We start from the raw sequence: 57,671 nt of genomic DNA, 5'->3' as shown, positions 1-57,671 counted from the left end.
GTATAGGTCTGGTAAAAGATGGCGGCATACACCTTATTAACGGCACCCGCATAAACATTACTACCCACGAGTGTATTGGCGATGACAGCCAGATCTACATCACGTACGAAACCTTTCCGCAGGATGTACAGGCAAACGAAATAATTTTATTGGACGATGGTAAACTGCAGCTTAAAGTTATTGAGACCAATCGCAGGGATACCGTTATTTGCGAGGTGGTACATGGTGGTATATTAACATCGCGTAAAGGTGTTAACCTTCCAAATACAAAAGTATCTATACCAAGCTTAACACCCGAAGATCTGGAAAACCTGCAATACGCCCTTAAATGGGATGTAGATTGGATAGGCCTTTCGTTTGTGCGCACCGGGCAGGATATTATTGACCTTAAACGCATTATACGCGAAAGTGGTAAAGAAGCCCGTGTAATTGCCAAAGTGGAAAAACCCGAGGCGATTGAAAATATAGACGAGATCATTGCTGCTACCGATGCCGTTATGATTGCCCGTGGCGACCTTGGCGTTGAGTGCCCGCTTGAAGAAGTGCCGTTGCTGCAAAAAATGATAGCCCGTAAATGCCGCGATGCATCAAAACCGGTTATTGTAGCTACGCAGATGCTGGAATCGATGATAACTACCCCGCGCCCAACCCGTGCCGAGGTGAATGACGTTGCCAACTCGGTATTGGATGGCGCCGATGCGGTAATGCTTAGCGGTGAAACATCGGTAGGCGAGTTCCCGGTGATCGTTATCGAAACCATGGCCAAGATCGTTCGTAATGTGGAAGACCTGGGTTACCCGTTCAATGCATCAAAAGCAGAGAATACCGATCCAACATCGGCAAATTACCTTAGCGATGCACTTTGCGGTTCGGCTGTTTATTTAGCCGAACATACCAATGCTATGGGTATCGTAAGTATGACGGTTAGCGGTTATACCGCTTTTGAAATATCGAGCTACAGGCCCAAAGCAGGTACTTACATATTTACATCAAACAAGCAACTGCTTAACGCGCTTAGCCTTGTTTGGGGCGTACGTGCGTTCTACTACGATAAATCGGACAGCACAGATGAAACCATAGCCGATGTAAACAACATTCTTAAAGCAGAGCAATTGCTTAACGCAGGCGATGTTGTTATCAATACTGCAGCTGTGCCAATTGTTAAAAAGGGAAAAACCAATATGCTTAAGGTAAGTGTTATTGAGTAACAGTGATTAGAAATTAGTTAACCGGAGATTAGTTGCCGGTTGCTTTAAATAGAAAAGAGGGTTATGCTGATGCGTAACCCTCTTTTGTTTGATATGTTTTTAATTCGTCATTGCTTTGTACCAATCACGCGCAGGTTTAATTATCAATTAGCAACTAATCTCTACTTCGAAGCTTTCTCTACATAACTCTTAGGATCAAGCGCTGTTGGCGACCAGTTCTGGAAAAACTCCATTACTTTAGCTTTGTTGTAGCCCTTGCCTTCTTCCAGGTAACTTGAGTTTTGGGTATGCAGCCGGCTACCTTTATCATCCAGTACCACAAACACCGGGAAACCAAAGCGCTGCGGATAGCCCAGTTCGGCAAGTAATTTTTCGTTTAAATTCTCTTTACTGTAGTTTGTGTGCAGTACCACATAGTTATCGTTCAGGTACTTGTTCAGTTCAGCATCTGTAGTAACAAGGCCATTAAACTTAAGGCACCAACTGCACCAGTTACCGCCAATTTGCAGCAATATGTTTTTATGCTGCGCTTGTGCGGTTTTTACAGCCGCGGCTATATCAGCTTTTGCATCGGCAGCGGGGTTATATAGTGTGGGGGCTTGTTTTTTAGCAGTATCAGGCGGCATTACGGCAACAACCATGGGCTTTGGCAAATTTGGTTTAGGTTTAGCCTGCTGTGCACTTACAGTAGTATATACTGCCAGTATTATGGCTATAAATAATATTTTTTTCATCGGGCGTTATTTTAAAAAGTTAAATGTATAAATAGTAGCTATACCTTTTTGTAACAATAACGTAATAATTATTATAATAGCATAAAGCCTGGATCATACATTGCCTGCATATATTACCGATTTTTTATCGGGTTTAGTGGAATAGTATGGCACATTATTAATTTGGTTACCACTTTTGGTGTTTTTATTTTTATCTCTGATCAATCTTCGTCTTCTGCGTTTTAAGCGGTAACGTTCTGTCCAGTGGTCAAATGTTCCCATAGCAGCCAAAATGCCCCCAATTACAAAGCTAACCATCATAAATATGACGAATAAATGGAGCAAGTTTGCAAGTATATGTTTCATAAATAAATTAAATAGTTCGGTTACTGTAAGGCAATAGCCGTGCCTTAGTTGATGTTTTTTCGACTAAACATTTAAAAAAAGCATGTTTTTGTAGATAATAAGGCTGTTTTTGACGTAACAGGATAAAAAATGTTTGTTTTTTAAAAATGCCTTTTTATGTACCCTAATAAGGACAAAGCGGGCCTTGCATTATCTGCAGGGTGGCAATTTGCCCGGTTTGCGTTTTGATTGTAATATGCCGCCTTATAAATTTTTTGCCGGTAATTATATGCCGGGTAAACGCCCAAGCCGTTAATTATTGTTAATTATGTGTTATAAACTTTTACCTTTAGGGCAGGTTTGTTAATTTCGCAACTTATCAATGGGATAACTGTCTCATCCCGATAATTATCGGGGCTCATATCTAAAAAACGCATGGAAGAATTTGAAGCAAGCGCATCGGCAAAAAAAACCAAAACGATATATATATCTACCGTTTTTGGCATTGCCATGGTTTTATTGATGATAGGGCTGTTGGGTTTAATATTGGTACATGCCAATAACCTGTCGCGCTACGTAAAAGAAAACATTGTGCTGAATATATTTATGGATGATTCGGCCCATGAAACAGATGTGCTGCAGTTGCAAAAACAGCTGGATGCCAATGTAATGGTGAAACAGACCCAGTACGTAAGCAAGGAACTTGCCGCGCGTAACCTGCAGAAGGATTTGGGCGAAGATTTTGTAAAGTTTTTGGGGTACAACCCGCTATCGCAATCGCTTGATATTTACCTGAAGGCAGATTACGCCAACAACGCCGGTATCGAAAAATTTAAAGCCGAGCTGCTGAAAAATAAGCTGGTTAAAGAAGTTAAGTACCAGCAATCATTGGTTGACCAGATGAACCAGAACCTTACCTCTATCAGCCTTATTATATTAGCCTTCGCGGGTATATTTGTAATATTATCCGTAGCGCTTATAAACAACACCATCAGGCTGGCCATTTATTCGCAGCGTTTCCTGATCAAATCAATGCAACTGGTGGGGGCAACAAAAGGGTTTATTCGTAAACCATTTTTACTATACGGCATTTGGCATGGTTTATTAGGCGCGTTAATAGCCATAGTAATACTGGTAGGTACACTGTACCTTGCCAATCAGCAAATCCCTGACCTGGTTATCCTGCAAAATTATACCGAGTTTGGCGTAGTATTTTTGGGTGTGATAGCATTGGGGATATTTATATCAGCCTTTAGCACATTCCTGGCGGTTAACAAGTTTTTACGTTTAAAGATATACGATCTATATAGGTAGTCATTGAGGCATTGGGGCATTGAGTCATTAACGCCCTGGTAGCAATCACTATCCCGATAGCAATCGGTACACTAATTCAATAAATCAGTAATTAAAGATATGGCACTGCAACAATCAAAAACAACAGCAAGCAAAACACAGGCCCAGGCAAATAATGTCACTCCGGGTCAATTTATATTTGGTAAAGACAATTACCTGTGGCTTATCATCAGTATAGCGGTGGTAGCCTTTGGTTTTGTACTTATGAGCGGCACCACCGATATTTACAGTACCACCAAAATTGTAATAGCGCCTATAGTAGTACTGGCAGGTTTCGGCCTGGGTTTTTACGCCATCTTAAAAAAGCCGGCCGCTAAATAATGAACATTATCCATGTAATTGTCCTTGCTGTTATAGAGGGCATCACAGAGTTTTTGCCCGTGTCTTCAACCGGGCATATGATCATCGCATCGTCTGTAATGGGCATCCAGAGCGATGATTTTGTAAAGCTGTTTACCATAGCTATCCAGTTAGGGGCTATCCTGTCGGTAGTGGTGCTTTACTTTAAGCGGTTTTTTCAATCCATCAACTTTTATTACAAGTTGCTGGTGGCCTTTTTGCCGGCTGCTGTTTTTGGCTACCTGTTAAGCGACAGGATAGACAAGTTATTGGAAAGCGCTTTAACCGTTGGTATTACGTTATTTATTGGCGGTATCATACTGCTTTTTGTAGATAAGTGGTTTAACAAACCGGATGTTAAGGATGAAGAAGAAATAAGTTATTTAACCGCTTTGAAGATCGGGTTCTTCCAGTGCTTATCCATGATACCGGGCACATCGCGTTCGGCTGCTACCATTGTTGGAGGGATGAGCCAAAAGCTAAGCCGCAAAGCCGCGGCCGAATTCTCGTTCTTTTTAGCGGTGCCTACCATGTTTGCCGCTACCGCTAAAAAACTGCTCGATTTTTATAAAAACGGCCACGTATTTACCGGCGAAGAAATAAAGCTGCTGGCCATTGGTAATGTTATCGCGTTTGTGGTAGCCCTGCTTGCCATTAAAACATTCATTACCTTTTTAGAGCGACGCGGGTTTCAGCTTTTTGGCTGGTACCGCATTTTGGTGGGCGGGGTAATTATTATCCTTTACCTGAGCGGCCATAATTTGCAGGTGATATAAAACATTCGGTATTGAGTACATCCTTCCAATCCATACAAGACTTTGCCGACGGGCAGCTCCTCCTTATCAATAAACCTTTAGAGTGGACAAGCTTTGATGTGGTAGGCAAGTTGCGTAATGCCTTTAAGCCCTTAAAGCTAAAGGTAGGCCATGCCGGAACGCTCGACCCTTTGGCTACCGGCCTGCTTATCATCTGCACCGGTAAAATGACCAAGCAGATAGATACCTTTCAGGCCGAAGAAAAAGAATACACCGGTACCATGGTACTTGGCGCAACCACCCCCACTTACGACCTGGAGAGCGAACCCGAAGCTAAATTTGATACCAACCACCTTACCGACGAACAGATAAAGGCTGCCTGCGCGCAGTTCACCGGCGACATTCAGCAATACCCGCCCGCGCATTCGGCCATAAAAATTGATGGCGAGCGCCTGTACGAAAAAGCACGCCGTGGCGAGGACGTAGAGCTGCGCTTGCGTAACGTAACCATATCCGAATTTGAAATAACCCGGATAGCATTGCCCGAAGTTGATTTTAGGGTGGTGTGCAGTAAAGGTACCTATATCCGCTCGCTGGTAAACGATTTTGGAAAGGCGCTTAATAACGGCGCGTACATGTCGGCCCTGAGGCGCACCCGCAGCGGGAATTACAGGATAGAGGATGCCCACGAGATACTGGAACTGGTATCGGCTATTCGCGATTTAAAAACTGCCGAAGCTTCCGGATAATGCCCTATTGTAATATCTTCGCTCAATAAGCAAAAAACTTTCTCCTTTTACCTTTCTCCTTTTACCTTTGCCCAGTTAATGAAGATCTATAATAATATTGACGAGTTTACACCGGTTAAAAATGCTGTGGTTACCATTGGCACTTTTGATGGTGTGCATATAGGGCACCGCAAAATAATATCGCGCATAAAAGAACTGGCTGCGGTTACCGGCGGCGAAACCGTTATCCTTACTTTCTTCCCGCATCCGCGGATGATCCTACATCCCGAAGACGAAAGCATCAAACTCATCAATACTATTAATGAGAAAGCCCGGCTGCTTGAAAAATTAGGCGTAGACCATTTGATCATCACCCCGTTTTCCCGCGATTTTTCTAACCAAACCGCCGAGGGCTACATCCGCGATGTGCTGGTGAATAAAATTGGCACCAAAACCATTGTAATAGGGTACGATCACCGCTTTGGTAAAGACCGCCAGGGCGGCCTGCAGGACCTTTTAACCTTGGCGCCGCAATATAATTTCGAGGTAGTTGAAATACCCGAGCAGGATATAAACGACGTAGCCATTAGCTCTACCCGTATCCGAACGGCCCTGCTGGCAAACGACATCCATATAGCAAACGAATGTTTGGGCTACCCGTTTTTCATCACCGGCAAAGTTATCCGCGGCGATCAGTTGGGCCGTCAGTTGGGCTACCCAACCGCCAACCTGCTTATCGAGGAAAGCTATAAGCTTATCCCTGCCGACGGCATTTTTGCTGTAAAGGTGCAGGTAGCAGGTAAGGAATATACCGGCATGGCCTACATTGGCCACCGCCCAACCGTAAACGGCATGAGCCGCAACATCGAGGTGAACATTTTTGATTTTGATGCCGAGATCTACAATCAGCATATCCGCATGGAGTTTCTGCACTTTGTAAGAGGCGATGTTAAGTTTGAATCGCTCGACGAACTGGTTGTGCAGTTGGGTAAGGACAAGGAAGACGTATTGGCCCTGCTCATCATAGACGGGCCGCAGTTTGATACGTAAGGCATGAACGTTCCCTCCCCACGGGAGGGCAGGGAGGGGTTAACGAATTTTGTACCCCATCCATTCAAGTAAATTATTATTTTTCTTCTGATGTAATTAACATAAATTAGTGCCTGTATCTATTAACCAATGGCTAAATTAAATATCGACAGGCAGGAAAGTGAGTTTTTGAACGATACCATCGCGCATTGGGAAAAACACAGCATAGTAGATGCCACCCAGGCCGACAGGCTGCGTAACTCGTACGAAGTAAAGGGCTTCGACTGGATGCGACTGGCTAAATACAGCATTTGGGTAGCCCTGTTTTGCGGGGCCATAGCCATCGGTTCGCTTATAGTGGATGATGCCGTTATCAACTGGATAAAGCAGCTTTACGATACCCCCGATATTGTTATCAGTATCCTATCAGGCGTAGCCGCCGCAGCACTGTATTACTTAGGCCGCAGGCGCGAGAAGCAATTTCCTGAGAAAATTTTCAGTAACGAGGCAACTATATTTTTAGGCGTTTTTTGTACCGCCAGTTGTATAGCCTATCTGGGTAAAACCTTTGATAATGGCTCGGGTCATTACTCCATTTTGTTCCTGGTATCGGTGCTTGTATATGGCGTTTTGGCTAACCGCATGCAATCAAGACTGATCTGGCTTTTCGCGCTGGTGTCGCTGGGCAGTTGGTTTGGTACCGAAACAGGCTACCAAACCAACTGGGCTTTTTATTTTTTGGGCATGAACTACCCGCTGCGTTTTGTGCTGTTCGGCTTGATACTGGTAGCCGCCTGCCAACTGCTGAAGGGCAAAAAATGGTTCGCTTACTTTTATGAACTTACTTACGTGGTGGGTATGCTGTACCTGTTTATGTCGCTTTGGCTGCTCAGCATATTTGGCAACTACGGCAGCCTGGATGTATGGTGGCAGATCAAGCAGGTCAGTTTGTTTTACTGGGGCATCATATCCGCTGCAGTGGCCGGTTTATTTCTGCTGTATGGGTTAAAATATAAAGATGTAATAGCCCGCGAGTTTGGTATCACCTTCCTTATCATATTTTTGTACACCAAATACTTCGAATATTTTTGGGAAAACACCAATAAAACTTTGTTTTTTGCCATACTGGCCTTGTCGTTTTGGCTAATAGGCCGCAAGGCAGAAAAGATCTGGAACATCAATGTCAAAGGCTCGGCAGAGCTGGAACATGAATAATTCGGGGTGTTTCTTAATGATGCTTAAAAAACACCAGGTAAACCTGTTTAACCACATGGTACGCCGCGAAAGCGAAAAACAGTATGGCTATCCCGGTATCTATTACCCGCGTGCTTAGCTCAAATCGTTTTTGTACATACCCCGCAAATTTAGCGTAAAGGAATAGCGCCAGGAACGCGCCCGCTGCCGAACCCAGGCTAAAAATAACCAGTGCTACCCTGCCATCCAGGATCCACCCGTGGGTGATAAGGTAGGTGCCGGTAACCATCCAGAACGGTATTTGCACCGGGTTTAAAAATCCCAGCAGTATGCCATATTTGATGCTGGCGTGTTCGCTGTAGTTGGTTTTTGGCGGGCTGTTACGGTTGCGCCAAGTGATGTAACCCAAAGTGATGAAAAGCACAACCATTACCCAATCGATAATGGTATCCAGCCTTACCTGTTCTGACAGCCATTTGGCGCCCTGCATCACCACATAAGTGAAGAAAAACTCGACACACGAAAAAGCGATGATAAATTGCAGCGCCTGTTTAAACCCCCTGTTCAAGGTAATCTGCACCAGCGTAAGGTTGATATTGCCGGGTGGTATGTAACCAATAAAATTGGCAATTATCCCGATGAAAAAGGTGAGGATGATCATCCGCGAAGGTAATATTTAAAGGGTGAAAATATGGATTGTTCCGAGGCTACTCCGATGGAGTCTGTAATCATTTTAAACTTTTCTATAAACAGGATGCTCCTACCGGAGCCGGGAAGGTTAATTTATCAGTGTAGCTCCATAGGAGCAACCTGTTTATAGCACGCATTAAAGGAATAATCAACCCCATCGGAGTTTCCTGATGCTTGATAATTTATAATAAGACGAAGTTTTTATCACTGGCGAAAATCAATAAATGCGCATATTTGCACTCAATATGTCTGCTCAAAAAATAGTTTCTTTATTACCCGCCGCCACCGAAATAGTTTGCGCATTAGGTTTAGAAGCCAGCCTGGTTGGCCGCTCGCATGAGTGCGACTACCCCGAGAGCATCAAACACCTGCCCATATGTTCTGAAGCAAACTTCTCCAATGGCTTAAGCAGTGCGGATATCGACGTGAAGGTAAAAGAGATCCTGGCCGATGCATTGTCGGTTTATACCGTGAAGCGCGAAGTAATTAAAGAGCTTTCGCCCGATGTAGTAATTACCCAGGCACAATGCGAGGTTTGCGCGGTATCGCTCACCGAAGTAGAGCAGGCGCTGGAAAATTATTTAGATAAGCAGGCGCAGATCATTTCGCTGCAACCCAACAGCCTGAATGATATATTTAACGATATCAAAGCCGTAGCCAAAGCCCTTAATGTAGAAGATACAAGCGAACGCTTACTGGAAGACCTGAACGAACGTGTAGACATCATCCGCCATAAGCTGAAATTTATGGAAAACAAGCCCACCGTTGCCTGTGTGGAATGGCTGGAACCTATGATGATATCGGGAAACTGGATCCCGGAGTTGGTGAGTATCGCCGGCGGCACACCCATATTGGCGCAGGCAGGCAAACACTCGCCATATGTAAGTTGGGATAATATCCGCGAAAACGACCCTGAAATTATCCTGCTGATGCCCTGCGGTTTTTCCATAGAGCGCACCATGCGCGAGATCAATATCCTGCTGGAGCAACCCGGCTTTGCCGATCTTAAAGCCGTGAAAAGCAACCGCATTTACATCGCCGATGGCAATCAGTATTTTAACCGCCCCGGCCCAAGGGTAGTAGACTCCGTAGAGATACTGGCAGAAATTATACACCCTAAGCAATTTGCCTTTGGATATGAAGGTACAGGCTGGATAAAATTCGCACTTTAAAAAATATTTTAAAAAGTATTTACACATCTTAAATTGTATATATTTACGGTGCTTGTTGATTGTTGTATAATTCAGGAAGTTTGTCATGGTGAGCCTGTCGAACCATTTGCCAACTTTGCAGAGCGTTTAGTCTTCGACAGGCTCAGACTGACAAAAATTAATAACCAAACCCTAAATATAAACCTGATGCGTCGTTTTCTTACCCTGATGTTTTTTGTTGCAGTGAATTTAAAAGCTGTAGCAGTAATGGCCGGTGTGCCCAATTTTGATATCAAAAGCCTGCGCCTTAGCTGGGAGGTTATCGATAATAATTACCAGAATAAACAGGAAGCGCTTACAGGCCTAACCATTACCAACACCGGGAAAGAAACTTTACCCGCGGGCGGCTGGAAGATCTATTTTAACTCCTCGCGTAATTTTATCGCGGATGCGGTTAGCGGCAACGCCAAAGTATTACAGGTAAATGGCGACTTATACAGCATAACCCCCAACGATAAATTTAAGGAAATCAAACCCGGCGAAAGCATCAGGATAGATTACCTGTGCGAGGCCCCGGTAGTAAATTTTACCGATGCCATTGAAGGCCCTTATTTTGTTTGGGATGCCGAACCTGCCAAAGGTTATTTGCCCGGCGATTTTACCGTAAAACCTTTTAATCCCAATTACCAGGGGTTAATTACTCCCGAGATATTGTACAACCAAAATAAGATCATACAGGATATCCCCGCATCGCAACTGCAAAAAATTATACCTACGCCGGTAAGCTATAGCGAAAATGCCGGCACTTTTGTAATTACCAACGCTGTTAGCCTAATAAGCGACCCGCTGTTTGCCAAAGAGAAAGCTTACTTTATAACAGGTATAGAAAAGCTATTGGGCAGCAAATTAAAAGGCACCTCAAAGGATAAAAAGATCATCTTTAAAAAGGATGCCAGCCTGGGCGCAGAGGCATACACACTTAACGTGACACCGAACGACATGACCATTACGGCATCAACGCCTGCCGGTTTGTTTTATGGCATCCAATCGTTTAAAACTTCGATATCCGCTTCGCCGTGGATGAAAGCGCAGGCCAGTATCCCCGTGCCTTGTGTAAGCGTTAAGGACGAACCCCGTTTCCCGTATCGCGCTGTAATGCTTGATGTAGCACGTAATTTTCAAAGCAAGCAGCAGGTGCTTAAGCTCATCAACCTGATGGCGGTTTACAAAATGAATACCCTGCATATGCACCTTACGGATGATGAAGGCTGGCGCATCGAGATCCCCTCGCTGCCGGAATTAACCGCTGTTGGTTCAAAACGCGGGCATACGTTGGATAGTAAAGCATTCCTGCCGGCATCACATGGTTCGGGCCCCGATTTTGACAATAAAGCGGGCACAGGTTTTTATACCAAAGCCGATTATATCGAGATCCTGAAATACGCCACCGAGCGCCACGTAACCGTATTGCCCGAAATTGAAACCCCAGGCCATGCCCGCGCATCTATCAAGGCGATGGATGTACGGTATAACCATTTGCTTGCCGCCGGCGATAAGGCTGGTGCCGAGCGCAATTTACTGCGCGATCTGAATGATAAGTCAGACTACCGCTCGGTGCAATACTGGAACGATAACGTGATAGACGTGGCCCTGCCATCAACCTATAACTATATCGAAACCGTTGTGGGCGACCTGGTAAACATGTACAAAGAAGCCGGCGCGCCATTGCCAGCCATCCATTTTGGCGGCGACGAAGTGCCCGCGCATGTTTGGGAGCAATCACCCGCGTACCTGGCCTTAAAGGCAAGCAACCCCGCCATACAAAACACCGGCGACCTGTGGTATTACTTTTACGGCCGGGTGAACGATATTTTAAAGAAACGCGGCATCACCTTATCAGGCTGGGAAGAAATGGCCCTGCGTAAAACCGCTGTGGACGGGCAGGCTACCTATGTGCCAAATCCGCAATTTTTAGGCGAAAAAATGCAGGTGGATGTTTGGAACAACGTACTGGGCGACGGGCAGGAAGACCTGGCATATAAGCTGGCAAACGGTGGTTATAAAACCGTGCTTACCTGCGTAACCAATCTGTATTTTGACATGGCCAACTACAAATCGTGGGACGAGCCGGGGTATTACTGGGGCGCGTTTTTGGGGATAGATAAGTTCTTCTCCTTCATTCCGTACGATTACTTTAAGAATGCGGATGTGGATAAGAACGGTCGCCCGATAAACCGTAACCTGTTCTTGGGCAAACAACGCCTTACCGATTATGGCAAAACAAATATTATTGGCCTGCAGGGCGCGCTTTGGGCCGAAACGGTAAAAAGCCCCGAGCGTATGGATTACATGATCTTCCCTAAGCTGATAGGCCTTGCCGAACGCGCCTGGGCTAAGGACCCCGCCTGGGCTACCGAACGCGATACCCTTAAAGCCCGTGAACTGTACAATGCCGACTGGAGTAAATTCCTCAATATTTTAGGCAAGCGAGAACTGCCTCGCCTGGCTTATTACAACGGCGGCTACAGTTTCAGGATCCCGAAACCGGGTGTTATTGTTGAAGACGGCAAATACAAAAGCAATATCCAGTTCCCGGGGATGACCATCCGCTACACCACCAATGGCAAAGAGCCTAACGAGAACAGCCCGGTTTACGAGAACCCCATCCCGGCAAACGGAATCGTAAAATTCCGCGCGTTTGATGCCAAAGGCAGGGGCGGTAATGTAGCCGAAGTGCAGAATAAAGAAGCACCGGCGATGTAGGGCTTAGTTCATAGATCATAGTTGATGGTTCATAGAAGGACATCATACGAAAGGCTGCCTAAAGGGCAGCTTTTCGTATGATAAAAGTATGTCATTGCGAGAAGCGTAGCGACGAAGCAATCTCGTAGCCAATGCATGAGCGAAAGCATCCGACGAGATTGCCGCGCTATCGCTCGCAATGACAACTTATTTTTACAAACTCACACCCACCCCAAAAAAGTAATTCCTCAAAGGGGCGGGGTTATAATACCTATTACCCACGGCGTTCAGATCATTACCCAGGCTGTATTTTTGATTGAGCAGGTTATCCGCCCCTGCATAAAGTTCGATGCGGGTTTTGCGGCTGATGTTGTGCTGCCATGATGCTTTGGCCTGCAGCAGGTGGTATTTGCCTGCATAAACGGTATTGGCATCGTTAAGCGGGATGCTGGAGGTGTAGTTATGCTGCACAAACAGCGCTAAGTTTTGCGGGAACAGGGTTTGTAATGATGTTACCACCACTTCGCGCGGAACACCCGTTAAACGGTTGTCCGAATAATTTGCCCCCGCTACATTATAATCCCTGAATTTAAAGCGGCTTACCGTTAGCGAGGTATTGAATTGTAACCCCCGGATAAAGCTAATGTTATTCCGTTTGATAAGCCAGTCGGTAAGGGCCAGCTCAAAACCGGGCTGATTGGTGCCGCCCGAGTTGATGTAATACTCTGTCTCGTCCGGGTTTAGCCTGCGTACGATAGACTTATCCAACTTATAATAAAATACTGATGCATCCAGCAGCAGGCTTTCGTCGTGGTTGCGCAGGCGGAAGCCTGTTTCATAATTCCAGCCTAATTGGGCCTGCAGGCCGGTGTTGATGATATTGTCGGTCGGCCTCACCTCGGCAGTGGTAGGGGTAGAGTACCCGCGACTAACCGATGCCCGCCAAATAAAATCATTGGTGACCTGGTAGGATAACGCCAGCCTCGGCATCACCACGGCATCAAAGCTTCGGTTTGTAAAATTAGCTTCGTTCAATGGCTCCAGGTTACGGAACTTGTAGCCGTAGTAGTTCAAACTCGCCGCAGCTTCTACATGCAGGCGTTTAAAAATGTCCGCGGCATAACGTGCGAAGAAGAAGTGCTGCCCGGTATTTATCTTGTCTATCTTTTGTACATCGCCTTTTTCGCCGGCGTTGTTATCATAATTACTTATTTGCGAATTGGTTTGCTGCCATTCCATGCCCAGGTTCAGTTTCCAGTCGAAGTTTTCCTTCGGGATAGCGGCCAGCTCAAAATAGGTGCGCATGCCGTAAGTGTTCTCGCTGCGCTGCTCGTAATTGGTGATAAAAGGGTTGGCAAAATCAACATGGTTGCCAAACACGGCCAATACGTTGCGGATGCGGTCGGACAGTTGGGCATCGTTCACCAGCCCGCCTAAAAGCAATTTGGTATTGATGCGGATCTTTTGCTGGATAGCTCCCGGCAAGGTAGCCGTTGACAATCGTGCGCTGCGCGGGTCGGCCTGCATTTGCGCCAGGTTTAAACCGCCGGGCGTTTGATAATCCAGGTCGGAGTATAACACGATGGCGCGTAACTCGCTTTGCTTTCCGTATTGGTAAGCATCGCCGGCCTGTAAATAGGTGCGGTGCATTCGGCTGTTTTGGCGGTAGCCGTCGTACGTTTGGTAGGATTGGTTTAAGTTGAACCGGTTTTTGGAACTTGTATTTTGCAGCGAAATTTTCTGGTGGAACAAACCATACGAGCCGCCATTGATCCCGGCAGATAAAAAATTACTATACGTACGGTTAACCGGGCTAAGCAAAACCACACCGCCCGAATTAGCGCCGAACAGGCTTCCATCCGGCCCTTTCAGCACTTCGATGTGCCTGATATTACTGATATCGACCGCGTTCAGGTAGGTATTGCCGCCTGCATCTGTAAGCGGGATCTCATCAAAATAAACCTTCACATCCCTTACCCCAAACGGCGACCGTAACAAGCTGCCACGGATGGACAAGCGGTAACTGCCCGGCGAGCGCTCTTCCGCGCGTACACCTGGTAGGGTATTCAATGCGGAAACAAAAGAATTATCGGGTTGTAACTTTAGCTGGGCCGCGCCCAAAACGCTAACGGATGCAGGTACGCTCAGCACCGGCTGTTCCGAAAGGTATGCTTTAACCGTAACCGGTCTTAACTGACGCAAGGTATCGGGTTTGGCAGCAGGTTTGGTTTGCGCCGCGGCAGACCCGCAAAATATTAGGAAAATAAATACGCTTAAGTAATGTTTTATCATATGCTTGGGCACGAAGCTAACAAAAATAGCCCTTTACACTGTGTCGGGCTATCCTTGTCTAAAATATTACGTAAGGTTATTTCGCGCTTACCCGCCATATGCGGTTACTGGTATCGTCGGCAACAAGCAGCGAGCCGTCTTTAGCCACGGCAACGCCAACCGGCCGGCCGTAAACTTCCCTTTTCTCCAGGTTGGCTACAAAGCCGGTTAAAAAGTCTTCCATCTGTGGCGCGGGTTTATTATTGATAAAGGGCACAAACCCAACTTTATATCCTGACAACTCCGACCTGTTCCATGACCCATGCTGACCAATAAAAGCGCCGTTATTATATTTTGCCGGAAACTTTTTACCTGTATAAAACACCAGCCCTAACGATGCGGTGTGCGGGCCTAATGACAGATCGGGCGTGATGGTTTTTTTGACCATATCGGGGCGCTTTACTTCCAGTCGCGGGTCTTCGTGCTGGCCAAAATAAGCCCAGGGCCAGCCATAGAAGCCACCTTGCTTTACACTGGTAAGGTAATCGGGCACCAGGTCGTCGCCAAGCTTATCGCGCTCATTCACTACCGCGTATAATACCCCTGTACCGGGCTGAAAATCTATCCCCGCAGGGTTGCGCAGGCCGCTGGCATAAACGCGTTCGCCGCTGCCATCGGGGTTAATTTCCAGTACATCGGCACGGCGTTTTTCAACTTCCATGCCATGCTCGGCTATATTTGTACCCGAGCCTACCGAAACATATATTTTAGTACCCGCGGCATTCGCGCGCAGGTTGCGTGTCCAGTGGTTATTATATCCCCCGGCAGGCAGCGATAATATCATTTTGCCCGGCGTTGTAATTTTGGTTTGTCCTGCTTTATAATCGTATTTCCAAAGGCCGTCGGTATTGGCTACATAGAACGAGTTACCCAGTATCAGCATCCCGTAGGGTTGGTTCAAATTGCTTAAAAAAGTTTCGCGCAAGTCTGGGATGCCATCGCCATTGGTATCGCGCAGCAAAGTTACGCGGTTGGCGCTTTTACCCAGGTTTTGCGATGCCGCCGCACCTATAATTTTAGCGCCAATCTTTTTAATACCCTTCATCTCGGTGTTGGCTTCCGATACAAAAATATCCCCGTTTGGGGCCACATAAATATTGCGGGGATTGCGCAGGGTATCGGCAAATAAGTTTACTGTAAAACCTGCAGGGGCAACGGGCGTTTTACCGGCAGGCCAGCCTATCACCTTGCTGTAATTACTTACAGATTTGGTTTCGTAAGGCGCGGGCAGTTTAACATCCTGCTTTACCGGCGTGTTAATATCGGCGGCTTTGGATGCATCTATTTTTTTTGTTTGCAGCTTGCCGCCAACAAGGTAATGCCGGCTATATAAAGTATATGAATTTTCATGCGTGTGATTTGCTGTTGAAATAACCTTTGGCCGGGGCTTTTGTTTGTGGTTTATCTATGTAAAAGCCTTATTACAAAGATTTAAAGCTATTATCTGCCAAAAAAATATATTTTTGAGATAAGTCTGTACACCAGCGCTATCAATGCTAACCAATAAACTAAAACTTCTTTTACCGGCATTCATGTTATTGCTTTGTGCAAAAGCGATGGCCCAAAACAGCCTGGGCGACCCGGTACTATACGAAGATTTTGGTTTTGGCACAAATTATACCCCTGTTGGCCCCCCGCTTAACCCTGATTATAGCACTATGAGTGCCGGCGGTGATGGCGGCAGGTGCCCCAATCCGGGGGCATATTTGATATTGAATAGTTCGGCCAATTGCTACGGCGATAGCTTTAAAACCATCAATTTCGACCACAGCGGTACCAACCCTTTTGGCTATTTAATGATGGTAAACGGCGATAGCAAGCCTGTAATATATTACACGCGAACCATAGATGGGGGCGAATTTTGCGGCGGAGCAAAATACCAGTTTGCCGCATACCTAAGCAATATTAATATAGGTATGCCGCGGCCCGATGGTTATATTGATGCTAATGTAAGGTTTACCGTTAAATCATCCTCTGGTGCAATTTTAGGGACTCACGAAACAGGCCCGCTTAATCCAAATGATAGTTTTAAACAATATTATGTAGATTTCACTGCACCAAGCGATGGCTCGAAAGTTATATTTGAGATAAGTAATAATGCCTTAACCGGTACCGTTGGTAACGATTTTGCCATGGACGATATTAGCGTTAAAGCCTACGGCCCGGTAATAGATATTGGTATTGGTGCTGTGGCCGGCCCTGCGGCAATAACACAAACCCAGTGTTTAGATGCCGGCCCGCAAACCTATGTTTTAAAGTCGTTTGTACATAATATTGCTACGCCGCAGTACCAGTGGCAATCCAACATCAACAACGCAGGTTGGACAAACATCGCGGGCGCAAAAAGTAAAGATCTTAACCTGCTAACAGAATTTAAAACCCCCGCCGTTGGCAAGTACCAGTATCGTGTAGGGATTTTAAGCGCGCCAGGGGCATCATTAAACTGCCAGACGTTCTCGCTGCCCATAACCATCAATGTGGTTAAAAACCCGGATTTTGAATTACCCGAAATAACCTCTGTTTGCGAGGGCGAAGTATTATCCATACATGCCGACGGCGGTACTGATTTCCATTGGACCTATCCGGACGGGCGCACATCCGAAGACCATTTTTTGAACGTTACTACCAGCGCTGCTAAAACCGACGAAGGCATATATACCGTTATCATAACCAAGGATGGCTGCCCGCATACCACGCAAACACGGGTTGTGGTAGGCGAACCATTGACTGTAACCATAGACGATGCCTCACCCGTAATTTGCGAGGGGACTTCGGTACAGTTAGGGGTACACGGCGGCCTTACCTATAAATGGACCCCGTCTACAGGGTTGGATCATGATGATATACCCAACCCCATAGCCAGCCCTACCGATAACATATCGTATAACGTTGTAATAAGTAACGAAGGCTGTACCAAAGAAAGAACAATTGTTGTAAAGGTTTTAAAACTACCCGTAGCAAACGCGGGGCCCGACAGGACGATGAAAGAGGGCGAGCCCATAAAGCTGCAGGGTTCGGCAATTGGAACTAACGCGACCCATTACTGGACGCCGACAGAGTATATGGACGACCCTACATCGTTAACGCCGAAAATTAACCCGCCGGATAATATGACCTATACGCTGCATGTCGAGTCGCCCGATAATTGCGGCATAGTGAGCGATGAGGTGAATGTGAGGGTGTTTAAAAAACTTGTTATACCATCATCATTTAGCCCCAATGCAGACGGGTTTAACGATACCTGGCGTATTGGTAAACTAATAACCTACCCCGAAAGCGTACTATCAATTTACACGCGCGAGGGGCACGAGGTTTTCAGGACACAGGGCGATGCCAGGCAATGGAATGGTGTTTACCAGGGCAAGGCTTTGCCCCCCGGCGTATATTATTACGTAATCGACCTTAAAAACAACCTGCCTAAACAGGCCGGATGGGTTATGCTGTTGCGCTAAATATGCGCCTGCTGCAATAGGTTTGTTTAACCTAATTGTACTAAACACGCTTATACTTAGCAAAAAAATATATTTTTGAGGCCCACTGTGTATAACAGCCTGTATGCAATTTAAATTTAGTTTAGTAACCGTTCTTTTTCTGTTGTGCTGCTATAAGCTTTCGGCCCAGGGAACTGCAGGCAGTTTAGGTGACCCGGTTGTACAGGAAGATTTTGGCAGTGGCGATAACCCGCATTATCCGAATACCAGTTACCCGCGAGTAGGTGGCTCGTGCCCCAACGATGGCTATTACGCGCTTGCTAAAACCGAGAGCGGCTGCCACCCGGATACCTGGCACTCTGTATTAAAAGACCATACCGGTAACGATGGTTATATGATGATAGTTAATGCTTCAGCATCCCCCGGCGAGTTTTACAATCAGCAAACCCCTCCCTTATTATGCGGTGGTACCACTTACGAGTTTTCGGCGTACGTTAAAAACCTGGTTGTACCTGCATATGCAGGCAGCCACGAAAAACCAAATCTTACCTTTAGAATAGAAAGGCTGAATGGCGCCCTGATCGACAGCTACGATACCGGCCCCATTTATGAAACGGCAGGTGCGGATGACTGGCAAAAAGTGGCTAAGATATTCATACTCCCGGCAGATGTAGACGCCGTTGTTGTCAAGATCATCAATAATGCACCGGGTGGTACCGGCAACGACCTGATATTGGATGATATAGCCTTTAGGGCTTTTGGGCCGGTTGTGCAGGCGGGCATTGCAGATGATGCAGGCCAGATAACCACCACAGCGGGTAACCTGTGTGTAGGCACCTCAAAAACATATACCATTAAATCGCAGTTAGATAACAACCCTGATTATAAATATCAATGGCAGCAAAATTTAAATGACGGCACAGGCTGGGCAGATTTACCGGGCGAAGAAAGCACCACGCTTGTCCTGCCGTTCCCGGCAAGTAAACCGGTTGGCATTTACCAGTATAGGTTAGGGGTTGCAGCCGGCGCAAATATCACCTCTGTAGCTTGCCGGGTTAACTCAAATACCACAACTATTAACGTTAACGCATATCCCGTGCCGGCGGCTATACCCCCTAAAGCCTTTTGCGAGGGCGAAACGCTTATCTTAACCGCGGCAGGCGGGGCCAGCTACAGGTGGACGGGGCCAAACCTGCCCGAAACTTCACAAAACCCGCTGGTAATACCAAATGTTAGCGCTGCCAACGCGGGCAGGTACCACGTAGAGGTAATATCTGCAGGGGGTTGTTCAACACCGCAGGATGTGGATGTTACCATCAACATAAAACCTGTTGTTGCTATTGACCCCGTACCGCCTGTTTGTAAAGGCAGCGCTACACAGCTAACGGCAACCATAACCAATGGGGGCGCATCTGCTTTTACATACAATTGGTTACCTGCGGCAGGGTTATCAGATGCGCATGCGGCCAACCCCCTGGCAGGCCCCGCTGTTTCTACCACCTATACATTAACTGTAACCAACATGGCTACCGGGTGCCAGGGAAGCGCGCAGGTGCAGGTAGATGTGCTTGATGTACCGGTTGCTGATGCAGGTACCGATAAAAAAATATTTGAGGGGCAGTCGGTAAAACTTGGGGGCAACGCAAGCGCGGATAACGTACTGTCGTACTCGTGGTCGCCACCCCTTTATCTTGACGACCCAAACACCGCAAACCCTGTTGCCAACCCACCGTTTGATGTGCACTACCTGCTTACGGTAACCTCGGCCAACAATTGCGGTATTTTTACCGACGAGGTATTTGTGCGGGTATTCCAGAAGATAACTATCCCAAGCACCTTTACGCCCAATAACGATGGAACGAACGACCTGTGGAATATCGAGGCGTTAGAAACCTACCCGCAGGCCGTTATCAGTATTTTTACGAGGGGTGGCAAGCAGGTGTTCCAAAGCAAAGGTTACAGCACCCCATGGAACGGAAAGCTGAACGGCAAACCCCTGCCTGCAGGTACGTATTATTACACTATAGATCTTAAGAACGATACGCCGTTACGTTCGGGCTGGGTGCTGCTTGTACGGTAACGTTTATTTAAATAAATATGCTACTCCCGCCTGTAATGTACTGTAAGATATTACGAAATATGGGTCGACATTAATATTGTTAGGAGGCGTATACATCGCAAAAACATCTATTTTTTTGTTGATAGTAAAGCCTGTTTTAATAATAATAGGGTTGAACGATGCTTTGTAAAAGTTAAAAGTTGGGCCGGCGAATTGTCTGAACTCCGAGCCATCTTTGTTTCTGAAGGCCTTATTTAAATACGTGTTGATCGATATCTGGCCACCAATGGCCGCATAAAATTTCAGATCGGGCTTGTTATAAAAATTATATACCACCTGTGGCGTTATACTAAATGATAGTTGGGTGAAATGGAAAACAACATCATTGTAAGGCGATACCTGGTTCTTGTAATTAGATTCGTATTTGTTTGCACCAATTCCAAATTCAACCCTAAAGGCTACGTTTTGAGCATTTGGGTTGGCGTAAACATTTAAGCCTGCAACAAAAGCCGGCATAATTGAATTATAAGGTTTTCCGCCTGCCTTTTTGTATTCGCCGCCCGTAGTAAATGACGATATATTAGCGCCGGCACCTACATAAAAGTAATTGGCATCTATAACGTTATCCTCTTTTGCCGATAGCCTCTCATTAATTTTACTTACCACGCCCAAAATATCCTGGTAGCTATATTCGCTTCTCTGGATAGTCATGTTCAGTTTATCATTTAACAGGTTTAAGTTGCTCGCAACTATGCTCAATTGTTTTTTATAGGTGCTTTCGGCAATTGTATTGCTTTGCTGGCCATTGGCATAATGTAAGCGATAAATAAGCTCTGTTGGCAATTGATGCCCGGCCCCTATGAAATACCTTGTTTTAATAATGTCCTGGTAACTATAAAGCGTTATGTTTTTACCCTTTTGCAATACCTTTAAAAACACCACATCAATTTTGAACGATGTATCACGGCTACTGGAAAGGTTATCGCTGGTATTATCTATCGAAATTGGGCCTGTATAACTTTTATAAGCAGCAAGCCCGATTACTTCAAAAGCGGCTATATCTGCGGGTTTTATTTTTTTCGCCCCCTCATCGGCAAGTGTACTTTTAAACTCAATATATTCGGGGTTGGCTTCCCATCCCCTGTAATTGATAACGCCGCGGGTAGTATCGCCGGTGGTGCTTATTAAAAGGGCGGGCTTGTAGTTGCTTTGGGCAGATACAGATAAGGATAACAGGAATGCTATTCCTAATAAAAAAATTGATCTCATGATGATATAATTGGATAAGGAGGTTACATTTTACTGATAACAAGGCCGGCTATAACCACAAAAAGCGCGGACGCCAAAACCAGCTTAGCATAGTTTTTTTTCTTTTTTACGAGTGCCGGTTTATCAATGTCGTTTATGGCTGATACTACTTTAACAATGCTGTGTTCGCGGTATTCTAAATGGTCTAAGGTTTTTTGCAGCTTGTCGGTAAGTTTGCCATACTTTAAAGCCAGCGAGCCAAGCTGCTGTATAAATACGTTATCGGTTTTATTGCGCACATCATTTGCTGCCGATGTATTTGACCACACATATACCCTGTAGAGCAATTCATGTGGTGCGGCATCATTTTTTTCGCTCACAAAAAAGCGTGTTTTAATATTGTCTGAATAAGAAAAAAGCGAAAGGTTTTTACCCGATTGTAAAACCTCTAAAAATACCGTATCAAGTTTGGTGGTGGTATCCTTAGGTGCCAGGTGGTTTTCGTCGGTAGTGCCCAGGCTTATATGGCATATAAAGCGTTTGTATGTTAAGGCGCTATCAATAGTAAACTGGCCGATATCGGCAACAGTAAATTTTTTAGCTTCATCAATGCCTTTGGCTTTAAATGATACAAAGCGCGGGTTGCTATCCCATTCGTGCTCGCTGATAAATCCTTTAAGGGTGTCGCCTTTTAAGGTAATAACGTAACCGGGTTTAAAATTGCCCTGCGAAAAGCATACGGCAGGGAACAGGAGGGCTGCTGACAGCAGTAAATAGTAAAATTTCATTTGTGATAATTGGCGGCATGAATATAGATAAACCCGGCGAGAAATGCCGCGCAATTTATGCGATAGTTAAAAATTAATAAACTTATCCATCTGTTCGTTGGTAAAGCGCAGGGTGTCTTCGGCAATAAGGTTGCCCTGTGCATCCATCTCGTTGCGGATAGATGCGATGTGGATCTTTAACGGCATAACGTGCAGGTTGATGTAATGGCACACGCCGGTAAAATGATCGATACCGCGGATGTTGCCATACTTACCTGATGACAGGCCCACCAGTGCTGCTTTCTTATCATAAAAACTCTCGGGGAAGCTGCAGGCATCAACAAAAACTTTTAACACGCCGGGGTAGCTGCCATTGTACTCGGGTATAATAAACAGGAATTTATCGGTAGCGGTTACCAGGTTCTGTATTTTTGTAAAGGCTTCGCTGCGCTTGCCATACAGGTCGGTTTCCATCAGGTTTGGCGGTAGCTGCGTTAACGATAGCAAATTGGTTTCCAGGCCTTTTGCAGCCAGCTGTTTTTGATAATAAGCGGCAAGTTTTATGGTTGAGCTATTGGGGCGGTTGGTAGATGCTATAATGGTGACCATTTTATTTAGTGAATTAGTGAATTGGCGAATTAGTGATCGGCTTTAATGGTAGATAAAGGTTAATTGCCTAACGGTAAGCAAAAAAATTCACTAAATCACTAAATCAATAATTCACTAATTACCACCCACAATGTTTGTAAGTCGGCAAAACTGTTAATTTCTCAATTGTTTAAATCCGTATCTTTAGCGGCGGATAAAAAAACAATACAAACATAGAAATTTCTATTCCTGTTTTTCGTTGTAATAAACCGCAGATATAATTTTTTTTGAGATACAGAATGAGTAAAATTATTGCTTTAGCCAATCAAAAAGGTGGCGTTGGAAAAACCACATCATCAATAAACCTTGCCGCGAGCTTAGCCGTGCTGGAATACAGGACCTTACTGGTTGATGCAGACCCGCAGGCTAACTCAACATCGGGTATAGGGTTTGATCCGCGCAATATCAAAAACAGCATTTATGAGTGTATCATTAATGATATTAACCCGCACGATGCCATACAGAAGACCGAAACGCCAAACCTTGACCTGCTGCCCGCACATATAGACCTGGTTGGTGCCGAGATAGAAATGATAAACCTGCCTAACCGCGAGTTTAAAATGAAAGCGGTGTTAGAAAGCATCCGCGATGAGTACGATTTTATCATCATAGATTGCTCGCCTTCGCTGGGCTTAATTACAATAAACGCCCTTACCGCTGCCGATTCGGTTATTATCCCGGTACAGTGCGAGTACTTTGCGCTCGAAGGGTTAGGTAAGCTGTTAAATACCATAAAAATTGTACAATCGCGCCTGAATACGCAACTGCAGATAGAAGGTATTTTACTGACCATGTACGATGTGCGCCTGCGCCTGTCAAACCAGGTGGTTGACGAGGTGCGCACCCACTTTGAAGATATGGTTTTTGATACCATTATACAGCGTAACACCCGCCTAAGCGAGGCGCCAAGTTTTGGTATATCGGTAATTATGCACGATGCAAACTGTAAAGGTGCTGTAAACTATTTAAACCTTGCCCGCGAGATCATTCGCAAGAACGGGCTGGTTAGCAACGAGGAACTGGCAACCACAGTAACCGCTTAACAACATGAGTACAGAAAAAAGAAACGCTTTGGGAAAAGGGTTAAGCGCCCTGCTAAACGATTCCCCGAGCGTAAACGCTAATAAACATACCTACGCTAACCCAAACAGCCAGTTAGCCGAACTGGATAGCCTGGGATCGGTTAACGAGATAAAGATAAACGAGATAGAGGTTAACCCGTTTCAGCCCCGTACGGAGTTTGATGAGCAGGCCCTTGCCGACCTGTCGGCATCTATAAAGCTGCAGGGTTTAATACAGCCTATTACCGTTAGGCGTGTTAGTCCGCATGCTTACCAGCTGATATCCGGCGAGCGCAGGCTGCGGGCATCAAAAATGGCGGGCCTAACTCAGATCCCCGCTTACGTACGTACCGCCAACGACCAGCAAATGCTGGAAATGGCGCTTATAGAGAACATACAGCGCGAAAACCTGAATGCCATTGAGGTTGCCCTGAGCTTTCAGCGGATGATAGACGAATGCAGCCTTAAGCAGGAAGAGCTTGGCGATCGCGTAAGCAAAAACCGGTCTACCGTTACCAATTACCTCAGGCTGTTAAAATTACCGCCAACCATACAGGCATCCTTAAGGGATGGTGGTATAACTATGGGGCACGCAAAAGCCTTATTAGCGGTTGAGGACCCTGCCGCCCAGCTTTACATCCATCAGCAGATCATCAAAAACGAACTATCGGTACGCAAGGTAGAGGAGATGGTTAGGGAGATACAAAAAGCGCCTGTAAAAAAGGAAGGGAAACAGCCCGAAACACTATCGTACCAGCTTCAAAAGGTAGAGGATGACCTTGCTTCGAAGTTTAGCACCAGGGTAAAGCTTAAAGTTAGCAGCCAGGGCAATGGATCAATAGAAATTCCGTTCTTATCCGAAGACGATCTGGGCCGTATACTCGAAATGCTGGATTGGTAAACTATGCTGAAGCAACTTTTAACTACTGTAATATTTTTAAGTTTTGCCTTTTATGCTATGGGCCAAACTCCCGATACGGTGGCTGCCAAAGCCAAAACTGATACAGTTGCTAAAAAACTAGATACGGCTAAACGCACCTCGTTTGCGCCTAAAGTAAAAAAGGAAAAAATATACCACCCCGATAGTACCCATATACCAAGCCTAGCTGTAAAGCGATCGCTTTTTGTGCCCGGATGGGGGCAGGTGTATAACCACAGGCTATGGAAAGTGCCGCTTATTTATGTAGGCCTTGGCCTTTTGGGTAACGCGGTTATTGTTAATTTAAAAGAGTATAAGGTATTTTTAGCCCTGGCAAAAATTACCCGCACCGGGGGCATCCCCCAACCAAACGAGCCCACATACGCCTCCTATATAAAATATAAAAAAGAATACGACCTTTATGTAGTGAACTACGGCGCATCAAACCCCGATCTGGAAAACGCGGCCAGCGGCTACCAGCGTAACTTTCAGATAAGTATACTAAGCATACTGGCTGTGTGGGGCGTGCAGGCTATTGATGCTTATATCGATGCAAAGTTCATCAGTTCGTACACGGTTGACGATAATTTATCAATGAAAGTAACCCCTACTTTAATATCACAGCCTGTGTACGCGGCAAATTTTAACAGTGCATTTATTCCGGGTATAAAATTTACCTTTACGCTTTAAATACAAAAGCATACAGCTAATTAGATCGCCGATGAAAATTGCATTGTTAGGTTACGGAAAAATGGGTAAGATAATTGAAAAGATAGCCCACGACCGTAAACACGAAATTGTATTAAAGATTGATTACAACAACCTTGATGAGCTTACCACCCAAAACCTGCAAAAGGCCGATGTAGCTATTGAGTTTAGTACCCCTTCAACCGTTTTAGGTAATATCGAAAGCTGCTTTAAGGCAGGTGTGCCCATTGTGGTTGGCACAACCGGCTGGCACCACGAAATAGAACAGATAAAAGAGCAGTGCGAATACCATAAAGCAGCGTTTATATACGCTACTAATTTTAGCGTGGGTGTTAATGTGTTTTTTCATGTAAATAAAATACTGGCCAAACTGATGAACAACTATCCGTATTACGATGTGCAGGTAGAGGAGATCCATCACACGCAAAAACTCGATTCGCCGAGCGGAACGGCCATCACTATTGCCGAAGGCATATTGGATAACCTGGATGCCAAAAAGGATTGGAAGAATGTGGTAATAAGCGATGATAAGGCAGATGATGACACCATTGCTGCTGATGAATTGCTTATCGAATCGTTACGCATCGAGAATGTGCCGGGCACGCACACCGTTATTTACGATTCTGAAATAGACACCATTGAGTTTAAGCACACCGCCCATAACCGTAACGGGTTTGCATTGGGCGCCGTGCTGGCCGCCGAGTGGATAGCAGATAAAAAAGGTTTTTACTCTGTTGAAGATATGTTTGATTTTAATAGCTAATTTGCTAACCAATATTTAAGTAATGAACTGGAAATTCTGGAATAAAAATAAAACGAAGGATAAGAACAAAAGGAAAAAAAGCGCCGGGCGCGAGTGGCTTGATGCTATTCTTTTCGCTGTAATTGCCGCAACGCTTATCCGCACGCTTTTTATAGAAGCGTATACCATACCAACCCCATCAATGGAGCGGTCGCTTTTGGTGGGCGATTTTTTATTTGTTAGCAAGGTAAATTACGGCGCGCGTACCCCAATTACGCCTATTGCCTTCCCTTTTGCGCACCATACCATGCCGCTGATAGGTACAAAGGCTTATTGGGATGGTGTTAAGCTGCCATACTACCGCTTACCGGGCTTAAGCGATGTAAAAAAAGGCGATGTAGTGGTGTTTAACTATCCAATGGAAGCCGATTCGCCGTTTTACAGGCCGGTTGATAAACGCGAGAATTACATTAAGCGATGCCAGGGTGCGCCGGGCGATACTTTAAGGCTAATAAACGCCCAGGTGTACGTAAACAGCAAAGCCGCCCCAAACCCGCCGGGCGCGCAAACCGATTATACCATAACCACCGATGGGATGGATATAAACCCACAGGTACTGGCAGACTTGAAGGTATCTAACTATGAAAACGTACCATCGCCAACCATGACCAGGGATGCCGCTGCCAAACTTAAAACATACTCTAATATAAAATCCATTACACCTAACTATAAACCGGCCGGCATAGCCGATCCGTTTAACCCGGTGTTCCCGGCGGCATATCCAAAATATAAGCTGGACCCTAAGAACAAGGATTTTGACTGGAACGTAGACAACTACGGCCCTATCATCATCCCCAAAAAAGGCTGGACGGTAAAGCTGGATAGCTTAACCATGCCTGTTTATGGCCGTGCTATTGAGGTTTACGAAGGCAATAAGCTTAAAATTGAGAACGGTAAGGTTTATATCAACGATAAAGAAGCCACCAGCTATACCTTTAAAATGAATTATTACTGGATGATGGGTGATAACCGCCACGATAGCGCCGACTCGCGCTACTGGGGCTTTGTACCCGAAGACCATATAGTAGGCAAGGCCCTGTTTGTATGGATGAGCTGGGACGATAACGCATCGTTCTTCAGCAAGATCCGCTGGAGCAGGTTATTTATGGGGATCCATTAATATTCCGATAAGATATTTAAAAGCCCCGCTCTTACAAGCGGGGCTTTTTTGATATACTCAACGCGCTGTCATTTCGAGCGAGCAGAAGGGCAGGCCTGTGTGAAGCGGGCGACGAGAACTCTTATACAAGCGATAAGTTGACAGCATGGCGTATAAGATTTCTCGTCGCTCCCCGCTCTTCCCCTCTCCGCTCGCTCGAAATGACATTCAGGAATAATATACACCTATTCCCCAATATATTTTAACCCCACAATAGCCCTTGCATCATCAATCATTTTTATCATTTGGCGCGACATTTCATGCGTAATAATCGGGCTTTCTGTTTTACCGGCTTTCATTAACTCTACAAAGTGCGCAATCTCGTAGTTCAACCCGCCTGCGGTAAAAGGCTCATCTATTTCAACTACGCGTCCATCCAAATAGTTAATGGTAGCTTTTGCCGGGTTCCACCAGTTTTTGTGGATGGTGATATGGCCTATGGTGCCGCAGATGAGCGCATCGCCTTTGCCATGCAGATCGAACCCGCCGTAGAGCTGCGCGTAGCCGCCCCGGTGCCGGGTTTGGAAAATGCTGAACATATCTATCTCCATCCCGCTGAAGCGGCCCATGGCCTGTACTTCTTCGGTTTCGCCAAGCCAGTCTATCGCTAAAAAAGCTTCGTAAATACCAATTTGCATCAGCGCGCCGCCTGCCAGCGCATGACTAAAATTTGGATGGTCCCTGCTAATATCCGCCACCGACGAGCCCGCCCTTACATAACCCACCGGGCCAATGGGGTCTTGCTTCAGATACTCCTTTAATTTTTGATAAAGGGGATAAAACGGCGGCTTCATTCCTTCCATAAATAAACAGTTGCTTGCTTTGGCAACTGTTAAAACTTCCTCTAATTGCGGCAGGTTTAATGTCGCGGGTTTTTCGCATAAAACATGCTTGCCGGCATTAAGGGCTTTAATGGTGTAGTCGGCATGGGTATCAGGCAGGGTGGCAATGTAAACCGCGTCGATATCGCCTGCTAAGAGCTCGTCCGCGCTGCTGCTGGCCTCGCCGCCGTATTGCGCGACAAAAGCATCGACCGTTTCGGCCCTGCGCGAATACGAGGCCGCAAGCACGTTATCCGGCAAGGCGTTTAAACCCTGCATAAACCGGTGTGCGATGCGCCCGCAGCCGATGATACCCCATTTGGTCATAGTTTGAAGTCTTAAGTTCTAAGTCGTTAGTCCGAAGTCAAAAATGCGATTTAGTTTCAATAAAAAGCCTTAAGCTGAGGTTTTCAACTTAAGGCTTATGGCTAAAGACTTTCGACTTCAGGCTTATTATTGATACTGTATGTAAATAGGATAAGGGCTATATCTTGATAAAACCTCTGATGGGGTTAACATATGGTGAGGCGCTTTCTTGATATCGTTCTTGTAAAACAATTTAAAGCCTGTGAATTGAACCGGCTCCTGGTTAATAAAGTAACGGTAAGTGCCGGTTTTAAGATCTGGTTCGCCCCAGCCATCCATATCCATTACTACCTGCACCTCGGGGCGCAGCTTAATGTTTTTGTAGTTGGTCACCATTTTTTTAGTAAAGCGGTGAACCACTAAAATTTTTGGCGGCAGGCCGTTCTTCTTAACAATGTTGGCCAGGTAACCGGTAACATAGTTAATATCGGCAGCATCGTAAGTGCCTATTTTTTTGCCCGGCTTGCTTCCGTCTTTCATCGAAAATTCAGGGTCCATGCCAAAATGTACCTGCGGCATTTTAAGGTATTTTTCAAACAAAGGCAGTTCGGCCTGTATGTTGCTTAACGCTACCTGCACATCAAGGAAAACTATGGCGTGCGCTTTTTTGGCCAATGCCAGTACGCTGTCAATTTGTTTAAACGGCATACGGTAACGGTATTTACCATCCTTACCACCATCGCCCTGCGCAACTACGGCAATGTAGTGTAAGGCGGGCTGTACCGGCGTTTTAGGGTCGGCTTTTTCCCATGCCTTTACTTCGCCTTTTAATTTGGCCAGCATTTCGTTTGGCGGCAACTCGCCCAGTATCCCCATTTTTTTAGAGTACAGGTTACCGTAAAAAGATACCACACGTTTAAAAGGTAAAATAGCGCCTCCTAAGGGGTAAGGCTGGTTTTTAACGGGCCAGCGGCCGCTGGTATCGGTATGGGCGTTAAACTTTAGCAGTTCGTCGTATTTGGCTTTATCAATAGGCGGGTAAGTTGATTTTACAATGCCTAAGGTATCGGCTTCCTCGCCTTTAGCTTTCGCGGTGGTATCGCCGGCTTTTTTGTCGGCCGTTTTGCTGCCGCTGCTTTGGCTGCATGCCGAAAACAGTGCTAATGAACATACCGCGAACAGGGCGGAAAAAACTACGCTTTTCAATTTCATAGATCGATGGGGTATTTGAGTGTGTGCCGGTGTACCGGCTTTAATATGTGGTTAAATATAATGCTTGTTAATATAAATTACTGCACCTGGTTAGCTTTTATTTTTATAAAATTTTCCAAATACGCCCAAAGGCAATTTTGGGCCTGCAGTGGCTTGCAGGTACAGCTCGCCAATCTCCAGGTTTTGCACTTTTGGGTACGCGCTTTTGATCAGGTTTTCGATAATTACGGATGAAAAGCCCAACGAATAGGTGTTTAATATCAGGAAGTGTTCTTCCGGATCAAGCAGCTGCATCACATCGCTCATCATCTCGTTAATGTTATCTTCCAGCTTCCATTTTTCGCCGTTGGGGCCGTTGCCGTAGGCTGGTGGGTCCAGTATGATGCCGTTATAGGTTTTGCCGCGCTTCACTTCGCGTTTTACAAACTTCAAGGCATCTTCAACCATCCAGCGGATATCTTTTAAGCCCGATAACTCCTGGTTCTCGTTTGCCCAGGTAACCACCTGCTTTATCGAATCCACGTGGGTAGTATCGGCACCTGCCGCGCGGGCAATAAGCGATGCGCCGCCGGTGTAGGCAAACAGGTTAAGTACCTTTGGTGCCGGCGTTTTAAATTTTTTGATATTATCCGAAATATAATCCCAGTTTACAGCCTGCTCGGGGAAAATGCCCAGGTGCTTAAACGACGTTAACCCTAAACGGAATTTGATGGCTACATCGTTGTTTTTGTATTCAACGTGCCAGCGGTCGGCGGTCTTTTGGTCTTTCTTTACCCAGTCGCCGGCGGTTGCACTGCGGCCTTTAAATTTAATATGGTGCAGGCGCTGCCACTCGGCGGGGCTTAAGGCTTTGCTCCACACCGCCTGCGGCTCGGGGCGTATCAGTATGGTATTGCCAAACCTTTCCAGTTTTTCAAAGTCGCCGCAATCAATCAGCTCGTAATCTTTCCAGTGGGTTGGGTTAAGGAGTTGAATCATTTCTTTTTGGGTGTCAAGTATCAAGTAGCAAGTCAAGTAGTTTTCCTTGTTAGATGCAAAGGTAAAAAAAACGGCAAAGTTAGGTCTTGATACTTGATACTAAATACTTGCTACTACCAGCTACCTAAAGTTTCTCCTTCGCCGCCTGCATAAATTTGCTGGCAAATACAAAGTCGTTAAGTTCTTTATTATCGGTATGGGCAATTTCTTTGTTCGACCCTTCCCACCATTTCTGGCCCTGGTGCAGAAAGATGATATGGTCGCCTATACCCATTACCGAGTTCATATCGTGGGTAACCACTACGGTGGTCATATCATATTCAGTAGTAAGCTCCTGTATCAGGTCGTCTATCAGGATGGAAGTTTTTGGGTCGAGGCCGGAGTTGGGCTCATCCACAAACAAAAATTTGGGCTGCATGGATAATGCGCGGGCAATTCCCACACGTTTTTTCATCCCGCCCGATAGTTCGGCCGGGTAAAGCTTGTTCTTATCTTTCAGGTTTACACGCTCCAGGCAAAAGTTTGCACGTTCTTGTTTTTCGGATTTAGATTGGTTAGTGAACAGGTTTAGCGGGAACATGATATTCTCCTCTACCGTCATGCTATCAAACAAAGCCGAGTTTTGGAACAGCATACCAATCTGCGTGCGGATGGGCACGCGTTCGGTAAAATCCATATCGGTAAAGTTTTGGTCTTCAAAAAACACCTGGCCTTTGGTAGGTTCGTGCAGGCCAACTATGCATTTAAGCAAGGTGGTTTTGCCCGAGCCTGAGCCACCTATGATCAAATTGTTTTTGCCGGTTTGGAAGGTAGCAGTAATGCCTTTAAGCACATCGTTATCCCCAAAAGTTTTATAAATATCTTTAATCTCGATCATAGCATTAAACTGGTGATCATAAGGTCAGCAAATAAGATCCACACACAACTGTAAACCACGCCGGCGGTTGCCGACTGGCCTACTTCCAACGCGCCGCCTTTGGTATAAAAACCCTGGTACGAGCAAATAGAAGCGATAATAAAACCAAACACAAAGGCTTTAACCAAAGCCACCCTAACGGTAAGGCCGTCAAAACCATCGTTTACGCCCATCAGGTAATCGGCCGGGGTAATAGTACCGGTAATAAGGCAAGCTATATAACCGCCGGTAATACCCAGGCATATCGAAATAATAACCAACAGCGGTATCATGGTAATGGATGCCAGTATTTTTGGCGATATAAGGTACCCCGGCGCGTTAACACCCATTATCTCCAGCGCATCGATCTGTTCGGTTACGCGCATGGTGCCAATGTTTGATGCAAAATTTGAGCCTACACGCCCGGCCAGTACCAGCGATGATATGGTGGGGCTAAACTCCAGGATGTTGGAATCGCGCGAGATACTGCCTGCAATACTACGGGGCACCAGCGGGCTTGATAACTGGAAAGCCACCTGTATGGTGGTTGCGGCGCCGATAAATAAGGATATGATGCTGATAATGCCTAACGAGCCAATGCCCACAGAAACCATCTCGCGCATTACCTCGCCCCAGTAAACACTGAACTTTTCGGGCTTTTTAAAACTTAAACGCAATAAGAGTATATATTTTCCTAAGCTTTGAAACATTTGTAATGGTGAAAATCCGGTTAAAAATACATTTTTTAATATTAAGCTATATTGGCGGCTCCAATTCATTCAAATAAAATTGGATATTTATATATGAAAAACGCCCTTATCACCGCAGCAACCAAAGGCATTGGCCGTGCCGTTGCTATCGCTTTTGCTAAACAAGGAATAAACCTGGCAATTTGTTCTCGTAACGAGCAAGATTTATCAGATTTTAAACAAGAGCTTAAGGATATTAACCCCCAAATTACGGTGGCAACCATGGTTACCGACTGCAGTAAGCGCGACGAACTGAAAAATTTTGCCGCATTCACCGAGAAAAAGCTGGGTTTCGTCGACATTATTGTGAATAATGTGGGTATGTACAAGCATGTTTCTATACTTAACGATAGTGAAGATTCTTTCCAAAAACAGATAGATACCAACCTGATGCCGGCCTACGAACTGTACCGTTTCTTCGGTGAAAGTATGGTTTCCGTCGGTAAAGGGCATATATTCAATATATGCTCTGTAGCAGCTATAAACCCCATAGCCGAGGCAGGTGTGTATAGTGTAACTAAATATGCACTTTTAGGTCTTAATAAGGTAATGAGGCTCGAAATGCAGGGACATGGTGTTAAGGTAACAGCAGTGATCCCGGGGTCGACATTAACAGACTCGTGGAAGGATATGGAGGTTGATAAAACCAAAATGGTACTGCCGGAGGATGTAGCATCAGCGATAGTAAACATATTAAATATGAGCGCCGGTGCCAATGTTGACGAACTGATCATAAAACCTGCACCGGGCCAGATATAAAGCCTCTCCCCAAACCCCTCTCCGAGGGAGAGGGGCTTTTAAAATAAAAGTCTCTCCGCTAACCAGCGGAGGAGATTTAGAGGGGGCTTAAAAAACACTTAAACTAAAAGATAATGGAAAAGAAACTTTACAGAGACGAACTTCACAAATCAGTGGGTGGGGTTTGCGCAGGCTTAGCCGAGTATTTTAATGTTGATGTATCGGTAGTGCGGGTAATATTTGTATTATCCGTGTTTTTAAAAGGCATTGGTATATTGCCATACATTGTATTATGGATAGTATTGCCAAAAAGGCCGTTCAATTACAACGACCCTACTTTTAAACCGGGTGTTACACCTGGCTTTAATCCATCGTACGGGCATAGCTTTGGCAATGTGCATGTAGATTACACCGTACCGCCGCCACCAATACCGGGCCAGCCTTTTACACCGTATCCCCCCGCTAAAAAAACCTCTAACGTAGGTGTTGTTTTTGGTGTGATACTGATAGCCTTAGGCGCCATATTTTTGCTGGATCAGTTTGATTTTATCCCCGATTGGGATTTTGAAAAACTATGGCCTGTAATATTATTAGCTATAGGCGCAACCCTGATATTTGGCGGTAAAAAGAAACCATGGGAGAGAGAAGGCTGGCACGAAGAAAAGAAAGAGGCCGATTTTAGCGCCGATACCAAAGCCAGAACAACAGAAGAAACATCAAACGATAACACTCCAACTGTATAATCATGAAAAGCGAAAAAATAATCCCGGGCGTTGTCCTGGTTCTGTTAGGAACCGTGTTCCTGTTAGATAATTATAATGTAATTGATTTTCATTGGGCCAACTTTTGGCGCTTTTGGCCAATATTTTTAATAATGGGCGGTATAAACCTGGTTTTTGCCAACAACAAAAGCGCCTGGGCCACCATACTAAAAATATCGGTAGTGGTAGGTGGTTTTGCCTTGTTGATTTTTGTGCACACGCCAAGCCGTTATTTCTTCCCGCATTATAACTTCCATTATAATGATAACGACTACGATGACGATGATGATAATGACAGCGATAGTACCGGGATTGTAAAAGTAGAAGGCAGCAGCATCTACACCCAGCCATTTACACCCGGCGTTACCGCGGCAAAGCTTAATATTAGCGGAGGCGGTACACTGTACACCTTAAAGGATACCACCGATCAGCTTTTTTCGGCAGTTACCAAAGAACGCTATAACAGGTATATATACACCCATACTATGGATGGTACCGTACCGGTGCTTGAGCTGCGGATGAAAGACAAAAAAGGCCATATCGACTGGAACAGCGATAACGGAAACTCGGCCGATATTAAGCTTAATACCAGGCCCGAGTGGGATATTAACGTAAAAGCCGGCGCAACCGAACTTGATTTTGATATGTCGAAGTTTAAGATCCGCAATTTTGTAATAAACGGCGGCGCGGCATCGTTCCATGTAAAACTTGGCCAGCCGCTGGCAACTACCAATGTAGAAGTTTCGACAGGGGTATCTGAAGTAGAAATTAAAGTGCCGGCAAACGCGGCCTGCCAGATCACCACAAACTCGGGCCTGTCATCAAGCGATTTTGACGGGTTTGATAAAAAAGGCGATAACGTTTACGAAACACAGGGCTTCGCCGCCGCCACAAATAAGATCCTGATTCACCTTAAGGGGGGCGTGTCCGACTTTAAAGTAGTTAAATATTAATAGTTTTATTGCCGGATGGTACCGCTAATGTTTTAAATTTGAAAACTATGCAACCATCCGGCAATAATAATTTACAGCCTGCCAATACAGACCAGTATATATTGGTTATAAACGGTAAACCCGATGGCCCCTTTAGCATAGCCCAGTTAAAGGAGCGCAAAATTAAACCCGGCGATTTTATAAAAACCCCCGCCATGGACGACTACAAGGAAGCCCATGAAATAGCTGCGTTAAGGCAGCTTTTTGGTTTTAACAGGCAGCCGCTGCCCATGCAATACTTTGGCAGCTTTGACCAGCGCGCAATTGCCGCCGTTATCGACTGGCTTATTGTATCTGCAGCGTTTATTATGGCCGCTTTTGTAGTAATGCTCGTCCTGCTGCTCGTGCTATCCGGCGATGATAACAAGATACTGCGGATAGGCATTACCGTAGGTATCGTAGCGCTTACCCCAATCGGCAAGATCATCTATAACGTTAAAATGGAAGCCGGCCCCAGCCGCGGTACCTTTGGCAAGCAGCTAATGAAGATCCGCGTATGCGATATTTACGGCGAGCAGATAACCACCTCGCAGGCGTTTCTGCGTAACCTGTTCAAATACCTTTCAACCGCTACATTTTTTGTAGGCTACATCATGTGCTTCTTCACCCAAAAGCAGCAATGCCTGCACGACACGCTGGCCGACACCCTGGTTATTAAAGACCGGCTGGATAGTTAAGTTGTAGAGGTTGAAAAGGTTGTAGTAGTTGTAAAGCTTGCAATAGTTGTAAAGCTTGCAATAGTTGTAGAAGTTAAAAAGGTTGTAGTAGTTGCAGACATTTAAGCATTATAACCTTTATAACACTTCCAGCACTTATAACCTTTCCAACTTTTCACAACCCTTCCAACAACTACAACCTTTACAACCCTTATAACCTAAGAACGTTAAAAAATGTTAAACTCTACGAATTATTCGTAGAATGACTAATGAGGTAGTTATATTTGTGATGTATTATTAATCAACCTTTTAAAATATATCACAGTTTTTATGAAAAAGTTATTTACCCTGTTTTTATGTATGTGCGCCGCGGCATTGGTGGCCCGGGCGCAAAAACCCGATACCGCTAAAGCCGTAGTGCATTACAAATTTTCGCACCTGCGGGATACCACCAAACCAAACGAGCCCTACACCGAAAACATGGTGTTGTTTTTGGGCCGAAACGCAAGCGCCTACAAAAGCTACGACCGTAAACTACAGGATGCCATGATGCGCAAGCAGGTTGCCGAGCAAATAAAAGCAAACGGCGGCGCGGGTGGCAATATCACTATTAAACGTGGCGGCCCAGGCATTACCAATAACGAGTATTACATGTATCCGGCGCAGAAAAAGCTGGTACGTAAAGAGCGGCTGATAAACAATTACCTGATAGAGGAGCCCCTGCCTGTTATCCAATGGAAAATAAGCAGCGATACCGCCAGTTTCTCGGGTTTAAAATGCCAGAAGGCTACAGGCCATTTTGCCGGCCGCGATTACACCGCCTGGTTTTGCCCCGATCTGCCTTTTCACAGCGGCCCATGGAAACTGAACGGCCTGCCCGGTTTAATTGTGGAAGCATACGACACCAATAAACAGGTAGTGTTTAAATTCGACGGGATGGACGACGCCAGTAAACTGGAAAAACCGGCAGCCGGCAGCGGCGATGGTACAACCATACAATCGGGTGGAGTAATGGTGAAAATGATTGGCATGGAAGATGCCAACGACGACCCCGGCATTATCGCCCTGCCATCAAACGGTATAAAAACCAACGAAAAGGAATTTACCAACCTGAAAGAAGCCATGAAAAAAGACCCTGCCGCCTTTATGCAATCGGCAATGGCAGCATCAGGGGCAAACATCAGGATGGCACCCGGGATGAATACCAATATGAAATTCCAGGTAGCTACCGGCCCGGTTATCAATAACCCCTTAGAGTTACCCGAGAAAAAATGAGCCCACTGAAAAAACTGGTTGCGGCATTCATTTTTTGTATGCTGTGCTCGGCCGTGGGCTTTGCCCAAAGCCTGAAGGGCACGGTTACGGATAGCCTGGGCAAGGCGATTTCTTTTGCCAGCGTTAACCTTAAAGGCAGTGGCAACTTTATCATCGCCTACACCAGCAGCGACGAAAAAGGCAACTATACCCTGCAAATACCCGCCGATGCCGCCAAAAGCGGATTGGTTTTAGAGGTAAGCTGCGTGGGCTTTACCAGGCAGGCCAAACCGGTTACGGCGGCCACTGCGTATAATTTTAAGCTTGCGCACTCGGTTAGCCAGCTGCAGGCCGTTACCGTAAAGGATAACCATCCGCGGCTGCGGGTACATGGCGATACTACTGATTATAAGGTATCAGATTTTAGCAGTCCGCAGGATAGGGTTATCGGCGATGTGATCAAAAAACTACCCGGTATTGATGTGGCGAAGGATGGTAAGATCAGCTACAACGGCAAGGCTATCTCTAACCTGTACATTGGCGGCGACAACCTGCTGGACGATAAGTACAACATCGCCACCAACACTATCCCCAACGGGGTGGTTGATAAGGTGCAGGTAATGGAGAATCATCAGCCCATAAAAATGCTGAAGGACAAGGTAGTAAGCGAGGATGTGGCCTTAAATCTCACCATGAAAAAGGACGCCAAAATGCAACTGGTAGGGCAGGAAACCATTGGCGCGGGGCTGCCCGATAAATACTATGCCGACCTTAATGCCATGATGTTTAAGGACAAGTACAAAGCTATCAATTATCTTAAAGCCAACAATACAGGTAACGATGTAGCGTACGACCTGGTGTCGCACAACATGGCGTCGTACCTCTCACGGCTGGATAATGATAAGCCAAGTACCGTACTGTCCTTAGGTACCGCCGGCGACCCCGACCTGCCGCGCAACCGCTACCTGTTTAACCAGGCGGGCATTTTAAATTTAAATAACCTGGTGAACCTTAAAAACGATGTACAGCTAAAGGCCAACATATCGTACCTGCGAGATAACCAGAAGCAGAACTACACCAAGTTTAGCGAGTATTACCTGCCCGATGATACCATCCGCTATGCGGAAGTACAAAACAACAGGCGCCGCCCGGATATTTTGCATACGCAGCTTTCGGTGAACGTGAACCGGGATAAATATTACCTTACCAATAATTTTATTGCCGATTACAGCCGCAATACAGGCTACTCGGCGCTGACCACCAACGGCACACCCGTAAACCAGGTTTTTAAAGATAACTTAATGGACCTGTCCAACGAGTTTAACCTGATGAAAACCAGCAAAAGCAATAAGATATTTGAGTTTTACAGTTACCTTAACCGCAGCACCGAGCCCGAAAACCGCGTGATAGCCCCCGGCCTGAACCCCGATATTTTTAATAACGGCGTTGCTTACAAGCAGCTAACACAAACGGTGGATATCCCCACCTGGTTTACCAATAACTATATTGGGTATAAGGTGCCAGGCAATTTCATCACGCAAAGCTACAAGGCGGGGTTCAGCCTGCAATCGCAAAATTTGCAATCGGACCTAAATATTACCCAGTCAAATAATTCGGTGAACCTTGTGTCAGACAGCGCGGTGAACAACCTTAACTGGCAGCGCCGCAAGGTATATGCCGAAGCAGGCTACGATATCCCCGGCGATAAATTAAAAATTGCCATTTCGCTGCCGCTAAACCTGCAGCAGATAAGCTACCGGGATAATTATTACAAGCTGGATAAGGACCTTACCCGTTTGTATTTTAATCCGCGGGTATCCGTAAAATACCAAACGGCGGTCGAAAATTTTATCTCGCTGGGGTATAACTTCCGTAACGATATTGGCAACATACAGGATGTTTATAACGGCTATATCCTTAAAAATTACCGCTCGCTGTACACCAATAATGCCGACCTGACCGAACGTAAAACGCAGAATGCATCGCTGGGCTTCAATTACCGTAAAGCCATTACCCTGTTCTTCTTTAGCGTGAACGCGTCGTACACCCACGTCAACGCTAATAATATTGCGTCGAGCATTGTAACGGATAACATCCAGCAGCGCATTGTGCTGCCGTACAATAACAATGTAGACTCGTGGATGGGCAGCGGCAGTATCAGCAAGTACGCTTTTGGCTTGCGCACCACCTTTAGCGCCGGCGTAGCCGTACAAACCACTAAACTTAACCAGATCCAGAACAACATTATACTGCCATACAACACCATTTCGACATTGTTTAATATTGGTGCCGATACCAAAGTGAGCGACAAGGTAAACTTTAGCTACAAGGCAAATTACGACCAAACCACAAGCCGGTCATCGGCAGTGGCAGGGTCAAGCAAATTTCAGCGGTTAATGCAGCAGGGTTCGGTAAATTATAACCCGTTAAACAACCTGTTCTTTAGCGTTGCTGCCGACCACTATTACACCCACCAGCAGCAAGCCAACGACCTGAAATATATTTTTGCCGATGCATCCATGAAGTATAAATTCAACAAGCTAAAGCTTGACCTGGAATTAAGCGCCCAAAACCTGTTCAACACCAAAACCTACAGCGCGCTGTACCTTTCGGCCAATACATTTACCAACAGCTCGTACACCATACCCGGCAGGTTTATGCTGGCTAAGGTGATGTTTAATTTGTAAAGGGGAAGATGTAGTAGTATGCAACCCCCATGCTCCCTTGTTGGTGTCTTCACCAACAACCCGCTTTGCATCCAAACTATCCTAAAGTGTTGGTGAGGACATCTACATAAGAAGTAAAATAAAAATAGCGATGGGTATAAACCCATCGCTATCAATAACATTTGTCATGCTGAACGCAGTGAAGCATCTAATCGCCGATATATATAGCTACCATGCACAGTTTGCTAATAGATCCTTCGCGATGCTCAGGATGACAAACTGATTAAAAATAGCATGCAAACTGCAAACTAAAAACTGCCTAATGAAACTACACCGCGTCAGATAGCGAGCTGAACGTAAAGTCCCTTATCCGCATTGGCGGTATCAGGGCGCTTTGGCTGCTTTCGCCGCTTACGGTGCGCTCTGTTTTGCCAAGGGCATCCAGGTTGTTCAACATTATAACAGGGCTTTCGTTAAAGCGCATGTTCTTTATCGGGAACTTTATCTGTCCGTTCTCTATATAAAAAGTACCATCGCGGGTAAGGCCGGTGTAAAGTAAGGTTTGCGGGTCAACCGGGCGTATGTACCACAGGCGCGTAACCAGTATGCCTTTTTCAGTGCCTTTTATCAGGTCCTCCAGGCTTTGCGTACCGCCTTCCATAATAATATTGGCTGCTCCGGGCACAGGTTTTACACCTTTCTTTTGCGCCCAATAGCGCGAGTATGAAAGGTTTTTCACAACACCTTTTTCTATCAGGCTCATTTTTCCTAAAGGCATGCCTTCGCCATCATAAGTGGTTGCGGGCAGGTCAGGGTTGGTAGGGTCCGAGTATATGTTTACGCGTTCATCAACCATTTTTTCGCCCAGGCGGGTTTTGCCACCCGGCAGGCTCAAAAAGCTGCGGCCTTCGTCGGCGCTGCGGGCATCAAGGCTTCCGTATAACTGCTCAAGCAAAACAATACCTGCTGCCGGCTCCAATATAACGGTGTACTTGCCCGGCTCAATAGCCTTAGCGCCGAGCGACCCGGCAGCTTTTTTAGCAGCAATTGCCGAGAAAGCCTTGATATCTACCTTGCTGATATCATTATAATCTTTGGTAACATAGCCGGATCCCTGTGCATCGGCGGTGCGCATAGTTGCCGAAAAGTTTACGTTGGTGCCCTTGTTAAAAACAAACAGCCCTTTCGAGTTCATCATGGCGCTGCTGGCTGCGCTGTCCTGTAAAAAGCCGGCGGCGGTAAGCTTGTTCTGCTTGGCTATATTAAGGCTATCCTCAACCATTTTACTGCGCTGTGCAGGGGTAATGGCAGCTGTGGCATCAACATAAGTTTCGCCGGAGGCGGGGTAGGTTTGCGGGCCAAGCATAGGCATGTACTCCGGGTTCTCCGGTGCAAACTGCGCCAGTTCTTCCGAGCGTTTTACGGCTTTTTGTATCGACTCGTCGCTGTAATCGTTCAAAGTAATAACGCCCAGCTTTTTGCCAAAGGCCGATGATATGGCCATGCTGCTGCTGCTTATAAAGCCGCTGGTTGATACGTTGTTACGGGCAAAGCGTACGTTTGCCGAATCGGAACTGTAAATGCTAACCTGGCATTCATCAGCTTTTGAATAGCTAAGCACCTTTTTTAAGAGTGTGCGGCATTCGTTTTCAGTTAATATTGCCATGTTATTATATTTTTCTTGCTGTGTTAATTACGTTAACCCCGTTAAAACGGGCTGTTGATGAACCATGAGATACCGCGCTGGCCTGCATTGGCTGGCCTTTGCCGTCAAAGAACGAGCCGCCTAAACGGTAATCGTCCTTATCGCAAACTGCTGTGCAGGCGTTCCAAAACTCCTGGGTGTTGGCCTGGTAAGCTACATCGTTTAGCATACCCACTATTTTACCGTTCTTTATCTCGTAATAAAGCTGCCCGCTAAACTGGAAGTTGTAACGTTGCTGGTCGATAGAGAACGAGCTGTCGCCGATGATGTAGATACCCTTTTCAACATTTTTGATCATATCTGCCGGCGAAAGTTTTTCCTTGCCCGGCTGCAACGATATGTTTGGCATACGCTGAAATTGTACATCGCGCCAGCTTTGCGAATAGCAGCAGCCCTGTGATTCCTTCAACCCGATGATATGCGCCTGATCGCGGATGGCCTGGTAATTTACCAGGATGCCGTCTTTAATAATATCCCATTGTTTGGTGCCTACGCCTTCATCATCGTAACCAACAGCACCAAGCGAGCCCGGCTGCAGTTTATCGGCCACGATGTTTACGTTTTTACTGCCAAAGTTAAATTTGCCTGTTTTCCATTTATCCAAAGTCAGGAAGCTGGTACCGGCAAAGTTAGCCTCGTAACCCAGCACACGGTCAAGTTCCGAAGGGTGGCCAACAGATTCGTGAATAGTTAACCAAAGGTGACTTGGGTCAAGCACCAAGTCGTATTTACCCGGCTCTACGGTTTTGGCTTTTAGCTTTTCGGCAGCCTGCAAAGCAGCAGCGCCGGCATCCTCCAACATATCGTAGCGGTCGCGGTACAGGGTGGTCTGGCATTTTATTTTATCGCTTTCGCGTGGCATCATGTATTCGTATCCCATTCCTCGCGGCGCGCTTAACGAGCTGCGGGTTTCAAATTTGCCGGTTTTATCGTCAATTTTGGTAACCCCAAATACCGGCCAGATGCGGTGAATGTCCTGGTCGATGTATGAACCATCGGTTGAGGCAAAATACTTTTGTTCGTTCACCATAAACAGTACCGAGTTAACATAGTTGGCGCCGTTTTTAAAGGCGGCATCATTAACAGATAGCAGCAGGTCGGTTTTTTCCTTCATCGGCACCTCAAAAGCGTTACGCTCTATAGGTGTTTTCCAGGTAACCTCGCCGTAACCCTTTTGCGGGGCCAGCTGCACCTGCTCGGTTTGCAGGCGCGAGTTCTCTTTGGCTATGGCCACGGCGGTTTCGGCCGCGCGGGCAATGCTATCGTTATCCAGTCTGTCGGTAGCGGCAAAGCCCCAGCAGCCGTTGGCAATAACGCGGATGCCCATGCCGTAGCTTTCCGTGCTTACAAGGTTCTCAATATTTTTATCGCGTGTAACCACATACTCGTTAAGGTAGCGGCCAAGGCGCACATCGGTATAAGTAGCGCCCTTAGCGCGGGCGGCGTTCAAGGCCACGTCGCTCATGCGTTTTTTAATGGCAACATCAACATCGCGCATGCGGGTACCGGGCACAATGGGCGAACCCACCGCGGTAAACTGGCTAAGCATGGAAGCACTTATGCCCATGCCGGTTAGGTAAAGGAAATCTTTTCTTTTCAATGGGTCAGTATTATTTTGCCTAAATATAGATTTAGATATGCAGATGTGCAAATGTGCGGATATGCAAATTTCAGATGGGCAGATGATTTAATTCCCCTCTTGAGAGGGGTAAAGGGTGTGTTAGTGGAGTAGACAAAAGACTCAATGACAGCGCAGCGAATGACTAAACGACTATTGTGAAAAGCAAATGCAGGGGTGCTTGGGTTGCGGTAGTCCCGGTATCCGCTATACAAGGTATACGCTGCTATCGGGTTTAGTGATGTGCGGATGTGCGGGGGAGGAGGCACACGCCGCACGCCAGCAAAAGCATAGCCACGTACTGCGCACGCCGTAGCAGGGTAGCGGGAAGAGAAATATTATGTTAATGCAATTGAGCTAAACCAGCCGATGAAAAATAAAAGTCTTTGCCCTCCGTACTTCTTCCTTTGGGAACAATAACTATTAAGTTGTAAATAAAGGTCCCAATAAAAATAGTATATGCATATATATCTTCCTTGCCAACCGCAATGGCATTGGAAAAGCATGCCTGAAAACCATTGAATTTATGCTCTATTGGGTTGTTAAATTCCACACCCCATGTTTGTTCTAAAATCTTTTTTACTTTAAGAGATATATTTCCGGATCTTAAATTAGCCATAACTGCTGCCGAATCTGAACCGGGCTGTAGCACATTCATTACATCAAATATATAAGCTACGCTATCTTTATCCCTTGCTGCTAAGGTATTCTCCCCTAATTTAACCGGGAGTGATGGGAATTTTACAGATATACTTTCTATTGTGCGTGTAACCCATTCATCCTGCGCCTTTAAAATGGTTGCATGCGATATAAATAGAATAATTATAAGCAGTTTTACTTTCATATTATTAGCCGATCTAAAATGATAATACACCTTATCTCGTATCCGTCCAGGCATTATAATCCCATTCCTTGCCGGATATCAACTATTTGAAATACGGATGCATTGCGTTTATCAGCCATTTTTTATCAGTTTTAGATAAATCAAATCTTATCCATAAAGTATCAGATATTTTACCCAACACTACAGCGTGGTCGTCTTTTATTGAGTTCGAAATAACTTTAAATTCATTAACATTTTGTGTAATTTCAGTTTCTTCTTGAATACCTAATATCGGGTCATATTCAAAACCTTGTATCGGCCCATCATTTTGCGGGTGAAGATTAAGCTTCTCATCTGCAGCTAAATATGCCTTTTTTAATGTATCAATGTATTTTTCAGATACAAAACCGCTTTTTTTAATTTGGTTCAAATAAAAGTTTACTCGTTTAAAATCTACTTTGTAATTATCTGTATCAGACGCAGTATCCGCTTGAAAGATATTTATTCTGTCAAGTTTAGATTTATGTGATATGTACCAATATAAATAACTCGTTGAAATTTCGGCAGGTGACAGTAGGCTATCTCTTCTGTTTTCAACATGTTGCTTGGTAGAAGGTTGCCCCATGCACGTACTTATAAAACACCACATTATACCTCCCAAAAGCAGATAAGTATTATATAATATAGCTTTCATTTAATTATAATATTTTTTTACTTTTTCTTACCATCGTCATTTGATATGCTGCAGCAGCGCCATAATTGGTATCTGACGTGCCTTTAAATTCTCCGGTAGTAGGATTGTAATATAATTTATTTGCCACACTTGTTGCCCGGTTTACCTGATTAGTTGCTCCACTGTCATAAAAGCGGAAATAATTACCATTCGAATCAGTTCCAGAACCAACAATTACCACCCAATGATTGGTTGATTTATCTGAATTTGGACCTCCCGGGACATTGCTTACTCCAACAATTACAGGAATTTTATTTGATAAAGCATATTGTAAATAAGCAACGGCATCTTTTGTTGCCTGTAAGTTTATCGATTGATTTTCCTGATAAACTTGGATTGTTTGGCCTGGAGCTTTTATTTTTGAAATTGTTAACGGCTTGTGAACAATACTGAAATTGATTTTCATCAGGTAGTGATTAAGGTAGGTAGTTTGATTAGGTTGATAAATTATTCTAAGTTGAACAATTTCTTTTAAATTATTACACGTAGAACTACGTGATTTTAAAATCACGTAGTTTACGCATTTTGAAATATCTGTTTATTATTTTGCTAAATTTTCTTTTTTGCGACAAAAAGAACGGCATGGCTCTCTTGAGTGTCAAAAAAATAAACACGCCACGAAAAAATGAACATCCACAGGCCTTACAACTTAAAACTGCCCTTCCTAACGAAGAACTAATTTCCTGCTTTTCTATTGGGGATTGCCACGCTATCGCTCGCAAAGACGTGAGGGAGCGCGCTCGCCGGTATATCATTTTTTTCAATGTTCATGGTGTCGCAATCGTGTCAGTACTTATTTAGTGAACTGGTTGATTATTAGCGCGTTCATGAAATGCGCTGCATATGCGCAAACGTGAACGTGAACATTTTGCGGAGCTTCACCCAACCCTCTTAGAAGGAGAGGTCTTTAAAAATTTTGTTAAAAGTCTTCCCTAACGGGGAAGATTTAGAGCGGCTTTTACCTATTTCGTATCAGCACATAAGTTCTGGCCCATTTGTCGTGCCAGGCTTGCTTGTGGTCGTCCCAAAGCACAGCCAGGTACCCAACCATAAATACCGTAGCCGAAATAAATTTACCCAGGTTACGCAGCAGCGCCCTGATAAAGCTAAGCTTGCGGCCTTCTGAATCAACCACCACCAGCCTGAACATTTTTTTGCCAATGCTGCCCTGCAGCGGCGAAAACTCGCAAAGGGCGTGGTAAGCCGCGATGATCAAAAAGCTGGTAAAATTATATTTTAACATCAATATTAGGTCGTCGACAGTTGCATGGCCTTCGATAGCCCTGTTGTAAACCGTTGTAAAAGTTGCGGGTTTAAAAAACGACACCGGGTAACTCATGATAAAGGTATCGGCAATGTACGCCAGTAAGCGCCAGCCAAAGCCTGCCAGGTTATCCTCGGTAGGGAAATAGATGCCCCTTGCTTCAAAATATTCAAAAAATTCGGGCAGGTCTGATGCCCGCTGCCAGTCGTTGGCCAGTGGCGATAGCACCATGGTATCCACATCAAGGTACATATCAAGCACTTCTTCAAGCGTGTATGGGCCCTCTTCCTTGTCTTTATTAAATATATAGTAGTTATTTTCTGTCATGGTAATTAGTGCCGAAAGATACGGATTTAGTATCAGCGGCGTATAATATAGGTTTTTGCCATCTGGTCGTGCCAGCCCTGCCTGCGGTCGTCCCAAAGAATATTTAAAAAGCCCAGGCCCAAAATAATGATGGATAGTAGCTTGCCTGAGTTTCGCCCCAATGCCCTTAAAAAGGTTATTCGTGTACCATTGGAATTGACAACACAAAGCTTGCAAACAATTTTGCCTATGCTGCCGCGAAGTTTGGTAGCTTCAAAAACGGCATGGTAAACAATCATTAATGTAATGCTGAATAAATTTAAGGCGTTTTGGCTTTGGTCAGTTTCGATATAACCATTTGTTAATAAACCTGTGGCTGCGTAATATACCGTAACAAAAATTATCGTTATTACTACAATAACAATATAATCGATAACATAAGCAAGCAGTCGCCACCAAAACGAAGCGAGGTTGGCTTTGGTTGGAAAATAGATGCCCTTTTCGTACAAATACTGGGCAAACTCGGGCAGGTCCAGCATCTCCTGCCAGCCACTTGCCAGGGGCGATAGTACTATGGTGTGCACATCAAGGTTCATGTCCATAACCTCGTACTGGGTATGCGGGCCAACTTCCTGGCCGTTTATAAGCAGGTAATAACTATTGATCATTAGAGGAAAGGTAATAATAATTAGTTAAAACCTGTTTACGAGTTCATAGCATAAACAATAATATTCACGCCAAATTTGGTGTTGTCCTCCGCCAGGAAACGCTTGTTGCGGAAATCGTAATCCCACTCGCAGCCGTAATCCTTACTGCTGTACAATACGCCTATGCGGCCGTTTATTTCAATGGCTTTAAGGTAATCGTGCACCAGGTCGTCGCCCCAACCGTTCAGCTCAAAGGCGGTGGTAGGCGGGCCTTTTTCAAACTTAAAAAACGAGCTGTAAAGCTTGTGGTTATTGGGGATCTTCTTCAGCGCGGTTGGCCCAAACAAAGCCGACATCTGCGCCTCAAACGATTTGGCGAACAGCCCGTCGATATCGTGGTTGCAATCGTCAACAAAAACAAAGCCGCCGTTTTGCACGTACTTTTTAAAATTGGCTTTCTCTTTGGCGTCAAACTGCACCAGTTTATGGCCGCTTAAGTAACAAAAAGGGTAGCTAAAAATATCGTCGCTGCTTAGAGGGATGATCTTTTCGGCGGTATCAATGGGGATGGTGGTGTACTCCAATAGAGAATTGAGCAGGTTTGATGGCATGCGCTGGTCGGTGTCCCAATCGCCGCTGTGGTAGCTTAACCTTGTAAAAGTAAATTTTTGCCCGTATGCCATCTGCCGCTAAAAGTCTAAAATTAAAACAAAAATATTGCCTGCCTCTATTAATAAACTTAACAGGGTGTAAAGTTTTAGATACTTTAGGGTGATTTTGATAAAAAAGCATGGTATTTAGTTAAAAGCATAATATCTTGTAGCCTCTCCACGGCCCTCTCCGGAGGAGAGGGAGTGAAAAGTATTGTAACTTTAGTTCCCTCTCCTCCGGAGAGGGTTAGGGAGAGGTTAAATACAAACACATTGGAACTGACCGAGAAAAATATAAAAGCCCTGCTCGAAAAATTACCGGCGCTGAAAGCCGAGATCCAAAAGGTAATTGTGGGGCAGGATGCCATACTGGACGAACTGCTGGTTGCCTTTTTAGCCGGCGGCCATTGCCTGCTTGAGGGGGTACCGGGACTGGCTAAAACACTGATCGTTAAAACTATGTCGCAGGCGCTGCACCTGGCGTTCAGGCGCATCCAGTTTACGCCCGATCTGATGCCTACGGATATCATCGGCACCGAGATATTGGAAGAAGACCACGCCACCGGCAAGCGCTTTTTTAAGTTTAACAAAGGCCCTTTGTTCGCCAATATTATTTTGGCCGATGAGATAAACAGGACGCCGCCCAAAACGCAGTCGGCATTGCTGGAGGCCATGCAGGAATTTGAGGTGACCTATGGAGGGCAAACCTATCCACTGGATAAACCTTTCTTCATCCTCGCTACCCAAAATCCGATAGAGCAGGCGGGGACTTACCCGTTGCCCGAAGCGCAGTTAGACAGGTTTTTACTGCTGATAAAAATTGGCTACCCCACCCCCGACGAAGAATTTGCAATACTAAACCGTACCACAGGCACCAAAAAGGCCGATGTAAAAGCGGTAATAACCGCCGCCGAAATTATGCAGGCCCAGGAACTGGTGAGGCAGGTAACCATTAATGAAGACCTTACCCGCTATGTAAGCGAACTTATTCGCGCCACCCGACCGGATACAACCACTACCGCTTACGTAAAGGAATGGGTGCGTTGGGGCGCCGGCCCGCGGGCAGGGCAGGCTTTGATATTGACTGCCAAGGCGCGCGCATTGCTAAAAGGCCGATATTCGGTTTTGATGGAAGATATTCACGCTATGGCACCCGCTGTTTTAAGGCACCGTATACTGATGAACTTTAAAGCAGAAGCGGAGGGGATCACATCAGATAAAGTAACCGCCGAACTGATTAAAGTAATAGAACGCAAAGGCTCATTGTAGCCCCACCCAAACCCTCCCCGAAAGGGGGGGCTTAAGAAAATAATTCACCATTAAAATATAAAGTCTCTCCGCTAACCAGCGGAGGAGATTTAGAGGGGGCTAAAACCATGCTCGATCCTAAAGTATTAATGACCATTAAGGATTTGCCGTTACTGGCGAAGACGGTTATTGACGGCTTTATGATTGGGTTTAATAAAAGTACCGTAAAGGGACCCGGACTGGAATTTAGCCAGTACCGCAGCTACCAGCCCGGCGACGACCTGCGCTGGCTGGATTGGCGGATGTTTGCCCGCAGCGACAGGTACTACATCCGCGAATCGGAGATAGAGACGAGTATCTCGGTAAGGTTTTTAGTAGATGCCAGCGCATCCATGAACCACGACGATAACGGGGTAAAAAAAATAGATTACGCCAGGTTTTTGGCGGCATCACTGGCCTACCTGGCCAATTTACAGGGCGACTCGGTAGCGCTGAATGTGTTTAAGGATGGCGAACTCTTTTCTACGCCTTCCAAACCCGATCCGCAGCACTTGCAGCGGCTGTTCTATCACCTGCAGCAGGTTGACCCTGCAGGTAAGTTTACCAAGCCGGTGCATTATAAAGAGCTTTTTGCCGGCACCGGCCGCAAGGAACTGCTGGTTTTTATAACCGATATGTACCAGGCCGATGGCGAGATCAATACACTCCTCAATTCCCTATCCGCATTAAAGCACGAAATTATCGTGTTCCACCTGATGGGGCAGAATGAGTTGGATTTTGAGTTTAAGGGTTTTTCTACTTTAGAAGACCTGGAAACCGGCGAAACCATACAGGTGAATACGCAACGCGCAAAAGATGGCTATAAGGAAAAACTACAGGAACATTTGTCGGCTATTAAAAGCAATTTAACAGGGAAGCGTATCGCCTATAAAATGGTAAGCACCGCGCAGCCTTTAGATGAAGCTTTAAGGGAATTTTTGGTTCAGCGAAAAAAGGGGGTAAGGTAGCCATATGCAATTTTTAAACCCCATATGGTTTTTCGCGCTGGCGGCATTAAGCATCCCGTTTATCATTCACCTGTGGAATATCCGCCCGGGCAAAACGCTTAAGGTTGGCAGCATCTCGCTCATTACCGAAGCATCAAAAAGCACCCGCCGCAGCTTTAAACTACTGGATATTTTACTGCTGATACTGCGCTGCCTGTTGCTGGCATTGCTGGCTATGGTATTGGCATCGCCTTTTTGGCAGAAACCAGCTTCTTCAAAAAAAGAAAAGGGCTGGTTGCTCATCCCGAAGGAAACCCTTAAAGCAACCTACCCAAAATTTAAACCGGCTATCGATTCCTTAACCAGGGCAGGTTACAGCTTTCATTATTTTAACGCGCAGTTTGCCGGGGGCGATCTGAATACAATAATGGCTGACACTACCCTTAAGCACACCATCGCCAAAGCCAATTACTGGAGTTTGATCAAAGCTTTAGACCGGCAGCTTTCGTCCGCCACGCCGGTTTACTTATTTACACCAAATGGCATCAATTACTTTAAAGGCAGTCGTCCACAGGTCGACCTGAACCTGCATTGGCAAACCTACACCGCTGCCGATTCGGTAAGTAAATGGATAGCCTCGGCAGCGCTAACCAATAGCGGCAGCATTAAAGTTACTTTAGGTAATAGCAGCCCTGCTGGAATTTTTTATATCGAACAATCATTACAAAACGGCGGCAGTTCGGACATTGCGGTCAACGTGCAAAGCGGGCGGCCCTTTGTAAGTTTAAAAGACAAAAAGGATCAGCCTGTTGCTGTTGATACCGCCACCTTGCGTATTGCCATTTACACCGATAAATTCCAGGTTGACGCAGGGTATTTAAAAGCAGCGTTATTGGCAGCTGTCAACTTTAGCGGGCGCAAAGCGATAGTAAAGCAATACAACAATCCCGGTCAAATACCGGGCGGGCAAAGCTGGGTGTTTTGGTTATCCGAACAAGTGTTAAGCGGCTCTGCTAAGAACAGCGAAAATATTTTCAGGTACGAAACAGGTAAGACAACCGATGTGGATTCGTGGATAGAGCCGGGGCATATCGCGTTAGCAAAACATATCGATATCAAGAACGAAATTGAACCCATTTGGGAGGACGGTTTTGGTAAACCTGTGCTGGGCTTGGATGGGCATACTTATTATTTTTACAGTCGCTTTAACCCGCTTTGGAATGACCTGGTTTGGAGCGATGATTTCCCGAAACTGATACTAAAACTTATTAGTGGTAACACGGTTAGCCAACCCCCGCGGCACGACAAACGTATATTAAGTAATGCCCAGATACAGCCGGATATTAAAAAGGAGAGCAAGGTGACCGCGTCGGTAAAAACCGCAGGGGAAAGGGATCTGTCACGCTATTTTTGGCTTTTAATGGTGGCAATCTTTATCGCCGAACGCATGCTAAGTCATAAAACTAAACAAACAAGCAATGGCTGAGCAGGGTGGGTTATATAAAATACAAAGCCTGCGCCGTCGCTGGATAGTTTACCACGTGCTGGAGGATGTGCTGCTGTCCGTTTACGCGGGTTTGTATGTTGGCGCGCTGATCTATTATTTATTGTCGCCGACCTTGCTGTGGGGTATTATCACGTTCCCGTTAGTGTTGGCTATAATGCTGGCCATGAATCGCCCGTGGCAAATGAGCGGCGAAAAAATAGCCGCCTTTTTGAACAGCGAATACCCGGAGTTGCAGGAAAGTAGCCAGCTATTATTAATCCCTGCCGAAGACTTGAATCCCTTGCAGATTATCGCGTCTTCAAAAACGGCGGATGTTTTGGCCGATCTGAAAGTTTCGCATAAGCCCTTTGCCAAGCGTTTGGTAGTAGCATTTATATCGCTGATAGTCGCTACTGGTTTAATATGGGCGCTTGGGAGGATCTTCCATATCGAAAGAATTTTTTACGGGCCAAACCGGCCGGTTGCTGTTTGCGCGCCCGCCACAATGCCCGAGAAGGTATTACCGCAAATAAGCGGTGTAGCAGTTACCATCACCCCGCCTGCATATACCGGCCGGCCTGAACGTACGCAAGATAAGTTTAACTTATCGGCAGAAGAGGGTGCTGCCGTTACCTGGCATATCAAAACCAATATTGCCATAAAAAAAGTACTGCTGATATTTAACGATAAGGAGCAGCTACAATTAAAAAACAACAATAAGCATACCGAATGGTATGTTTCTAAAAATATCACTAACCCCGGTTTTTACCAGGTGAGCATCGATGGTAAATTGTCCGATCTGTATTATGTGCAGGTGGTCAAGGATACCGCGCCCGTGATCCGTATAAAATCGCCAAAGCAATATACGTATATAGATGCCGGGGAAGCGCCAAAAGTAACCATTGGCGCTGTTTTGAACGATGATTACGGCATTGCCAATGCTACGATTATGGCAACAGTAGCCAAGGGCCGCGGCGAGGGGGTTAAATTTAAAGAGTACAAACTGAGTTTTCCGCAGGGGTTCGACACGCGTAAACCGCTGTATGATGTGCAGAAACTCATCAACCTGCCAACCCTGAATATGGAACCGGGGGATGAACTTTATTTTTACGTACAGGCGCAGGATACCCGTAAGCAGCTAAGCCGTACTGATGTGTACACCGTAAGCATACAGGATACCGCCGAACTGCTAAGCATGAACGGGATGCTTGCCGGTGTAAATGTAAAGCCGGAATTTTTCAGGAGCGAGCGGCAAATCATTATTGATGCGGAGCAGTTGTTGAAAGATAAGGACAGTATTAGCGTGGAGAAATTTAACGCGCGTAGCAACGATTTGGGTATCGACCAGAAACTATTGCGCCTGCGTTACGGTAAGTTTTTAGGCGAAGAAGGCGAGGATGCCATTGGCGCGCCCGGCAACGAGCCCGCCGACCCGGCCGATTTTAGCAATGCCAAAAAGATCCTGAAGGAATATACCGACGACCACGACAACGCCGAAGATGCGGGATTTTTTGAGCCGGCAGTAAAAGCCCAGCTAAAAGCCACCCTTACCGAAATGTGGAAGGCCGAGCTGCAGCTGCGCCTTTACAAACCACAGGCAGCCTTGCCATTTGCCTACAAAGCCCTGCGGTTACTGAAAGATCTGCAACAAAAATCGCGTTCGTACGTGGCTAAAACCGCTTATCAGCCCACGCCGCTAAAAATGGAAAAACGCCTGAGCGGCGAATTGGATAAGATCATTCAACCGGTGAACAGGCAGGATATTAAACCCCCTGCCGACCAGTTAGATGCGTTGAAAAAGGCGGTAAATGTACTGGAAGCTTTAAAAATTAACCCGGCGCTTAGCGCTGCCGATAGCAGAACGCTTCAGTTGGCTAATCAGCAGCTAAGCTTGCGGGCCGCTGCGCAGCCGGGCGCTTACCTCCCTGCGTTGAATGCCATGCGGCGGATACTATCTGCGCCAAAGGTAAATACGAGGGATATAAATGTGGTGGAAAGCGCTTTGCAAAAAACGCTGACTACGCTTAAAAAGATGCCATCTTCCGGAGAGGGACCCGCGGACATGGGCCTGTCAAAACAGTATTATAAAAACTTAAAACAAGCTAACCGTTAATGCAGGGCAACTTTACATATCTGGTTATCGCGGTTTGCATTTTGCTGGCTTTGGGCTTTGCATGGCAGGAGTACAGGCGCGTTAACAAGCGTAATTTGCTGTTACGGGTGCTGGCGGTTTTGTTAGCTGCGGCATCATTGGCCTGTATCGCGTTACCCATCAAATACACCGGCAGCGTAACCAAGACGGGTGAACATAACGCCATTTTATTGACCGATGGTTTTAATACCGATAGTGTTAACGCCGATTCAAATATTTTAACAACCGATGCAGCCATCAAAAAGGCGTACCCCAAAGCCAGGCTGATAAACGGTTTAGATGAACTAAGCCAAACTGATAAACTGCATATTTACGGCTACGGGTTAAACGATGATGAACTGGCCCAACTGGATAGCCTGCCAATTATGTTTCACCCGGCAAACCCTGCCGCGGGGGTAAGCCATATCAACTGGAACGGCCGAATAAAAGCAGGGGAAGCATTGCATGTGCAGGGCATCTACAATAATACATCGGCACAAAAAGTAAAATTGGTATTACGGGGATTGAACACCGGTTTAGACTCCGTAACGCTGCCGCCAAATACCCGGACAAACTTCGACTTAAAAACCACCCCAAAAACAACGGGGAAGGTGGTATTTACACTGCATGCAGATACAAGCCTGCAGGGCAGTATTCCGCTTGAGATTACGCCCGTTAAACCGCTAAAGGTTTTAATGCTTTCGGCTTCGCCGGATTTTGAAAGTAAGTTTTTAAAGAACTGGCTTACCGAGAACGGATATGCTGTTGCCCTGCGCGCGGCCATTAGCAAAGGGAAATTTAATAGTGAGTACATCAATATCGTGCAGCTAAGCCTGGATAAGTTATCGTCGCAAACGTTCGAAAAATTTGATGTCCTTATCGGCGACCTGTCGGTATTGAACGCGCTAAGCCCGGCAGAAACCGGCGCGTTAAAACAGGAAGTTGCAGATAAAGGCCTGGGCCTTATCGTTAGGGCGGACAGCACCGGGAAAGCATCCTGGCTGCAAAAACAATTCCCGGTAGATAAACCATCCGGCAGGGAGCCTGCACCCGCGGCGCTTATCATTAACAGCAAAAACAGCGTGAGCAAGCTTAACTATGGTTTAGCACATATTATTTATCAAAACGGCACCCAGCCGCTGGTAAAAACCGCGCAGGGGCGGGTGCTGGTAAACAGCGCGATATCCGGTTCGGGCAAGATCGTTTTTACGGCTTTGGGCAACACCTTCAGTTGGACGCTTAGCGGTAACAAGCAGGATTATTCGGCATTTTGGTCGGTATTGGTTACCAGGGCGGCGCGTAAGGATGGGGAGGTGCAGAACAGTATCGGGTTTTTATCCCTACCTTATGTAAATGAACCCGCACAACTAAATATCGCGTCAGCAAAAACATCATCCCTACTTATTAATAGGCAAACCACGGCATCGGCACAAAACCCGAATGTGCCTTTTGAGTACAGCGCGGCCTATTGGCCGGCAACAGTGGGCTGGCAAAATGTGGAGCAGAACGGGATGCAAAACAGCTGGTACGCTTATGCAAAAAATGACTGGGCAGCCGTGCAGGCAACCGGTAGAATATCGGCCACGAAAAAATATGCGGATGTGCACAAAATAACGGATATTGTAACAAAACAGATACAGCAAAAAGTTCGGATTGATGTGCCGAAAATATATTTTTATATCCTGCTGCTGGCAGCGTGTACTTTTCTTTGGGTAGAAACTAAGTTTTCGTAAAAATATATTTTATGCCCTCGCCCGGTTCCAGCCGGGTGAGTACTATATACGGCCCCTTGGCCGAAGTATAAAGGTTGGCGGCCGGCGGCCTTATAATATTGGTCACTCGCGACGGCGCGAGCGACAACGATGAATTAAATTTAAAAGTGTTGCCTTAGGGCATAAATAGTAAAAGGAGGACAAACTTTGAGAAGAAGAGATTTTATTTACTTAACGGGCTTTGGCGCCGGGGCTATGATGCTGCCGTCGTTAGATGGCTTCGGTAAAAACATTGATGCGCAGCAGGCACTTGAGGGTGTTGATGTGCGCATTAAAAAAGAACTGGCCGATGCCGGGCTTACCGCCGCGAAAAGCGCCGGCGCCAGCTATGCCGATGTGCGCATTGGCCGCTACCTTAACCAGTTTGTTATCACCCGCGAAAACCGTGTGCTTAATGTAGCCAATACCGAATCGTATGGCGTTGGCATCCGTGTTATAGCCAATGGCTGCTGGGGCTTTGCCGCTACCAACGAGGTAACCAAAGAAGGCATTGCCAAAACCGCCAAACGCGCTGTTGCCGTTGCTAAAGCCAATGCCAAATTGGGCAGTGCGCCGGTGCAACTGGCCCCGCAAAAAGGTTACGGCGAGGTAAGCTGGAAAACACCTATCGAAAAGAACGCCTTTGAGGTGCCGATAAAAGAAAAGGTTGACCTGCTGCTTGGGGCCAACGCATCGGCCATGGCAGGTGGTGCCAACTTTGTAAACTCCACCATCTTCGCGGTGAACGAACAAAAATATTTTGCCTCTACCGATGGCTCATATATCGACCAGGATATCCACCGTCTGTACCCGGCATTTACCGTAACCAAGATAGACAGCGCTAAAAACGCTTTCGAAACCCGCCGTTCGCTTAGTTCGCCGGTGGGGATGGGTTATGAGTATTTAGTGCCTTTGGATTCCGAAAAAGTTACCGGTGTAACCCCACGATACAAAAAGCGTTACGATATGCTGGAAGATATGAAATTTGCCACCACACAGGCGGCAGAGAAGATCTCAGCAAAATCTGTAGACCCCGGCAAATACGACCTGGTGCTTGATCCAAGTCACCTTTGGTTAACCATCCACGAATCTGTAGGGCACCCAACCGAGCTTGACCGCGTGCTGGGTTATGAAGCCAACTTTGCCGGTACCAGCTTTCTTACGCTGGATAAATGGAAAAGCGGCAAGTTTAATTTCGGCAGCAAGGAAGTTAATATAGTGGGCGATAAAACCCAGGTAGGCTCGCTTGGCGCTGTTGGTTACGATGACGAAGGCGTAGGCTGTAAAAAGTGGGATATCATCAAAGAAGGCACGCTGGTAAACTACCAGGCCATCCGCGACCAGGCGCATATCATCGGCCTGAAAGAATCGCAGGGGTGCTGCTATGCCCAAAGCTGGCAGGATGTACAGTTCCAGCGCATGCCAAATGTATCGTTACAGCCGGGCAAAGCCCAGTTGAGTGTTGATGATATGATCAAGAACGTTGAGAAAGGCATTTACATCATCGGCGACGGTTCGTTCTCTATCGATCAGCAGCGCTATAACTTCCAGTTTGGCGGGCAGCTTTTTTATGAAATAAAAGAAGGTAAAATTGCCGGGATGCTAAATAACGTGGCTTACCAGGCCAACACCCAGGAGTTTTGGAACTCGTGTGCGCAGGTTTGCGATGAACGCGATTACCGTTTAGGCGGCTCGTTCAACGATGGCAAGGGGCAGCCCAGCCAAAGCAGCGCGGTATCGCACGGTTCGTCAACAACAAGGTTTAACGGTGTTAATGTAATCAACACAAAAAGAAAGATCGGATAACATATGCCTATATATACTAAAGAACAAGCACAGGCTTTATTAAAGAAGGTGCTTAGCTATTCAAAAGCCGACGAATGCGAAGTAAACCTTGGCGGCAGCGAGGGCGGTAACGTACGCTATGCCTTAAACGCGGTTTCAACCGCCGGCGATATCAGCACGGTGGGCCTGGGCGTAACCTCTGTTTATGGCAAAAAAGCAGGCTCGGCCACTATCGACCAGTTTGACGATGCATCGTTAGAGCGCGTTGTACGCCGGTCGGAAGAGCTGGCGCAGCTGGCCCCCGAAAACCCGGAATATATGCCTATGCTGGGCCAAAGCGAATTTAAGGACGCCATCACCTATAACGCTAACACCGCCGCCATGACACCCGAAAGCCGCGCCGAAATGGTTGGCCAAAGCTTAAATGTCACTAAAGAGGCGAAGCTGTTTGCAGCCGGTTTCCTGGAAAACTCAACCGGGTTTAACGCGGTGATGAACTCTAAAGGCCTGTTTGCCTACAACAAAAGCAGCGACGTTACCTTCTCGGTTACCACCCGTAACGAGGGGGGCACCATATCCGGTTATGCGGCGCGTGGTTTTACCGACGTATCAAAGCTTGATACCGCTTCGGCAACGCGTGTGGCCAGTATGAAAGCCAACGCATCTACCGGTGCAAGGGCTATAGAGCCGGGTAAATACACCGTGATACTGGAGCCTGTTGCAGCAACCTACATGCTGGAAAATATGTTCCGTTTTGATGCGCGCAGTGCAGAAGAAGGCCGCAGTTTTTTGAGTAAAAAAGGTGGCGGCACCCGTTTGGGCGAGCAACTGATGGACCCCAAGGTGACTATCTATTCAGACCCTTTCAACCCCGACCTGCCCGGTTCAACCTGGGGCGGTGATGGGCAGCCACGCGAAAAAACCGTTTGGATAGATAAGGGTGTGGTTAAAAATCTTTCATACTCGCGCTACTGGGCGCAAAAGAAAGGTGTAGCGCCATTGCCCGGCCCAAGCAATATCATTATGGAAGGTGGCACGCAAAGTTTAGAGGACCTGATAAAAGGCACTGAAAAGGGCATCCTGGTTTCCAGGCTATGGTACATCCGCATGGTTGATCCGCAAACGCTGCT

50 protein-coding genes (1 of these 50 running past the window's edge) are annotated in these 57,671 nt (G+C 46.1%); 29 read left to right on the top strand and 21 right to left on the bottom strand.

Translation table 11 applies throughout. From position 1 onward, the window contains the following. Positions 1 to 1,208: the 3' portion of a pyruvate kinase gene (pyk, locus tag EWM62_RS17155; RefSeq protein WP_129877910.1), read on the top strand. It extends 229 nt beyond the left edge of the window; the window shows 1,208 of its 1,437 coding nt (coding positions 230-1,437); the start codon falls outside the window, past its left edge; it ends in the stop codon at positions 1,206 to 1,208. A gap of 161 nt (positions 1,209 to 1,369) precedes the next feature. Here pyk and EWM62_RS17150 read toward each other — a convergent pair whose 3' ends face one another. Both EWM62_RS17150 and EWM62_RS17145 read right to left on the bottom strand, forming a co-directional pair. Next, entirely contained in the window at positions 1,370 to 1,942 is a 573-nt protein-coding gene (locus EWM62_RS17150; RefSeq protein ID WP_129877909.1) for a thioredoxin family protein, read from the bottom strand. Between the two features lie 93 nt (positions 1,943 to 2,035). After that, on the bottom strand, positions 2,036 to 2,287 hold the full coding sequence (locus tag EWM62_RS17145) for a hypothetical protein (RefSeq protein ID WP_129877908.1): 252 nt from the start codon (positions 2,285 to 2,287) through the stop codon (positions 2,036 to 2,038). A gap of 414 nt (positions 2,288 to 2,701) precedes the next feature. On the opposite strand from EWM62_RS17145, the gene EWM62_RS17140 reads away from it, so the two are divergent. From EWM62_RS17140 to EWM62_RS17115, 6 genes are all read left to right on the top strand, one after another. Continuing rightward, positions 2,702 to 3,580, top strand: coding sequence for a cell division protein FtsX (locus EWM62_RS17140; RefSeq protein WP_129877907.1), 879 nt, complete (start codon positions 2,702 to 2,704; stop codon positions 3,578 to 3,580). A 99-nt stretch (positions 3,581 to 3,679) separates the two neighbouring features. After that, entirely contained in the window at positions 3,680 to 3,940 is a 261-nt protein-coding gene (locus tag EWM62_RS17135; RefSeq protein ID WP_129877906.1) for a DUF3098 domain-containing protein, read from the top strand. Further along, entirely contained in the window at positions 3,940 to 4,734 is a 795-nt protein-coding gene (locus tag EWM62_RS17130; RefSeq protein ID WP_129877905.1) for an undecaprenyl-diphosphate phosphatase, read from the top strand. Before EWM62_RS17135 ends, EWM62_RS17130 begins: the two co-directional genes overlap by 1 nt. Positions 4,735 to 4,745: 11 nt before the next feature. Continuing rightward, positions 4,746 to 5,462, top strand: coding sequence for a tRNA pseudouridine(55) synthase TruB (gene truB, locus EWM62_RS17125; RefSeq protein ID WP_129877904.1), 717 nt, complete (start codon positions 4,746 to 4,748; stop codon positions 5,460 to 5,462). Positions 5,463 to 5,540: 78 nt separating this feature from the next. Next, positions 5,541 to 6,491, top strand: a complete 951-nt coding sequence (locus tag EWM62_RS17120; protein ID WP_129877903.1) for a bifunctional riboflavin kinase/FAD synthetase — start codon at positions 5,541 to 5,543, stop codon at positions 6,489 to 6,491. Between the two features lie 129 nt (positions 6,492 to 6,620). After that, positions 6,621 to 7,685: a DUF2157 domain-containing protein gene (locus tag EWM62_RS17115; protein ID WP_129877902.1), complete on the top strand. Its 1,065-nt coding sequence runs from the start codon at positions 6,621 to 6,623 to the stop codon at positions 7,683 to 7,685. A 13-nt stretch (positions 7,686 to 7,698) separates the two neighbouring features. Here EWM62_RS17115 and EWM62_RS17110 read toward each other — a convergent pair whose 3' ends face one another. Further along, positions 7,699 to 8,325, bottom strand: coding sequence for a LysE family translocator (locus tag EWM62_RS17110; RefSeq protein ID WP_129877901.1), 627 nt, complete (start codon positions 8,323 to 8,325; stop codon positions 7,699 to 7,701). A 274-nt stretch (positions 8,326 to 8,599) separates the two neighbouring features. On the opposite strand from EWM62_RS17110, the gene EWM62_RS17105 reads away from it, so the two are divergent. Continuing rightward, on the top strand, positions 8,600 to 9,526 hold the full coding sequence (locus EWM62_RS17105) for a cobalamin-binding protein (protein WP_129877900.1): 927 nt from the start codon (positions 8,600 to 8,602) through the stop codon (positions 9,524 to 9,526). 186 nt (positions 9,527 to 9,712) lie between these two features. Then, positions 9,713 to 12,268, top strand: coding sequence for a family 20 glycosylhydrolase (locus EWM62_RS17100; protein WP_129877899.1), 2,556 nt, complete (start codon positions 9,713 to 9,715; stop codon positions 12,266 to 12,268). Between the two features lie 192 nt (positions 12,269 to 12,460). On the opposite strand, the gene EWM62_RS17095 is transcribed toward EWM62_RS17100, so the two are convergent. After that, positions 12,461 to 14,539, bottom strand: a complete 2,079-nt coding sequence (locus tag EWM62_RS17095) for a TonB-dependent receptor (RefSeq protein ID WP_129877898.1) — start codon at positions 14,537 to 14,539, stop codon at positions 12,461 to 12,463. A gap of 76 nt (positions 14,540 to 14,615) precedes the next feature. Further along, positions 14,616 to 15,764, bottom strand: a complete 1,149-nt coding sequence (locus EWM62_RS17090) for a PQQ-dependent sugar dehydrogenase (RefSeq protein ID WP_238989384.1) — start codon at positions 15,762 to 15,764, stop codon at positions 14,616 to 14,618. Positions 15,765 to 16,071: 307 nt separating this feature from the next. Here EWM62_RS17090 and EWM62_RS17085 point away from each other — a divergent pair, with 307 nt between their 5' ends. Further along, positions 16,072 to 18,030 carry a gliding motility-associated C-terminal domain-containing protein gene (locus EWM62_RS17085; RefSeq protein ID WP_129877896.1) on the top strand — a complete coding sequence of 653 codons (1,959 nt, stop codon included), beginning with the start codon at positions 16,072 to 16,074 and terminating at the stop codon, positions 18,028 to 18,030. A gap of 103 nt (positions 18,031 to 18,133) precedes the next feature. Beyond that, entirely contained in the window at positions 18,134 to 20,089 is a 1,956-nt protein-coding gene (locus EWM62_RS17080; protein WP_129877895.1) for a T9SS type B sorting domain-containing protein, read from the top strand. 3 nt (positions 20,090 to 20,092) lie between these two features. Here EWM62_RS17080 and EWM62_RS17075 read toward each other — a convergent pair whose 3' ends face one another. The 3 genes from EWM62_RS17075 to EWM62_RS17065 form a co-directional block, all read right to left on the bottom strand. Further along, the gene (locus tag EWM62_RS17075) at positions 20,093 to 21,337 is read right to left on the bottom strand and encodes a porin family protein (RefSeq protein ID WP_129877894.1); all 1,245 of its coding nucleotides are present in this window, start codon (positions 21,335 to 21,337) and stop codon (positions 20,093 to 20,095) included. Positions 21,338 to 21,360: 23 nt separating this feature from the next. Then, positions 21,361 to 22,104 (bottom strand): hypothetical protein, encoded by a 744-nt coding sequence (locus EWM62_RS17070; protein ID WP_129877893.1) that lies wholly within the window; start codon positions 22,102 to 22,104, stop codon positions 21,361 to 21,363. A gap of 66 nt (positions 22,105 to 22,170) precedes the next feature. Next, positions 22,171 to 22,692, bottom strand: coding sequence for an NADPH-dependent FMN reductase (locus tag EWM62_RS17065; RefSeq protein ID WP_129877892.1), 522 nt, complete (start codon positions 22,690 to 22,692; stop codon positions 22,171 to 22,173). 278 nt (positions 22,693 to 22,970) lie between these two features. Here EWM62_RS17065 and EWM62_RS17060 point away from each other — a divergent pair, with 278 nt between their 5' ends. From EWM62_RS17060 to lepB, 5 genes are read left to right on the top strand one after another with little or no spacing between them, the layout of a single operon-like run. Continuing rightward, on the top strand, positions 22,971 to 23,774 hold the full coding sequence (locus EWM62_RS17060) for a ParA family protein (RefSeq protein ID WP_129877891.1): 804 nt from the start codon (positions 22,971 to 22,973) through the stop codon (positions 23,772 to 23,774). A 4-nt stretch (positions 23,775 to 23,778) separates the two neighbouring features. Further along, entirely contained in the window at positions 23,779 to 24,693 is a 915-nt protein-coding gene (locus EWM62_RS17055; protein WP_129877890.1) for a ParB/RepB/Spo0J family partition protein, read from the top strand. Positions 24,694 to 24,696: 3 nt separating this feature from the next. Continuing rightward, positions 24,697 to 25,401 carry a DUF5683 domain-containing protein gene (locus tag EWM62_RS17050; RefSeq protein WP_129877889.1) on the top strand — a complete coding sequence of 235 codons (705 nt, stop codon included), beginning with the start codon at positions 24,697 to 24,699 and terminating at the stop codon, positions 25,399 to 25,401. Positions 25,402 to 25,432: 31 nt separating this feature from the next. Beyond that, positions 25,433 to 26,182: a 4-hydroxy-tetrahydrodipicolinate reductase gene (gene dapB, locus EWM62_RS17045; RefSeq protein ID WP_129877888.1), complete on the top strand. Its 750-nt coding sequence runs from the start codon at positions 25,433 to 25,435 to the stop codon at positions 26,180 to 26,182. A 22-nt stretch (positions 26,183 to 26,204) separates the two neighbouring features. Beyond that, entirely contained in the window at positions 26,205 to 27,341 is a 1,137-nt protein-coding gene (lepB, locus tag EWM62_RS17040; RefSeq protein ID WP_129877887.1) for a signal peptidase I, read from the top strand. Between the two features lie 224 nt (positions 27,342 to 27,565). Here lepB and EWM62_RS17035 read toward each other — a convergent pair whose 3' ends face one another. The 5 genes from EWM62_RS17035 to EWM62_RS17015 all read right to left on the bottom strand — a co-directional run bounded on the left by EWM62_RS17035 (position 27,566) and on the right by EWM62_RS17015 (position 32,302). Continuing rightward, positions 27,566 to 28,528: a Gfo/Idh/MocA family protein gene (locus tag EWM62_RS17035; RefSeq protein WP_129877886.1), complete on the bottom strand. Its 963-nt coding sequence runs from the start codon at positions 28,526 to 28,528 to the stop codon at positions 27,566 to 27,568. A 126-nt stretch (positions 28,529 to 28,654) separates the two neighbouring features. Continuing rightward, positions 28,655 to 29,719: a hypothetical protein gene (locus EWM62_RS17030; RefSeq protein WP_129877885.1), complete on the bottom strand. Its 1,065-nt coding sequence runs from the start codon at positions 29,717 to 29,719 to the stop codon at positions 28,655 to 28,657. Between the two features lie 90 nt (positions 29,720 to 29,809). Continuing rightward, on the bottom strand, positions 29,810 to 30,697 hold the full coding sequence (locus EWM62_RS17025) for a class I SAM-dependent methyltransferase (RefSeq protein ID WP_129877884.1): 888 nt from the start codon (positions 30,695 to 30,697) through the stop codon (positions 29,810 to 29,812). A gap of 124 nt (positions 30,698 to 30,821) precedes the next feature. Further along, entirely contained in the window at positions 30,822 to 31,574 is a 753-nt protein-coding gene (locus EWM62_RS17020; protein WP_129877883.1) for an ABC transporter ATP-binding protein, read from the bottom strand. Continuing rightward, complete coding sequence (locus EWM62_RS17015; protein WP_129877882.1) at positions 31,571 to 32,302, bottom strand: MlaE family ABC transporter permease; 732 nt, start codon at positions 32,300 to 32,302, stop codon at positions 31,571 to 31,573. Before EWM62_RS17015 ends, EWM62_RS17020 begins: the two co-directional genes overlap by 4 nt. A gap of 93 nt (positions 32,303 to 32,395) precedes the next feature. Here EWM62_RS17015 and EWM62_RS17010 point away from each other — a divergent pair, with 93 nt between their 5' ends. The 6 genes from EWM62_RS17010 to EWM62_RS16985 all read left to right on the top strand — a co-directional run bounded on the left by EWM62_RS17010 (position 32,396) and on the right by EWM62_RS16985 (position 39,429). Then, complete coding sequence (locus tag EWM62_RS17010; protein ID WP_129877881.1) at positions 32,396 to 33,100, top strand: SDR family oxidoreductase; 705 nt, start codon at positions 32,396 to 32,398, stop codon at positions 33,098 to 33,100. Positions 33,101 to 33,213: 113 nt separating this feature from the next. Beyond that, on the top strand, positions 33,214 to 33,822 hold the full coding sequence (locus tag EWM62_RS17005; RefSeq protein WP_129877880.1) for a PspC domain-containing protein: 609 nt from the start codon (positions 33,214 to 33,216) through the stop codon (positions 33,820 to 33,822). 2 nt (positions 33,823 to 33,824) lie between these two features. Beyond that, positions 33,825 to 34,793: a LiaI-LiaF-like domain-containing protein gene (locus tag EWM62_RS17000; protein WP_129877879.1), complete on the top strand. Its 969-nt coding sequence runs from the start codon at positions 33,825 to 33,827 to the stop codon at positions 34,791 to 34,793. A gap of 47 nt (positions 34,794 to 34,840) precedes the next feature. Next, positions 34,841 to 35,509: an RDD family protein gene (locus tag EWM62_RS16995; protein ID WP_129877878.1), complete on the top strand. Its 669-nt coding sequence runs from the start codon at positions 34,841 to 34,843 to the stop codon at positions 35,507 to 35,509. Between the two features lie 309 nt (positions 35,510 to 35,818). Continuing rightward, entirely contained in the window at positions 35,819 to 36,763 is a 945-nt protein-coding gene (locus EWM62_RS16990; RefSeq protein WP_129877877.1) for a GLPGLI family protein, read from the top strand. Beyond that, a complete protein-coding gene (locus tag EWM62_RS16985; protein ID WP_129877876.1) occupies positions 36,760 to 39,429 on the top strand; it encodes a carboxypeptidase-like regulatory domain-containing protein in 2,670 nt (889 codons plus the stop codon). Before EWM62_RS16990 ends, EWM62_RS16985 begins: the two co-directional genes overlap by 4 nt. 307 nt (positions 39,430 to 39,736) lie before the next feature. On the opposite strand, the gene EWM62_RS16980 is transcribed toward EWM62_RS16985, so the two are convergent. The 8 genes from EWM62_RS16980 to EWM62_RS16945 all read right to left on the bottom strand — a co-directional run bounded on the left by EWM62_RS16980 (position 39,737) and on the right by EWM62_RS16945 (position 47,187). Then, on the bottom strand, positions 39,737 to 41,074 hold the full coding sequence (locus EWM62_RS16980) for a TldD/PmbA family protein (RefSeq protein ID WP_129877875.1): 1,338 nt from the start codon (positions 41,072 to 41,074) through the stop codon (positions 39,737 to 39,739). A 4-nt stretch (positions 41,075 to 41,078) separates the two neighbouring features. Continuing rightward, complete coding sequence (locus EWM62_RS16975; protein WP_129877874.1) at positions 41,079 to 42,713, bottom strand: TldD/PmbA family protein; 1,635 nt, start codon at positions 42,711 to 42,713, stop codon at positions 41,079 to 41,081. A 361-nt stretch (positions 42,714 to 43,074) separates the two neighbouring features. After that, entirely contained in the window at positions 43,075 to 43,575 is a 501-nt protein-coding gene (locus EWM62_RS16970; protein WP_129877873.1) for a hypothetical protein, read from the bottom strand. Positions 43,576 to 43,657: 82 nt separating this feature from the next. Beyond that, a complete protein-coding gene (locus EWM62_RS16965; protein WP_129877872.1) occupies positions 43,658 to 44,248 on the bottom strand; it encodes a hypothetical protein in 591 nt (196 codons plus the stop codon). A gap of 4 nt (positions 44,249 to 44,252) precedes the next feature. Beyond that, on the bottom strand, positions 44,253 to 44,693 hold the full coding sequence (locus EWM62_RS16960; protein WP_129877871.1) for a cysteine peptidase family C39 domain-containing protein: 441 nt from the start codon (positions 44,691 to 44,693) through the stop codon (positions 44,253 to 44,255). Positions 44,694 to 45,245: 552 nt separating this feature from the next. Beyond that, positions 45,246 to 45,974, bottom strand: a complete 729-nt coding sequence (locus tag EWM62_RS16955; protein ID WP_129877870.1) for an RDD family protein — start codon at positions 45,972 to 45,974, stop codon at positions 45,246 to 45,248. Further along, positions 45,911 to 46,525 (bottom strand): RDD family protein, encoded by a 615-nt coding sequence (locus EWM62_RS16950; protein ID WP_129877869.1) that lies wholly within the window; start codon positions 46,523 to 46,525, stop codon positions 45,911 to 45,913. The genes EWM62_RS16955 and EWM62_RS16950 overlap by 64 nt, the downstream gene beginning before the upstream one ends. Positions 46,526 to 46,560: 35 nt before the next feature. After that, a complete protein-coding gene (locus EWM62_RS16945) occupies positions 46,561 to 47,187 on the bottom strand; it encodes a DUF4159 domain-containing protein (RefSeq protein ID WP_129877868.1) in 627 nt (208 codons plus the stop codon). 240 nt (positions 47,188 to 47,427) lie between these two features. Between EWM62_RS16945 and EWM62_RS16940 the strand changes: the two genes are divergently transcribed. From EWM62_RS16940 to EWM62_RS16910, 7 genes are all read left to right on the top strand, one after another. Next, entirely contained in the window at positions 47,428 to 48,423 is a 996-nt protein-coding gene (locus tag EWM62_RS16940; RefSeq protein WP_129877867.1) for an AAA family ATPase, read from the top strand. 107 nt (positions 48,424 to 48,530) lie between these two features. Continuing rightward, the gene (locus EWM62_RS16935) at positions 48,531 to 49,409 is read left to right on the top strand and encodes a DUF58 domain-containing protein (RefSeq protein ID WP_238989383.1); all 879 of its coding nucleotides are present in this window, start codon (positions 48,531 to 48,533) and stop codon (positions 49,407 to 49,409) included. 4 nt (positions 49,410 to 49,413) lie between these two features. Further along, the gene (locus EWM62_RS16930) at positions 49,414 to 50,874 is read left to right on the top strand and encodes a BatA domain-containing protein (protein WP_129877866.1); all 1,461 of its coding nucleotides are present in this window, start codon (positions 49,414 to 49,416) and stop codon (positions 50,872 to 50,874) included. Further along, complete coding sequence (locus tag EWM62_RS16925) at positions 50,867 to 52,987, top strand: DUF4175 family protein (protein ID WP_129877865.1); 2,121 nt, start codon at positions 50,867 to 50,869, stop codon at positions 52,985 to 52,987. Before EWM62_RS16930 ends, EWM62_RS16925 begins: the two co-directional genes overlap by 8 nt. Then, positions 52,987 to 54,738 (top strand): hypothetical protein, encoded by a 1,752-nt coding sequence (locus EWM62_RS16920; RefSeq protein WP_129877864.1) that lies wholly within the window; start codon positions 52,987 to 52,989, stop codon positions 54,736 to 54,738. Before EWM62_RS16925 ends, EWM62_RS16920 begins: the two co-directional genes overlap by 1 nt. Before the next feature lie 186 nt (positions 54,739 to 54,924). After that, positions 54,925 to 56,562, top strand: coding sequence for a TldD/PmbA family protein (locus tag EWM62_RS16915; RefSeq protein ID WP_129877863.1), 1,638 nt, complete (start codon positions 54,925 to 54,927; stop codon positions 56,560 to 56,562). A 3-nt stretch (positions 56,563 to 56,565) separates the two neighbouring features. Continuing rightward, positions 56,566 to 57,671 (top strand): TldD/PmbA family protein (locus EWM62_RS16910; RefSeq protein WP_129877862.1); only part of this gene is annotated, 1,106 nt, incomplete at its 3' end.

The organism is Mucilaginibacter terrigena, from assembly GCF_004168255.1.
GTDB lineage: Bacteria > Bacteroidota > Bacteroidia > Sphingobacteriales > Sphingobacteriaceae > Mucilaginibacter > Mucilaginibacter terrigena.
Note: the sequence above shows the minus strand (reverse complement) of the source record. Positions and strands in the feature narration are given on the sequence as shown.

Bases quoted from the DNA above. Each gene is read 5' to 3' on its own strand.
- EWM62_RS17150 (WP_129877909.1), bottom strand. From the start codon at position 1,942: ATGAAAAAAATATTATTTATAGCCATAATACTGGCAGTATATACTACT.
- EWM62_RS17145 (WP_129877908.1), bottom strand. From the start codon at position 2,287: ATGAAACATATACTTGCAAACTTGCTCCATTTATTCGTCATATTTATG.
- EWM62_RS17140 (WP_129877907.1), top strand. From the start codon at position 2,702: ATGGAAGAATTTGAAGCAAGCGCATCGGCAAAAAAAACCAAAACGATA.
- EWM62_RS17135 (WP_129877906.1), top strand. From the start codon at position 3,680: ATGGCACTGCAACAATCAAAAACAACAGCAAGCAAAACACAGGCCCAG.
- EWM62_RS17130 (WP_129877905.1), top strand. From the start codon at position 3,940: ATGAACATTATCCATGTAATTGTCCTTGCTGTTATAGAGGGCATCACA.
- EWM62_RS17120 (WP_129877903.1), top strand. From the start codon at position 5,541: ATGAAGATCTATAATAATATTGACGAGTTTACACCGGTTAAAAATGCT.
- EWM62_RS17115 (WP_129877902.1), top strand. From the start codon at position 6,621: ATGGCTAAATTAAATATCGACAGGCAGGAAAGTGAGTTTTTGAACGAT.
- EWM62_RS17110 (WP_129877901.1), bottom strand. From the start codon at position 8,325: ATGATCATCCTCACCTTTTTCATCGGGATAATTGCCAATTTTATTGGT.
- EWM62_RS17105 (WP_129877900.1), top strand. From the start codon at position 8,600: ATGTCTGCTCAAAAAATAGTTTCTTTATTACCCGCCGCCACCGAAATA.
- EWM62_RS17100 (WP_129877899.1), top strand. From the start codon at position 9,713: ATGCGTCGTTTTCTTACCCTGATGTTTTTTGTTGCAGTGAATTTAAAA.
- EWM62_RS17095 (WP_129877898.1), bottom strand. From the start codon at position 14,539: ATGATAAAACATTACTTAAGCGTATTTATTTTCCTAATATTTTGCGGG.
- EWM62_RS17085 (WP_129877896.1), top strand. From the start codon at position 16,072: ATGCTAACCAATAAACTAAAACTTCTTTTACCGGCATTCATGTTATTG.
- EWM62_RS17080 (WP_129877895.1), top strand. From the start codon at position 18,134: ATGCAATTTAAATTTAGTTTAGTAACCGTTCTTTTTCTGTTGTGCTGC.
- EWM62_RS17075 (WP_129877894.1), bottom strand. From the start codon at position 21,337: ATGAGATCAATTTTTTTATTAGGAATAGCATTCCTGTTATCCTTATCT.
- EWM62_RS17070 (WP_129877893.1), bottom strand. From the start codon at position 22,104: ATGAAATTTTACTATTTACTGCTGTCAGCAGCCCTCCTGTTCCCTGCC.
- EWM62_RS17065 (WP_129877892.1), bottom strand. From the start codon at position 22,692: ATGGTCACCATTATAGCATCTACCAACCGCCCCAATAGCTCAACCATA.
- EWM62_RS17060 (WP_129877891.1), top strand. From the start codon at position 22,971: ATGAGTAAAATTATTGCTTTAGCCAATCAAAAAGGTGGCGTTGGAAAA.
- EWM62_RS17055 (WP_129877890.1), top strand. From the start codon at position 23,779: ATGAGTACAGAAAAAAGAAACGCTTTGGGAAAAGGGTTAAGCGCCCTG.
- EWM62_RS17050 (WP_129877889.1), top strand. From the start codon at position 24,697: ATGCTGAAGCAACTTTTAACTACTGTAATATTTTTAAGTTTTGCCTTT.
- dapB (WP_129877888.1), top strand. From the start codon at position 25,433: ATGAAAATTGCATTGTTAGGTTACGGAAAAATGGGTAAGATAATTGAA.
- lepB (WP_129877887.1), top strand. From the start codon at position 26,205: ATGAACTGGAAATTCTGGAATAAAAATAAAACGAAGGATAAGAACAAA.
- EWM62_RS17035 (WP_129877886.1), bottom strand. From the start codon at position 28,528: ATGACCAAATGGGGTATCATCGGCTGCGGGCGCATCGCACACCGGTTT.
- EWM62_RS17030 (WP_129877885.1), bottom strand. From the start codon at position 29,719: ATGAAATTGAAAAGCGTAGTTTTTTCCGCCCTGTTCGCGGTATGTTCA.
- EWM62_RS17025 (WP_129877884.1), bottom strand. From the start codon at position 30,697: ATGATTCAACTCCTTAACCCAACCCACTGGAAAGATTACGAGCTGATT.
- EWM62_RS17020 (WP_129877883.1), bottom strand. From the start codon at position 31,574: ATGATCGAGATTAAAGATATTTATAAAACTTTTGGGGATAACGATGTG.
- EWM62_RS17015 (WP_129877882.1), bottom strand. From the start codon at position 32,302: ATGTTTCAAAGCTTAGGAAAATATATACTCTTATTGCGTTTAAGTTTT.
- EWM62_RS17010 (WP_129877881.1), top strand. From the start codon at position 32,396: ATGAAAAACGCCCTTATCACCGCAGCAACCAAAGGCATTGGCCGTGCC.
- EWM62_RS17005 (WP_129877880.1), top strand. From the start codon at position 33,214: ATGGAAAAGAAACTTTACAGAGACGAACTTCACAAATCAGTGGGTGGG.
- EWM62_RS17000 (WP_129877879.1), top strand. From the start codon at position 33,825: ATGAAAAGCGAAAAAATAATCCCGGGCGTTGTCCTGGTTCTGTTAGGA.
- EWM62_RS16995 (WP_129877878.1), top strand. From the start codon at position 34,841: ATGCAACCATCCGGCAATAATAATTTACAGCCTGCCAATACAGACCAG.
- EWM62_RS16990 (WP_129877877.1), top strand. From the start codon at position 35,819: ATGAAAAAGTTATTTACCCTGTTTTTATGTATGTGCGCCGCGGCATTG.
- EWM62_RS16985 (WP_129877876.1), top strand. From the start codon at position 36,760: ATGAGCCCACTGAAAAAACTGGTTGCGGCATTCATTTTTTGTATGCTG.
- EWM62_RS16980 (WP_129877875.1), bottom strand. From the start codon at position 41,074: ATGGCAATATTAACTGAAAACGAATGCCGCACACTCTTAAAAAAGGTG.
- EWM62_RS16970 (WP_129877873.1), bottom strand. From the start codon at position 43,575: ATGAAAGTAAAACTGCTTATAATTATTCTATTTATATCGCATGCAACC.
- EWM62_RS16965 (WP_129877872.1), bottom strand. From the start codon at position 44,248: ATGAAAGCTATATTATATAATACTTATCTGCTTTTGGGAGGTATAATG.
- EWM62_RS16960 (WP_129877871.1), bottom strand. From the start codon at position 44,693: ATGAAAATCAATTTCAGTATTGTTCACAAGCCGTTAACAATTTCAAAA.
- EWM62_RS16950 (WP_129877869.1), bottom strand. From the start codon at position 46,525: ATGATCAATAGTTATTACCTGCTTATAAACGGCCAGGAAGTTGGCCCG.
- EWM62_RS16945 (WP_129877868.1), bottom strand. From the start codon at position 47,187: ATGGCATACGGGCAAAAATTTACTTTTACAAGGTTAAGCTACCACAGC.
- EWM62_RS16935 (WP_238989383.1), top strand. From the start codon at position 48,531: ATGCTCGATCCTAAAGTATTAATGACCATTAAGGATTTGCCGTTACTG.
- EWM62_RS16930 (WP_129877866.1), top strand. From the start codon at position 49,414: ATGCAATTTTTAAACCCCATATGGTTTTTCGCGCTGGCGGCATTAAGC.
- EWM62_RS16925 (WP_129877865.1), top strand. From the start codon at position 50,867: ATGGCTGAGCAGGGTGGGTTATATAAAATACAAAGCCTGCGCCGTCGC.
- EWM62_RS16920 (WP_129877864.1), top strand. From the start codon at position 52,987: ATGCAGGGCAACTTTACATATCTGGTTATCGCGGTTTGCATTTTGCTG.